We start from the raw sequence: 57,671 nt of genomic DNA on the forward strand, positions 1-57,671 counted from the left end.
GATAGGCAGTGAGATCGTAAGGCAGGTTGCCCAGTTTACACCGTCTTTAATTGTCGTGTTGGATCAGGCTGAGACCCCTTTATATGATGTTGAACTTGAGATGAAGGAAAAATTTCCTCACATCAGATTTAAATTTGTACTGGCAGATGTTTCCAATATGCAGCGTATTGAACCCTTGTTTCAGATGTATAATTTTTCCATGGTGTATCATGCTGCTGCGTACAAACATGTACCGCTGGTAGAAGATAACCCTAATGAAGCCGTTCGTGTGAATGTACTGGGATCAAAGAATATTGCTGTTTTATCGAGTCGCTATAAAGTGAACCGATTTGTGATGATTTCTACTGATAAAGCGGTTAACCCAACCAATGTAATGGGGGCTTCAAAAAGATCTGCAGAACTTTTTGTACAGTCACTCCAGCATACAGCAGGAAATACCACCAAGTTTATCACAACCCGATTCGGAAATGTTTTAGGTTCTAATGGTTCGGTAATTCCTCACTTTAAAAAACAGATTGAAGCAGGTGGGCCTGTTACGATTACCCATCCGGATATCGTAAGGTATTTCATGACCATTCCTGAAGCCTGTGAGCTGGTTCTTCAGGCCGGGACAATGGGACATGGAGGAGAGATCTTTGTTTTTGACATGGGAGAACCGGTGAAGATTCTCGATCTGGCGAACAGAATGATTAAATTATCGGGCTTTGAACCCAATATAGATATTAAGATTATTTATACGGGGCTCAGACCAGGTGAAAAACTATACGAAGAATTATTAAGTGATAATGCCAAAACTCTTCCGACTCATCATGATAAAATTATGATTTCTAAGGATCCTGTGATGTCATTTTCGGAAATTGAGTATCTTGTTAATCTGATTACAGAAGCATCAGAAATGAAGGAAAAAGTAGAGGTAGTTAAGATTTTGAAATCAATCGTACCCGAATTTAGAAGTAATAATTCTATCTACGAGGTTTTGGATAAATAGGAGAAGCGGAAAGAAATATAAATGTATATATTTGTACAATTTTAAAATATGAAAAGTAAAATATTAGGGATATTTTTTGTATTCTTATTAGTATCATGTAAGGTCAAGGACAATGTTCAGAATGATCTCAATTATATGCAGAATATAGAAAATATTGCAATAGAATCTTCTGCAAAAAATTCTAGTTCTACCATACAGGCAGGAGATCAGCTGGTGATCTTGATTACAGCAAAAGATATGGATGTAGTAAAACCATTCAATCAGAATTATTCTTCTTCGGAAATCATCCAGACCAATAATTTTGCTGGCGGAAATACTCCTAATCAGGGGATGACTACTATTTCAGGTCCTACATACATCGTTGACAGTGATGGGAACATTGATTTCCCGATCATTGGCAAAATGAATACCAAGGATAAGTCTCTTGTAGAATTTAAAGATGAAATAAGGGAAAAAATTACCCAGTATGTTATCAACCCAACGGTAAATGTCCGTCTTGCTAATTTTAAAGTGACCATCTTAGGTGAAGTTAACCGACAGGGAGACTATACCATTGCTAACGGACAGGCCACTGTACTGAATGCATTAGGGCTTGCCGGAGATTTGACGATCTATGGAAAACGTACTGATATATTGGTAATCCGAACTGAAAATGGAAATGTTATACATGGAAAAATTAATCTACAGGATGCTAATCTTATTAACTCTCCATTTTTTAACTTAAAACAGGGCGATGCTATTATAGTCCAATCCAATAAAGTCCGGGAAATAACAGCAAGGCAGAATCCTAATACAGGACTTTATCTGACTGCTATTTCTATCGGAGTTACTGCCATTGCTGTAGTTATAAGTTTATTTAATAAGAAATAAAAAATTAATGGATAGCCAAAAACCTTCACAAATTTTTGAAGTAAAAAAAAACGATAATATTAATGAAATATTGAAGCCCTATCTTCAAAAATGGAAGTGGTTTATTATTTCAGCTTTTTTATGTGCAGCAATCACTTATTTTGTTCTAAAATTCAGTGTTCCTGTATATAATATTCAATCTACTGTTTTGATTAAGGATTCTAAAAATTCATCTTCCTCTGATAGTGATGTTTTGAAGGATCTTTCCGGATTCGGAGGAATGAAAACGAACAGTGTTGAAAATGAGATCCAGATATTTAGGTCGAAAAAAATGATGCGTAATGTTGTTGTAGAGCAGAATCTTCAAACAAATATTTACGGAAAAGGTAAGTTTCAAACCATTGAACTGTATAAATCGACTTCACCTATTGAGGTGAAAGTGATCAGTGAAAAACCAGATGCGAATTTTATAGTAAAATCTTTAAAATTCAGCTCACAGGGAAACAGGTTTGCGCTGTCATCCCCTGATCTTAAAAATACGATTACAGGTGAATATGGGAGAACAATAAGTTTACCGTATGCCAATATTATTGTCCTGAAAAATAAAAAATTCAACCCGGCTTTGGTCAAAGATGTTGATCTTAATAATCTTGATTTGGTGGTTGCTTCCACTGATTTCAGAACAACTCAGCTCCAGTCAATACTCGGAGTGGGATTAGTGGATAAAGATGTTACTGTAATACAGCTTTCCATGAATTATCCTCAGGTTGAAAAAGCTAAGGATATCTTAAACAGATTGGTGGTGGTATACAATAACGATGCTATTGTAGATAAATCCTCCGAATCAAGAAAAACCCTTGAGTTTATTGATGACAGAGTGAAAAAATTGGCTGTTGAACTGGGAGATGTTGAAAACCAGAAAGAAAGCTTTAAATCCCAAAATCAAATTACAGATCTTGAAACTGAAGCTAAGATAAGTTTGGAAACCTCAGCCACTGCAAGACAGAAGCAATTAGAAATAGATGCACAGCTTGAGCTTACGAATGCTCTTTTAAACTATGTAAACAAGCAGGGGCAATATCAGGTACTTCCTTCAAATGTTGGTCTCAACAGTACGGAAACAGCATCAAGTATCGATACCTACAATCAGTTGGTATTACAGAGAAAAAGACTTTTAGAATCGGCAACTCCTGAAAACCCTGTAGTAGCAGATATTACCAGACAGCTGGATCAGATGCGCTATTCTGTGGTACAGAATCTTCAACGAATCAAAGTTAATTCCGAACTTGCTAAAAATGAATATGTAGGCGAGCAGAACAAAGTTTCAGGAAAGATTTCCAAATTACCTTCCATCGAAAAGATTTTCAGAGGGATTGAAAGACAACAGCAAATTAAAGAAAACCTGTATCTGCTTTTACTGAAGAAACGGGAGGAAACTGCTATTGCAGAATCTATTATTGCTCCTAAAGCAAGAGTGGTGGATGAAGCTTATGCTTCAACGGCTCCGGTCTCTCCAAAGAAGCTGATCATATTATTTATCGCTTTAGTGGTTGGAGTGATGATTCCTGTTGTTTTAATTTATATCCGTGAATTATTTAATAATAAAATTAAATCAAGACATGATCTTGAAAAACTTTCTTCCACTGCCGTGGTAGGTGAAATACCAAGTCTGGCTAAAGGAGAAAATGATATTGTACAGGTGAATGATATCACTCCTATGGCTGAAGCCTTTAGAATTCTGATCACCAATATGAATTTTATGCTTGGTAAAAAGGAAAAGGGGAAAGGAAAGATTGTCTATGTGACTTCCACCGTTCAGGGTGAAGGAAAGACCTTCGTTTCCGTTAATCTTGTGCTTACCCTGGCCAATCCGAACCGAAGAGCTATTATCATTGGAGCCGATATCCGAAATCCTCAGTTACAGAGATATAATACTTCAAGAAAAGGCCTTGCCGGGCTTACAGAATATCTGTATTCTGATCAGACCCAGATCAACGATATTATTCACATGACTTCTTTTAATCCTAGCTGTGACGTGATTTATTCGGGAATGATACCACCGAATCCTACGGAATTACTTACCAACAACAGGTTCGAGGAACTTCTGGAAGAACTGAAGGGCAGATATGACTATATCATTGTAGATACTGCACCGTTGATGCTGGTTACCGATACATTCCTTATTGCTGATCATGCTGATGTTACCTTGTATGTGACAAGATCTAAATTTACCGAAAAGGAATTAATTGGTTTTGCTGATTCCAATATTGAAAACAATAAAATTAAAAACGTTGGTTTTGTACTTAACGATATCAGTAAAGAGTACTTCGGGTATGGTAATAAGTATGGATACGGATACAGTGCTAAGAAGAAAACATGGCTTGAAAAACTGAGAGATAAATTTTAAGAAAACAAAGAATGACATCAAATTATAAAGAGATTGTAGGAAAGAAAGTACTGGTAACAGGAGGAGCCGGATTTATAGGATCAAATCTGATTGAGAAATTATTAAGTCTTAAAGTAAAGATCACGTGTCTTGATAATTTCGCAACAGGAAAAAGAGAAAATATTGCTCCTTTTTTGGATCACCCGGATTTCACATTGATAGAAGGCGATATCCGTCATCTTGAAGACTGCAGAAAAGCCTGCGAAAATCAGGAGTATGTACTTCATCAGGCTGCTTTGGGTTCTGTACCAAGATCTATTAACGATCCGATTACCAGTAACGATGTAAATGTGGGCGGATTCCTCAATATGCTGATGGCAGCTAAAGACGCCGGAGTTAAAAGATTGGTGTATGCAGCATCGTCTTCCACCTATGGGGATTCAGAAGCGCTTCCTAAAGTGGAGGATAATATCGGAAAGCCGCTTTCTCCCTATGCCGTTACAAAATATGTAAACGAGCTCTATGCTGATGTATTCAAGAAAACCTATGATTTTGATACCATCGGATTAAGATATTTCAATGTATTCGGGAGAAGACAGGATCCTAACGGTCCTTATGCAGCAGTGATTCCTAAATTCGTACAGCTTTTGATCAAACATGAAGCGCCCGTTATCAACGGTGGCGGAGAATATTCAAGAGACTTTACGTATATTGATAATGTAGTGCAGATGAATCTCCTGGCCATGACGGGGGAAAATGAAAATGCAGTCAATCAGGTATACAATGTTGCGTGTGGAGACAGAACCACTCTTAATGATTTATTGGAATTCCTTAAAGAATATCTGTCAGATTTTGACGGAGAAATCAATAAGGTAGAAGCTATTTATGGACCTTATAGAAAAGGGGATGTTCCTCATTCTTTGGCGTCAATAGAAAAAGCAGAAAAATTACTAAACTATAAACCAACACATTCAGTGAAAGAAGGGCTTAAAGAAGCTGTGACATGGTATTGGGAAAATTTAAAATAACATGATGAATTACAAAATTTCAATTATTGGCTTAGGATATGTGGGGTTACCTTTAGCAAGGCTTTTTGCAACTAAATATCCGGTTGTGGGCTTTGATATTAATGATCAGAGAATTGAAGAATTAAGAGCCGGAAAAGATAGTACACTGGAAGTTGATGACGATATTCTGCAGTCGGTACTTATTAAGAATAATCCTGCCCGTGAAGAAAAAGGATTATACTGTTCGTCTGATCTCAATGACATTAAGGATTCCAATGTGTATGTGATCACTGTTCCTACACCGGTAGACAAAAATAATCGCCCTGACCTTACCCCTTTGATTAAAGCCAGTGAAACGGTAGGGAAAGTGATCAAAAAAGGAGATATTGTGATTTATGAGTCTACCGTATATCCTGGTGCTACAGAAGAAGATTGTATTCCGGTTGTAGAAAGAGTTTCAGGACTTGGGTACAATGTTGATTTTTACGGCGGATATTCACCGGAAAGAATTAATCCGGGTGATAAAGAACATACTGTTGAAAAAATTTTAAAAGTAACCTCGGGATCCACTCCTGAAATCGGGAAAATTGTGGATCAGCTTTATAATTCAATTATTATTGCCGGAACCCACCTTGCCCCAACCATAAAAGTGGCAGAAGCAGCTAAAGTAATTGAAAACTCTCAGAGAGATATCAATATAGCCTTTGTCAATGAGCTGGCGAAGATCTTTAACCTGATGGGAATTAATACCCATGATGTTTTGGAAGCTGCGGGAACGAAATGGAACTTTTTACCTTTCAAACCAGGACTGGTAGGAGGTCACTGTATTGGTGTGGATCCTTATTACCTGGCACAGAAAGCTCAGGAATACGGCTATCATCCAGAAATTATTTTAGCCGGCAGAAGGCTGAATGATTCGATGGGGAGATATGTAGCTGAACAGGTTGTAAAAACTATGATCAAAAATAATGTCAATGTGAATACAGCTAATATTCTGATGTTGGGATTCACCTTCAAAGAAAATTGTCCGGATGTCAGAAATACCAAAATTATCGATGTCGTGAAAGCGCTGGAAGATTTTGGAACAAAAGTTGAAATTTATGATCCTTGGGCAAATGTTGATGAAGTGAAACACGAATATAATATTAGTTGTACAAATACGTTGCCTCAAAAGAAGTACCATGCGATCATTCTCGGTGTAGCCCATAAAGAGTTTTTAGAGATCAGTATTGATGATCTTAAAGCTGAAAATGCCATAGTATATGATGTAAAAGGTATTTTAAAAGAATCAGATCAAAAATTATAATTGGCTTATGACTCCTAAAATAATAGAACTCCCGAAGATATTTGACAAAAGAGGAAATCTTTCCTTTTTTGAACATCCAAATCAGCTTCCTTTTGAAATAGCCAGAACTTACTGGATCTATGATGTTCCTGGGGGAGAAGTGAGGGGAAGCCACGCTTTTAAAGAACAGCAGGAGTTTATTATCGCATTATCCGGCAGTTTTGATGTTGTGATTCATGACGGTAAGGAAGAAAAAGTATTTTCACTGAACAGATCATATTACGGATTATACATTCCTAAGATGTACTGGAGAAGACTGGAAAACTTTTCTACCAATTCATTGGCACTTATTGTTTCTGATAAGCCATATAATGAAAACGACTATATAAGAGATTTTGAAGAATTTAAAAAACAGACTGATGAACAATAAGATTTCTGTATTTGACTGTAGTGTTATTGATCTGGGAAAAGTGGGTTTTGATGAGGGAAACCTTACGGTGGTGGAAAATTCAGTCTTCCCTTTTGAAGTTAAGAGGGTGTTCTATCTGTATGATATTGCGGGTGGAGAAAGCCGTGGCGCCCATTCTCATAAAGAATGCCATCAGTTTCTGATTGCTGCAGGGGGAAGCTTTGAAGTATCGCTGGATGATGGAAAGTTCAAAAGACAGGTTTTTCTGAACCGTCCGGATATAGGATTGCATATTCCTCCTGGAATATGGGCTTCTGAGATCAATTTCTCTTCAGGTGCCATTTGCCTGGTCTTAGCCTCTCATCACTATAATGAAAAAGATTATGTGAGAGATTACGAAGAATTTAAAAAGATCGTCAGTCAAAAATAAATGGACTTCCCGGATACATTCTGCAGGCCCGAAAGAAGATCATAGAATTTCTATGCTATAAGTTATAATTTGTAAACACATGAGATATGGTAATTGACTATAAGGGAATTAAACTTAGATTGGTAAATGAAGAAGATGCTTCATTTATTATTGTTTTAAGGAATGATGAGAAAAAATCAAAATTTATTTCAAAGACATCTACTGATATAGAGGCTCAGAAAAAATGGATTTCTGATTATAAAACCCGTGAAAAAGCAGGACAGGAATATTATTTTATCGCTACGGATGATAATGGTGAGGATTTTGCAACCTACAGACTTTATAAAATTGATTCAGGGCAGCCTGAAATTGGAAGTTGGGTGACCAAACCGGGATATTCGAATGTGAAAAATTCAATAAAAGTAGATGTTGCCGTTAAGAATTATGTGTTGAATGAAATGAATTTCGAAACCGCACAGTTTGAAGTCCGCAAACAGAATTTTTCAGTCAATAATTATCATAAACTTTTTCAGCCCGAATTGATAAGAAGTGATGATGATAATCATTACTATCTATTGAAGAAAGAAATATTTAACAATATTCTTCCAGGTATACTTAAAAAATTTAAAATATAATCACTAAACAAAAAATAAGCATATGTCAGTAAATGAATTTATCGAAAAATTTCAGTCGCAGTTAGAAAATCCAAATGTAGAGATAACTCCAGAAACAGAATACAGCAACGAAAGCTATTGGGACTCACTTACTGCTATGGTGGTAAAAGTAATGATTGAAGATGAATATGGGGTGGACATAGAGCCGGAACAGATTACATCTCTTAAAAACATAAATAGTCTTTATTCTTACGTTATTGAGAAAAAACAATAATAATGGCTTTTATAAAAAATATTTCGACTTACATTCCTGAGAATGTCATTTCCAATGAAGAGATTTCAATGAAATTTCCTGATTGGGACAGTGATAAGATTCTCGATAAAATTGGAATCAGAAACAGGAATATTACCGGAGAAAAGGAATTTACTTCGGATATTGCTGTTAAAGCTCTCAATAACCTTATTGAGGAGCACGGTATTGATAAAGCTGAAATAGATTATCTTATCCTTTGTACACAAAGTCCCGATTATTATCTGCCGGCAACGGCCTGTATCGTACAGTCCGAGGTGGGGTTAAATACCAATTGCGGTGCCATAGATATCAATCAGGGATGTTCAGGATATATTTACGGGCTTTCTCTTGCCAATGCTCTTGTGGATTCGAAGATGATGAAAAATGTGGTTTTAATAACCGCGGAAACGTATTCGAAACACATCCACGCTAATGATAAGGGAAATATCAGTCTTTTTGGTGATGCGGCCACAGCCACCCTTATCTCCGCTGACGGAAATTTTGAAATCCTGAAGTTCTCTCTGGGAACAGACGGGAAAGGAGCCAATAACCTTATTGTGAAAAACGGAGCTACAAGAAATAAAAAGACCGACAACCAGGAAGATATGGATAATTATCTTCATATGAACGGACCGAAAATTTTTGATTTTACCTCTAAGGCTATTCCAGGCCTGGTTGCAGAAAATCTTAAAATTAACGGATTTGAAAAAGCTGATATTGACACCTATATATTTCACCAGGCTAACACCTTCATGTTGGATTTCTTAAGAAAGAGAATTAATATTCCGACCGAAAACTTTGTAGTGGATATGTTAGACTATGGTAATACGGTGTCATCCACTATTCCTATTGCTTTAAAAAACTCATTAGAATCAAGACAGTTACAAAACATCATGTTAGTTGGCTTCGGAGTAGGCTATTCATGGGGAGCTGTTTGTCTGAGCAAAAAATAATATTACTATGATTAAATTTCTTGATCTTCAAAAGATCAATCTTCAGTATCAAAACGAAATTGAAGCAAAACTTCTGAATGTTTTCAGATCAGGCTGGTATCTTATGGGCACTGAACTTTCCAATTTCGAAAAAAACCTTTCTGATTATATTGGTTCAAAACATGCGATCGGAGTAGCCAACGGACTGGATGCGCTGCGTCTGATCCTCCGTGCTTATATCGAATTGGGAGTGATGAACGTTGGAGATGAAATTATTGTACCATCTAACACTTATATAGCGTCAATATTGGCGATATCAGATAACGGGCTTGTTCCTGTTCTCGTGGAACCGGAGATCAATACCTATAATATTGATATTTCAAAGATTGAAGAACATATAAGCCCCAAAACAAAGGGTGTTCTTATTGTACATCTACAGGGAAGAATCGTGTTTTCCAATGAACTTCAGGAACTGGCCCAAAAGCATAATCTTAAAATTATTGAAGATAATGCTCAAACCATCGGCGCAGAATGGAATGGAATCAAATCCGGAAATTTAGGGGATGCCGCAGGTTTTAGTTTCTACCCGGGAAAAAATCTCGGAGCATTGGGTGATGCGGGTGCTGTTACAACGAATGATGATGAGCTGGCTAAAGCGATTAGAGCATTGGCCAATTACGGATCCAACCAGAAATATGTTAATATTTATCAGGGATTGAATTCAAGACTGGATGAGATTCAGGCTGCTGTGCTGGATGTAAAACTGAAATATATTGACAGTGAAAATCATGTAAGAAGAGAGATCGCCAATAAATTAGTTAACGAAATTACCAATCCCAAAATTATATTACCTGAAATACCTGCCAACGGGAATGAACATGTTTGGCATGTTTTCGTAATAAGAACAGAAAAAAGAGATGAACTTCAGGCATATCTTACAGAAAACAGAATACAGACGATTATTCATTATCCAATCCCTCCTCATAAGCAGCAGGCCTATAAAGAATGGAATGACCTATCTTTTCCGATCAGTGAAAAGATCCACAATGAAGTTCTGAGTCTTCCTATTTCACCTGTAATGGAGGAAAAAGAGATTGAAGAAATTATAAGAATAATGAATGCATATTAATGTTTGGAGCAATTAAGAAAATAACCTCTAATGATCTGATAAAAGTTTTTTCTTTTACCAGCTTATCTACTATCATTAAACTTCTTACAGGGTATATCAGTGTTAAAATTGTAGCATCCATTATTGGTCCTGCCGGAATTGCCTTAATCGGACAGTTACAGAACTTTACCTCAATATTTACAACACTGGGAGCCGGAGGTATCAATAATGGAGTCGTTAAATACGTCTCTGAATTCAAAGATGATGATTCTGCACTGAAGAAATTTTTAAATAACGGATTTAAGATTACGCTTTCGCTGTCTCTCTTTTTTGGGATTCTGATACTACTGTTCTGTTATCCCCTGAGTCAATGGATTTTTCTTGATGCTAAATATTATTATGTTTTTATTTTTCTGGGCGTAAGTTTACTGATGCTATCCCTCAATAATTATTTTCTTTCCGTATTAAACGGATTCAAAGAATTCAGAAAGTTTGTTATTATCAATATTATAACAAGTGTCATTGGACTTATCTTTACTGTAGCACTGGTTTTAAAGTTTCATTTAGAGGGAGCCCTTATTGCCAATGTAACCTATCAAAGCGTGGTTTTATTTGCCACCGTTTTTTTTATCAGAAAGTATTTCTGGTTCAATAAAGAATATTTGTGGGGGAAATGGGATAAAAAGATTATCAGGAAATATTTTTCCTATTCTTTGATGGCCCTTGTAACCGCGGCCACAGTGCCGGTTTCGCAATTAGTGATCAGAGGCTATCTTATTAAGAAATTCTCTATTGATATTGCTGGCTACTGGGAAGGGATGAACCGGATTTCCAATTTATATCTTGTTTTTTTTACAACTACTTTTGGTGTATATTATCTGCCAAAACTGTCCGAAATCAGGGATAATTCTGTTTTAAGAAAAGAAGTAATCAAAACGTACAAAATAATAGCACCGGCCATATTTTTAAGCCTTGTGGTGGTTTATTTATGTAAAGACCTGGTCATTAGTGTTTTGTTTACCAAAGAGTTTTATTCGATGAAGAATCTGTTTTTCTGGCAGCTTTTCGGAGATTTCTTTAAAATAATGAGCTGGATTCTGGCCTTTATCATGGTGGCTAAATCAATGGCTAAAACGTATATAGCAACAGAAGTGATTTTTGCCACTAGTTTGGTTTTATTCTCTTACCTGTTCGTTAACTTTAACGGGGTTGTGGGAGCTACACAGGCGTACTGTCTTAATTATTTTTTATACTTCATTGTAATGCTTCTTATTTTTAGAAGTTTGATTTTCAACAAAAAATAACGATATGAAAATAATAATACCTTTATTGGGAGGATTTGGAAAAGCAGGCGGCTGGAGAGTACTTTCACAACTGGCTAATTATTGGATGAAAAGTGGAGCAGAAGTTGTTTTTTTGGCTCATAAAAGCACGGAAAAACCTTATTTTCCTACGGCTGCTGAAATCATCTACTATACTAATGACGGGGTATTGGATACCGTAAGTGAATCAGGATATCCATTTCCCAAATTGGGAGCACTGAGTCTGAGAAGATCTCTGAAAAAAGCACTGAACAGGATGGAAGCTGATGTTGTTCTGGCTACCCATAGTTTTACGGCGGGGCCTGTCAGAAAATCAGCGATCAGGGCAAAAAAGTTTTATTATGTCCAGGCGTATGAACCGGACTTTTACTACAAAAATTCTTTAAAAGAGAAAATATATAAGATCATCAGTAGAAAATCATACGGATTAGGACTGAAAACAATTGTGAATGCTCCTATGTATCTTGATTTCAATGAAATAAAAACAGATATGTATGTTTTTCCCGGTTTGGATCTGGATAATTTTAAAGGTTGGCCGAAAAAGAAAGGCACTAAGTTTATTTTAGGAACGATCGGAAGACTGGAAGAATATAAAGGAACTTCATATGTAGTGGAAGCTTTTAGAGAATTAAGAAAAGAATTCGGAGTTGATATAGAATTGCATATGGCATTTGGCGATCAGTCATTAGCGGGTGAAGAAGGAATTGTGCTGATAACACCTCAGGGAGATGCCGAGCTTGCAGAATATTATAACAGCCTGGATATTTATCTTTGTGCAGGGACGATTCAGCTGGAAGCCGTACATTATCCTGTCATTGAATCAATGGCATGTCAGGTTCCGGTGATCACAACCGGCTATTTACCGGCTGATCATACTAACGCGTGGATGGTGCCTGTTAAAAATTCTTCAGCAATTGCAGAAAAAGTAAGACAGGTCCTGAAAGAAGATGTGATCCCAAAAACGGAAAAGGCTCATGAAGATATTCAGATATTTAAATGGGAGAATGTATCATCTAAAATGTTAGAATATTTTAAAAATAGATAAGTGTATTATATTATATTTTTATCCATATTATCATTGTGTTTATTTGAAAGCATCTTCGAAAGAAACAAATTTAAAAATGTTTTTTTCATTATTACAGGATTGCTTTTATTTATAATACAGTCATTTAATACCTGGGCTCCGGATTTGGATGCCTATAAAATTCAGTTTAATTATATAGATAAAGATTTTGTAAGACAGCTTTTAGAACCCGTTCATGTATTTTTAATTGAAATAGTAAAAAATAACAGCGGACATTTTAATGACTTCATATTTTTATACGGAGTCTTGATAATGATTCCGTTTTTGTACTTCATTAAAAAGAGTTCTCCTCTTCCCGTCTTTGTTTTATCTGTTTTCTTTATTTTACCCTTTTTCCCAGATATTACCCAGATCAGAAACTTTCTGGCGTTTGCCGTATTTTTTCTGGCGTTGAGATTTTTTCACACCAATAAAATAATATTCTATTCTTTATATGTTCTTTCCATATTCTGTCACTATTCCCTGCTGGTAATGGCCGTCTTTTTCATATTTCGGAAGCTGCCATTCTATAACAATACCAGAAAGAATAATCTTATCATTTTAATTGGGGTTTTAATTTTAATAGTGACCCCTAAAAGTATTGCCAGTACTATTGTTGTATCGGTGAATGCAAAGTATGACAGCTATCTGGAGGGTACAAATACCTATATTGGAACGATCGTACTGTTTCTTCCATTTTTTATCCTCAATTCATTTGTACTGTACCATTATAGAAAGAATAAGGATTTCATTGAGAATGTGGTAAGTGACGAATATAAAAAATTCATTCCTCTGTACATTGAATTGATTACTTATGCCAATTATTTAATTCTTTTCCAGTACTTTATCCGTGATTTTTCCAGAATCACAATGAATTTATCGGTGTTAAGCTATATTTATTTATCCATCCTACTGTTTTATGGATATAGTAAAAATTCAACAAAATGGACTGGTCTTTGCTTACGTTACGGAATTTATACCTGGGCTCTGTTTACGTTTTATATTTTGTTTTTGCTCCTTAATAACGGGGAATACCTGAAGATAATTGAGAACACTTTTTCAAGTAATAGATTGTATGGATAATAAAATTAATGTTCTGTTTCTTACCAAGTATTCAGAAAAAGGGGCAAGTTCCAGATATCGTTTTTATAATTATAAACCTTATCTCAATAAAAATAATATTACAGCCACTTACCAGCCTTTGTTTGGGGATCGTTATCTGACTCACCTGTATAAGGGAAATCCTATCAGGAAAGCGTTGTTTGCTATTTATTATATTATAAAACGTTTTGTTTTTTTACTGCTCAACGCAAACAAATATAATCACGTGGTAATAGAAGCTGAACTATTTCCCCATTTTGATTTTAAACTGGATTATTTCTTTTTAAAAAGGCTCAAATCTTTCAGCCTGGATTTTGATGATAATATTTCTGCAAATTATCAAAACACGTCTCAAAAAGATAAAATTCCCAGAATGATGGAACTGGCAAAATTTGTTACGGTCGGAAACCATTGGTATTTTACTGAATTTAAAGGGAACCTGATTTATCTTCCTACTGTAATAGATATCGAAAAATATCCGCAGTATAATCTGGGATCAAAGCACGAAGATGATATCCCTACCATTGTCTGGATCGGATCTTTAAGTACTCAGAAATATATTTTATTAATCAGCGACGTTCTGGAAAAAATAGCCGTTCAGACCAGGTTTAAATTAAAGATAATCGGAGGAAATATCAGTGTACCTCCTGGCATTCATGTAGAATATGTAAAATGGGATAAAGAAACAGAAAATCAGGAATTGGCAATGTCTGATATTGGAATTATGCCGCTTGAAAAAACCTACTGGGAAATGGGTAAATGTGGATTTAAACTGATCCAGTATATGGCAAGCGGAATTTCTGTAATTGCAACCGGGCTTCCGGCCAATAAAGAGATCGTGCAGAATGGTATTTCCGGATTTATTGCAGACGATATGAAAGATTGGGAGGAAAAACTTGTCCGTTTGTTGACGGACAGAAAACAGAGAAATGGTATGGGAGCCCAGGGAAGATTGGAGATAGAAAAAAGATATACTTATCAGGTTTGGGGTGATAAATATTCAGATATTATTAAAAGCAATTTATGATTGAACAAAAAGTTTCAGTAGATATTCTACTTCCAACCTATAATGGAGAAAAATTTTTAAGCGAGCAGATCGAAAGTATCCTTAATCAGTCTTTTACTGATTTTAGACTCTTGATCCGTGATGACGGAAGTAAAGACCGTACCCGGGAAATGATTAAGGACTTTCAGTCAAAAGATCACAGAATTGTTGTTATAGAGGATGGAGAAGGAAACTTGGGCTTAGTGAGATCTATCGAAAAATTATTGAGGATCTCTGATGCTGATACTGTTTTTTTTGCCGATCAGGACGATTTTTGGTTAGAAGAGAAAATTGACCTGTTCTTAAAAAATTATAATGACCCTTCAGTTCCCACTCTTATTCATTCAAATTGCTACGTCACAGACGAAGACTTAAATATAAAAGGCCTTTTTCTGAATGCTGTTTCTCAAAGGGAAGGATTAAAAGATTCTTTTTTTCATTACTTCGTACAAGGAGCATCTGCCATGATCAACAGGAAGCTGAAAGAGTACCTTCTGCCATTTCCGGATGATATCTATATTCATGACCGCTATTTTCATATTATTTCGGAGATTGTAGGAAAAAGAACCTATCTTGAAGTACCCACCATGTATTACAGGCAACACGGCGGAAACCTCATCGGAAGCCAATCTCTTTTTCAAAAAATTAAAAGAAATTTTAAACTAAAAAAGTTTTATCTTAGAGAAGATAAGAAATTAATAAGCGCTATCAGTAAAAATTATACTGATAATGATTTATTGAAGGTCTATGAAATTCTGACCTCTGACACGGTTTCGAGACTGAAGAAAATTAAGCTTTTAACAAAACATCATATCCCTTTGAGGGTTAAAGAAAAACTCTTGTTATTATTAAAAAATTAACAGATGAATCTAAAAAAAATTTATTACTTAGTATTTTTGCCGTTATTATTTTCGTGCAATTCATTTGGGCAGAGCCCGGGATACAAATCCGTTCCCGAAATATACAATAGAATCGTTGCTGTAACTTCGAAGGAAAGAGACAGTATAAGAAAGACTATTCTGAAACCCTTCTTTATTGAAAGTGTTTTACCCAAAGGATATGTGAAAAACGGAAGTGTGGATTATACAAAAGAAATTCAAGAAGCTTTAAGAATCCACAGAAACGTGATTTTCCCTAATTTCCCTGTTTTGATTAATGAAAAAGGTTTAACAGTTTTCGCTGATTCCAATTTATTTTTTGATAGCAATTCAAAGATTGTTTTAAATCCAAATAGTCTGGCACAATATGAAATCTTAAGAATTCATGATGTTAAAAATGTAAAGGTTTTCTTTCCCAATATCAAAGGTGACAAATACAGACATATCGGAAAAAATGGAGAATGGGGCATGGGAATTTCTCTCAGAGGAACAGATAACGTTCTTATTTATTCGCCCGTGATTAGCGAATGCTGGGGAGACGGGATCTACCTGGGGATATCTCCCGTAACCAACAGTGGTATTAATAATAATATTAGGATCATCAAAGCAAAAATTGATGATAATCGAAGAAATGGAATGTCTATTATATCTGCGCAAAACATGACCGTTAATAAATTCGTTGTTTCAAATACCAACGGTGCTCCACCTAATGCAGGAATAGACATTGAACCGGATGCGAACACCGATATTATTAAAAACCTGAGCTTCAATAATATTGTTTCATTTAATAATGATGCTCACGGGTTTTTATTTGTCCTGGGACACTTATACGGAAAAGAAAGCGATCTCGGTAAAATTGAATTGAATAATTTCAAATCCATCAACGGAATGTATGGTATCAGCTTGAGAATTGGTTCCGATGCCAATATGAATCTTAAGCCTTCGGGAATAATTGAAATAGCCAACACCTCTTTTGAAAATGTAAGCCATCAGGATTATTTTTCCTATGATGAGAATGTACGGAACAACATCCAGGTAAAGATAAAGGCTAAAGATAATAAGGCTGTTACGAAATACAGACCTCTTTTTAAAAACTCTCAAAAAATAATAATTACTCAGTAATGTGCGGAATTAACGGTATTTTAGCAAAAAACAAAGACATTCAAAAGGTACAACGTGATTTGGAACTGATGAATCAAAAAATATTTCACAGAGGCCCGGATGAAGACGGTTTTTTTGTTGATGATATTGATGGGGTCACATTGGGATTTGCCATGAGAAGGCTTTCAATCATTGATCTTTCTTCAGGAAAACAACCTATTTTTTCTGATGACAAAACCAAATTAATCGTATTTAATGGTGAAATTTATAACTATCGTGAACTTAAGGAAGATTTAATTTCTTCAGGATATCAGTTTCATACCAAATCAGATACAGAGGTCATTCTTAAACTTTATGAAAAATATGGAGTGGAAGGGTTCAAAATGCTTGATGGAATGTTTGGGTTCAGTATCTTGGACAAAACCAAAGGAAAAGTCTATATCGCAAGAGATTTTTTCGGAGAAAAACCACTATATTATTTTTCAGATGAGAACAATTTTGTCTGGGGATCAGAATTAAAATCTTTAATCTCTGTACTTCCAGTTCGTCCTGAGATTTCAAATACCGGGTTGAATCTTTTTTTCCAGCTTACTTATATACCGGCACCTTATACGATTTATAAAAATATCCATAAGCTGGAAGCCAACCATTATATCGAGCTTGATATTAAGAATCTCAACTGCATTTCCCGTCAGATATCAGAGCGTCCGGAGAATCCTGCAAAAATCAATGTCGGATTTGATGAGGCCAAACTGAAAGTAAGAGAACTGGTTGAAAAAAGTGTCAACAGCAGAAGCGTATCTGATGTGCCTATTGGTACTTTCCTTTCCGGTGGGGTAGATTCTTCCATTGTAACCTGGAGTCTTGCAAAAACACTTGATCAGAAGATCAATACTTTTTCAATAGGATTTGAAAAAAAATCTTTTGATGAAACAGACCGGTCCCAGCTTATTGCTAAACTTATAAAAAGTGACCACCATGAATTCATAGTGGGTGAGAAAGACTTTTCAGATAATTTACACGAAATCCTTCTAAATTTTGATGAGCCTTTTGCGGACTCTTCAGCGTTACCGAGTTTCCTGGTTGCCCATAAAACCAGTCAGTACGTTAAAGTTGCCCTTACGGGTGACGGTGGAGATGAAGTTTTCGGTGGCTACAATAAATACCTGATCGGAAAAATCAATCAGAGATATACAGGCCTGGTTTCAGAGAAAATTCATCATGGTTTTCTAAAAATGTCAGATCGTCTCCTGGCACAGAAGGAAGATAACAGAGGCCTGAAGTTTAAAGTCAAAAAAGCACTGGATTCCATCAGTTATAAAGGTGATTTTTTCTACAATATCATCAAACTTGGATTTCAGAGAACCGATCTCAATAAAATATTAAAACCTGAATATGTGGAAAATTCAGGAATGGAATACTATAAAACCAAGCTGCCCTATCCGAAAAATCTTAGTGATTTTAGAGAAGTTGATAAAATAATGAGTCTGGAAGGTGATATGCTGGTCAAGGTGGATCGCACAAGCATGCTTACTTCATTGGAGTCCAGAGCTCCTTTTCTGAATAAAGAAATTTGGGATTATACCAAACAGCTTCCTGAAAATTTCCTGATTAAAGGAAATAGTAAAAAATATATCCTTAAAAAAGCTTTTGAAGAATTTTTTCCTGATGGCTTTTTAGAAAAAACAAAGAAAGGTTTCGGAGTTCCGGTAGGAGACTGGATGAAATCCGGGCTTAAGGAAGAATTGCTTTCTTATGCGGCAAAAGAAAAAATTGAAAGTCAGAATATTTTTGAATATCGTGAAATCGACAGGCTGATTAGTAATCACTTGAACGGTATTCAGGACAATGCATTCAAAGTTTGGACCTTTTACTGTTTCCAGAAATGGTATTTTATGACCTATTCTCAAAAATAATATGAATAGCAAAATCATAGAAAATATTATTTCCAGGAAAGGATTGCTGTTATTGGTATTTGTTGAACATCTGTTCTTCTTCTATTTTAACAATATTCTCCACAAAGACGCTTTGGTGGATTCATTATTCTATTATAAAGCAGCAGCCGGTATCCACAGCCTTGATTTATTTTTTGTCTATCTGGTACCGGGAACAGGAATCACTGTGCTTCTAGTCAGTCTTTTTGTGAAAATATTTAACAGTTTTCTGGCCGTCAGTCTTATATTTTCTGTGATTAGCTTCACTGCTTATTATTATTTTGTCAAAGACTATTATGAAAAGGTCATTTATAATTCTTTCTATACCATCACATTTTTAATGCTGCTTTTTTTGCCCAGCATGCATTGGTGGACGGCAGGAATTTATAAAGAAGCACTGATTTTACCTTTAATGTATTTTATATTGAGAAGAATAAACAGGCTGTTTACTTTCTGGACGATCTTTTTATTCAGTCTGTTAATCCTGATAAGACCTTATCTCGGACCTGTTATTCTAGCAGGAATTGTTTTAAGGTACCGGTCATTTATAAACAGGAAAATAATAATTTCAATAAGTATTGCAACGGTTCTATTGGTCCTCGTTTTCGTTACCGGTTTGAAATCTGTATTCGGAACCCTGAATATGGAGACCCAGTTTGAAGAATTATATAAATATTCACAAACCGGAGTCGCCATTATTGATATAAAGGAAACCACTTACTGGGAAAGACTGATTTATATGATGTTTAGGCCGCTTTTTTTTGATGCAGATACAAGCATGAAGTTTATATACTCTTTTGAGAATGCCATTTTTTTAGGATGGTTTTCTTTATTTTTGTATAAAATCGTAAGAAAAAAGATTAATCGGAGTTTTCTATTTAAAAATATATATTTTACTTCATCATTATTTATCTGGCTTTTTATAGGAATTTATATCTATAACTACGGGTTGGCTTCCCGTATGAAAGTAATGATAGTGCCATTTTTGTTGATCGGAGTATTAGAGACTATAAAAAAAACATTCAGTGAAAAAAATTGTTAGAATCACAACCGTACCGGTTTCATTAAGGATACTTTTAAAGGGGCAGTTAAAATTTATGTCTCAGTATTTTGAAGTCATTGGACTCTCTTCAGATTCTGATGAAATGAAAAAGATTTCTGAGGAAGAACAGATCAGGACATTCGCCGTAGACATGACCAGAACAATAAGTCCGGTCGCCGATATAAAAGCAGTAATCCAATTATACAAAATATTAAAAAAGGAAAAACCGGATATCGTCCATACCCATACCCCAAAAGCAGGAATTGTAGGGATGATGGCGGCTTATTTTGCAGGAGTACCGTTCAGGCTGCATACCGTAGCAGGGTTACCCCTGATGGAAGCCTCAGGAATAAAAAGAAAAGTCCTGAATATCGTTGAATATCTCACCTATGCAATGGCGACCAAAGTCTATCCAAATTCTTTTGGGTTGAGAGACTTTATTCTGGAAAATAAATTTACTAATTCTGAAAAGCTTAAAGTAATAGGAAACGGAAGTTCAAATGGAGTAGACGCTAATGTTTTCAACCCGGTGCTGTTTTCGGAAGAAGAAAAAAAGAAGCTGAAGCAAGAATTGAATATAACAAAGGATGACTTTATTTTTATTTTTGTCGGAAGAATTGTAGGGGATAAAGGAATGAACGAACTGATTGAAGCCTATTCCAAAATAAGACGTCCGGATACTAAACTTTTGTTGGTAGGTGGGTATGAGAATGAATTAGATCCATTACAAGAGAAAACCTTAGAACATATTAATCAGTCTGCGGATATTATTTCGGTAGGATTTCAGAAAGATGTAAGACCTTATTTTTCGATTTCAGATGCACTGGTATTTCCAAGCTATAGAGAAGGATTTCCCAATGTTGTCATGCAGGCGGGAGCCATGGGACTGGTAAGTATTGTTTCCAATATTAACGGATGTAATGAAATTATCATACCGGGAGAGAATGGTCTTATCGTAAGCCCTAAAAACAGTTCTGAACTTGCTCATGCAATGAAAATGGTTTCAGAACAAAAGAATGAATTTGAACAGATGCGCGGAAAAGCAAGGGAAATGATAACAAGCAGGTATGATCAGAAAGTGATCTGGGAAATGCTTTTGCAAGAATATAATCATCTCCTGCAAAATAAAAAATAAATGATGTACAAAGTTATTTTTAAAAGAATCTTTGATTTTTCTTTATCGCTTATTGGACTACTGTTGTTAAGTCCCATCTTTCTATTGGTAACGGCAGGCTTGTTATTTGCCAATCAGGGAAAACCTTTTTTCTTTCAAAAAAGGCCCGGAAAACAAGGACGGATTTTCAGTATTATTAAGTTTAAAACAATGAACGATAAAAAGGATAAAAATGGTCATCTTTTATCTGATTCTGAAAGACTGACAACCATTGGTTCATTTGTTCGTAAAACTTCGCTTGATGAAATTCCTCAGCTGATCAATGTTTTAAAAGGAGATATGTCATTGATAGGGCCAAGACCTCTATTGGTACAATATTTACCACTTTATGACAGCCATCAGGCAAGAAGACATGAAGTAAAACCAGGTATTACCGGGTGGGCACAAGTAAATGGCAGAAATGCTATTTCATGGAAAGAAAAGTTTAATTTAGATGTCTGGTATGTAGATCATATATCGCTGGGTTTGGATTTGAAAATTATATTTCTTACAGTTAAGAAAGTTTTTATCAGAGAAGGAATATCCGCAGATGGTCATGTTACTATTGAACCTTTTAAAGGAAATTGAAATAAAATGTATTTATTTGGAGCGAGTGGACACGGGAAAGTAATCGTTGATATAGCGGAAACACTTGGTATTAAAATTACCGGATTTATTGATCATGACATAAGTAAAACGGAATGTTATAATATTCCGGTATTAAGCACAATACCAAATCCTATGAATGAAGTAATTATTTCGATTGGAAATAATTCTGTAAGGAAAAAAATAGCCGAAGAAATAAATGAAGAAAATTTTGTTTCTTTAGTTCATTCAAAAGCGATCATTTCTGAATCAGCTAAAATTGGTGTTGGTACAGTAGTGATGGGAGGTGTGGTAATTAATGCCGAAAGCAATATCGGAAAACATTGTATCATTAATACCAGTGCTTCGGTTGATCATGAATGTATCATTGAAAACTTTGTACATATATCGCCCAATGCTGCACTTGCAGGTAATGTTAAAGTGGGAGAAGGGACACATATTGGAATTGGATCCGCAATAATACAGGGGATTACTATAGGGAAGTGGTGTATAATAGGAGCAGGAGCAGTAATCATTGAAGATATTCCAGATTACGCTGTTGTTGTTGGAAACCCGGGAAAAATTATTAAACAAAATATTATTAAATAAAAGACATGAGTAGTAAAATATGGCTTTCTTCTCCACATATGGGAGGAAACGAATTAAAATATATCAATGAAGCTTTTGAAGAGAATTGGGTAGCACCTTTGGGGCCAAATGTTAACGGATTTGAAGAAGATCTGGAAAGTTTTTTAGGTGAAAATGTAAAAGTAGCAGCCCTTTCTGCTGGTACTGCTGCACTTCATCTTGCCCTTATTGAATGTGGGGTACAACACGGGGATGAAGTAATCTGCCAGTCAATGACATTTTCTGCCTCTGCCAATCCTATTGCTTATTGCGGAGCAGAACCAGTATTTATAGATAGTGAACCTGATACATGGAATATGTGTCCGAAAGCTTTAAAAAAAGCCGTTGAAGACAGGATTCAGAAAGGCAAAAAACCTAAAGCAATCATTATTGTTCATTTATATGGAATGCCGGCTAAGATGGATGAAATTACAGCCATAGCAGAAGAATTTGGTATTCCGCTTATTGAAGATGCTGCTGAAGCATTGGGGTCTGCTTATAAAGGAAAGGCTTGCGGAACATTTGGCCGTTTTGGAATATTGAGCTTTAATGGTAATAAAATTATTACAACTTCAGGAGGAGGTGCTTTAGTTTGTCATACAAAGGAAGATAAAGATAAAGCCGTGTTCCTGTCTACTCAGGCAAGAGATAATGCTCCTCATTATCAGCATTCTCACATTGGATTCAATTATAGAATGAGTAACATTGTTGCAGGTATTGGAAGGGGACAAATGGAAGTTCTCAAAGACAGAGTGGAAGCTCGAAGAACAATGCATCAATTTTATGTAAAGGCTTTCAAAGATATTGAAGGAGTAACTGTATTCTCTGAACCTAGCAGTGATTTTTATTCTAATCACTGGCTATCAGCCATTATTGTAAATCCTGAAATTACAGGAAAAAACAGAGAAGGGCTACGTATGGCATTTTTAGAAGATAATATAGAGTCCAGACCGCTTTGGAAACCTATGCATTTACAACCTGTTTTTGAAGGGGCACCTTATTATGGCGGAAATGTCTCTGAAAAATTATTTGATGACGGATTATGTCTGCCTTCAGGTTCCAATTTGTCAGATGAAGACAGAAAGAGAATATTGGTGGTGATTGATACCTATTTCAGATCATAAAACTATTCTTGGAATAAATGAATCAGTATAAATATTGGAAAGTTATTCTTGATTTTATCTTTGCGATAATTCTTGCTGTTTTTCTGATGCCTTTACTGATCATTTTATTTATTATTGCAAGTGTAGATACTTCATCCAATGGATTTTTCTTTCAAAAAAGAATTGGGCAATATGGAAAAGTTTTTACTATTTTTAAGTTTAAAACCATTCATGGAAAAAAGAGAACCTGTTCAAAAATAGGCCGGCTTTTAAGAACGTTGAAACTGGATGAGCTTCCTCAGTTGTTTAATATCCTAAAAGGAGAGATGAGTTTTGTAGGTCCCAGACCTGATATTGAAGGATATTATGATCGACTTGAAGGAGATGACCGTAGAGTATTACAACTAAAACCAGGTTTAACCTGTGAAGCAAGTATTGTCTACCGAAACGAAGAAAGCCTTTTAAAAATGCAGCCCAATCCGTTGAAGTATAATGATGAAGTATTATTTCCGCATAAGATAAAAATGAATCTTAAGTATCTGGAACATTTATCCCTAAAAAATGATGCTAAGATTTTGTTTAAAACTTTACTAATTATATTAAAATAAAATTATATAGAATATCCCAATCATTATGAAAATTAAAGAAACCCCACTTAAAGATTGTTATATTATTGAACCTACCGTTTTTGAAGATGAGAGAGGTTATTTTTTCGAAAAGTTTAACGAAAAAAAATTTGAAGAACTTACTGGAATGAACGGACATTTTGTGCAGGATAATATTTCCAAATCTTCATACGGTGTATTAAGAGGACTGCATCTTCAGAAAGGTGAACATGCACAGGCAAAACTGGTATCATGTCTTGAGGGAAGTGTTTGGGATGTAGCGGTAGACCTTAGAGAAGATTCTCCCACTTTTGGAAAATGGTTCGGAATTGAACTTACTGCAGAAAATAAATTACAGTTGTATGTACCCAGAGGGTTTGGACATGGCTTTTCTGTTTTAAGTACTAATGCCGTTTTTTCTTATAAATGCGATAATTTTTACAACAAAGAATCCGAAGGAAGTGTAAGATTTAATGATTCAGATCTCGATATAGACTGGAAAATTGATGAAAAGGATGCTGTTCTCTCCGATAAAGACCAGAATGCCCCGGGTTTTAAAGAAAAAAACTTCTAAATAAAATATTGAAAACCACTTTTCTAAAGTGGTTTTTATTTTTTAATCCGTACTCTTTTAATATTTTGTATCTTTGCACACTCAAAATCAAAACGATGCGTACAAAATCTGTAGGGAAGAAGAAAATCAATGTAGTCACTCTTGGATGTTCCAAGAATGTATATGATTCTGAAGTATTAATGAGCCAGTTGAAGGCCAATGGCAAAGAAGTGGTTCACGAAGACCGCGGGGATATTGTAGTAATCAATACTTGCGGATTTATTGATAATGCTAAAGAAGAATCTATTAATACAATCCTTGATTACGTTGAAGCCAAAAACAGAGGTGAAGTAGAAAAAGTATTCGTTACAGGATGTCTTTCCGAAAGATATAAACCGGATTTGATAAGAGAAATTCCTGATGTAGACCAGTATTTCGGAACAAGAGATCTTCCTGTTCTGTTAAAACATCTTGGAGCAGATTATAAGCACGAATTGGTGGGGGAAAGACTGACCACTACACCTAAACATTATGCATACCTTAAAATTTCTGAAGGCTGTGACAGACCGTGTTCGTTCTGTGCCATTCCTTTGATGAGAGGCGGACACATGTCAACCCCGATTGAAAAGCTGGTAACTGAAGCTCAGAAATTAGCGAAAAAAGGGACTAAAGAATTAATTCTTATCGCACAGGATCTTACCTACTACGGATTGGATTTGTATAAAAAAAGAGCACTTGGCGATCTTTTAAAAGAGCTGGTAAAAGTAGAAGGAATAGAGTGGATCCGTCTTCATTATGCATTTCCAAGCGGATTCCCTGAAGATGTGCTGGATATCATCCGTGAGGAACCTAAGGTTTGTAATTATATTGATATTCCTCTTCAGCATATCAATTCAGATCTTTTAAAATCAATGAAGAGAGGTACGACCCATGAAAAAACGGATGCCCTCTTAGCAAAATTCAGAGAAAAAGTTCCTGACATGGCGATCAGAACGACTCTGATTGTTGGATATCCAGGTGAAACCGAAGAAAGATTCCAGGAACTTAAAGACTGGGTAAGAGAACAGAAATTTGACAGATTAGGCTGTTTTACTTATTCCCATGAAGAGAATACGACGGCTTATGTATTAGAGGATGATATTCCGCAGGAGGTGAAAGAAGCAAGGGTTGAAGAGATCATGGAATTGCAATCTCAAATTTCCTGGGAGAAAAACCAGGAAAAAGTCGGAAAAACATTTAAATGTGTCTTTGACCGTAAAGAAGGAAACTATTTTATAGGAAGAACAGAATATGATTCTCCGGATGTTGATAACACCGTGTTGGTTTCTGCAGAGGATACTTATATTTCTATTGGAGAATTCGCGGAAGTCAAGATTACTTCAGCAGAAGAATTTGACCTGTACGGTGAATTGGTATAATGAATTGCTAATCAGGAAGTCATATCCGGATATTTCACAAAAAACACATTTATATTAATGAAATTTAACACAAATGTATTTTTGTTGATTTATGTATTGTGTTGATTGTCATTCGGTTATATTTTTTAAATATTAAGATTTTTTAATTTTATGACATAAAGTACCTAAAATTAGAAAATTATGTCTTAAATTTGCGGCATTAGTAATATTTTTAATTCATATACTTTCAGTGAGTTATTGATTAAGAATACGCTAAAAGTATGAATATAATATAAAAATATTTGTTTATATTAGCTTCGGATGATAATCACAAGTTGGGATGCATCATTCCTTTTTGGAAATATTGATGAAAAATAATGTAATTAAAATCTTTAAAAACTTATGAAAAAATTTTTATTAACAGCAACTATGCTCGTTTGCCTTTCGGCACTTTCCAAGGCTCAGCAAGGACGCGTGGGGATAAACACGACCACACCTGCCGCAACGTTAGATGTTGTAGGAACTCCTACTGATGCTACAAAACCTGATGCCGTTTTAGTCCCTCGCTTAACAAGAGCTCAGCTAATCGCTAAAGACGCAGTATATGTTGCCGCTCAAAACGGAGCACTTGCCTTTGTAACAACTATTGATGGTACGGCAAGCGCTAAAACGACAAATGTAAACACTATTGGGTTCTATTACTATGACGCTACAAACTCAGTTTGGGTAGCGGTAGGTGGTGGAGGTGCTTCAACCCCTCAAAGGTATGAAGTGATCAGAGGAAATGTAGTGACTGTTAATGCTGCTACATATTCCGTTTTACCAACAGATAACGTTGTTGTAACAACTTTTAATAGCGGTGTACAGATTACATTGCCTACTCTGACGAATACAGCAGCTGATATTGGCCGTGTTGTTAAAATTATTAATAATAATACTGCTGCGTCTGGATTAACTTTTGCGGGTGCTCCTGCTTTAGGAAACTTGACTGTTAACCAAAATAGAGGAATTGAGTTCGTTTGGACTGGAACTGTTTGGTCATCTCCTCAAAAATAACCCCCTTTAAAAATCAAAATAAGATGAAAAACATATTTAGCCTTTTAGCTATTGCAGCTTTCGGTTCTCTTGTCAATGCTCAAGTAAATGTTAATAATGGTGTACAATCTACAACGATTAATAACTCAAACGTAGCAATCGACCTTAGTGGTTCTTTTAGTACCGAATCAGGTGCTGGTCCTTACCAAGGTAAAGGAGTCGTTATTCCAAGTGTTGATTTGGTTAACTTTCAATTCGATACTACTTTGGCTGACGGTACTACTTTCCCTACTTGGTTTGATGGGATGATTGTTTATAATAATGCTACAGGTACTACCTTAACTGCAGGACAGAGATCTTCAACTGCAACAGCTGTAACCCCTGGATTCTATTATTTTTCTAACCCAACCGGAGCCACAGCAAGCGCTGTACAGCCGGGAGTTTGGAAACCGCTTGGAAGCAATCCTAACGCAGGTAAAGTAAATATTCTTCCTGCTGAAACTATTACGAATACTTCCGTAAACGGAAATCAGGTATATGCTAAGAGAGGAACCTTTACAACTAACGGAACTTCTACAGCTCCTACAGCATATTCAAATCAAGCTGCAATTGCAAGTCCGGGAAGCCTTTATAGAATTACAATTTATCAGTCCGGAACAAATAATGTATACTCAAACAGTGTATATTCATATGCCGCTGACGGTTCTTTTGTAACCGGTTCACCTAGTATGTCTGTAGTTTATCCTGCAGGAACATACAACTATACTGTAGAGTATACGAAAACAAACAATTAATTTTTAATTAATTATAACTTATAATAACCGATGATTTAATTTTCATCGGTTTTTTATTGTATGCTGAAGATTGTTGTTGTCTGGATATATCTTAATTCGCAAGACTAAGTGTAAAAGGCATAACAATGTTTAATTACCCATTAAAAAATGATGAGTACATATCACCTCTTTTTTGTTTTTTATCCTGTAAACAGAAATAGGATGATAAAAAATAAATTGGAACCTACATTATATAAGTTAAAAAAAGCAGCATTCTAAAGAAGCTATATGATTAGTAAGAAATATTTTTATTATTAAAAGAGATGAATCCGGCTTTCTCCTCGGGGTTTTGAAATGATTTTAGTATCACCTAGGAATGAATAAGGAGCATGGAAAATCTTAACAAATAAATGGAAGAAATGATTTTGTATGAACTCTAAATTAATTTTTTTTGAATTTCATCAAAATGTAAAATACTGATATACAGTGATTTAAAAAATGTAATTTTAATAATTATGCAGTTATTAGTTAAATATATTAACATTTTAGCATTTTTTTTAACATTTTTTAACAGTATGCTTTAAAATGCCTATCCATAAGGGATGACAGAGGTTGTTAACATATATTTTAGATTTTATTAACGTTATTTAACATTTCAGCTATGGACTTTAGGAGATTCCTGATACTTTTGCTCCGTCAAACAAATAAAAGTTCAAAATGATGAAAAGATTCATTCTCGTAATCATAATGATGATTTCAACCTTGGGTGTTTATTCTTTTACGAGCAATGCCCTAGATGCGAAAAAAACAAGTTATGCATCGTACTACCACGATAAATTTAACGGTAGAAAAACCGCTAGCGGAGAAATCTTTGATAACTCAAAGTTTACTGCAGCAAACAGAACGCTTCCTTTTGGAACAAACGTTAAGGTAACAAACCTTAAAAATGGTAAAGAAGTAATAGTGAGAATTAATGACAGAGGACCTTACCATTCATCAAGATCTTTAGACATGTCTAAAGCAGCGTTCGATGAGATTGGAGATATCAGCCATGGTACTATTCCGGTCGAATATGAAATTGTCGATTAAATTTATGATTTAAATTAAAAAAGCCAGCTGATTCAGCTGGCTTTTTGTGTGTGCCGTTAGACTTTCATTTATACATCCAGTTCCAATAAAGCAGGACAATGGTCCGAGTGCACGGCTTCCTTTAATATTACAGCTCTGCTAAGCTTATCTTTTAAACTATAGGAAGTGAAATTATAATCCAGCCTCCAGCCTTTATTTTTGGCCCTTGAATTTTGTCGGTAGCTCCACCATGTATAATGGTCAGGGTCATTGTTGAATAACCTGAAACTGTCAATCAGTTCGCATTCGTTGATAAAATTTGTCATCCATTCTCTTTCCATAGGAAGAAACCCGGAAACATTTTTTAAACGTATAGGATCATGAATATCTATTGCTTCATGGCAGATGTTGAAATCACCGGAGATAATAAGGTTGGGAATTTCTTTTTTCAGATTTTTAATATAGGCTAAAAAGTCATGACAGAACTGCATTTTAAAATCCAGTCTTTCAATGTTGGACGCGGAAGGCACATACACGGAAATCGCTGAAAATCCATCAAAATCCGCACGGATGATTCTGCCTTCATTATCGTAACTTTCAATGCCGCAACCATACTCTACATGGTTAGGTTTGATTTTTGAGGCAATTCCGACCCCGCTATACCCTTTTCTTACGGCTGAATGCCAATAACTGTGATAACCTAATTTTTCGAGACTTTCGATATCTATCTGGTCGTTTCCTGCTTTGCTTTCCTGAATACAGATGATATCCGGATCAGCAGTTGTTAACCATCCTAAAAAATCTTTTGTAAATGCGGCTCTGATTCCGTTGACATTGTATGTAATTAATCTCATGCGTCTTTTATAAATAATTTAAAATTATCGTTATGTTTTGAAGGAATAAATTCGGTGATCATATAGTCTGCAATCTGATGAACATAAAACGGGTCTTCGGTGATCATTTGTTCTGCTTCATTTTTGGAGCTTGCATTCGCTATAATGATGCCTCCGGTTCTGGGGTCCTTCCTTCCGGATACAATAAAATGTCCGGATTTATAATATTTTTCAAGAAAATGATTATGTTCAGGAATATATTCTTCTACCTTATCAAGAGGAACTTTGTATGTAAGTGAAATAATGAACATGGATTTATTTTTTACGAAGATATAAACTCTTGAAGACTATAAAAAAAGAAGCGGAAAAAATCATCTGATTTTTTCCGCTTATACACGTAATATGTTTTGTAAATGAATTGATCTATTTTACATTTTTAAAAACAACCTTACCGTCTTTGGAAAGCTGAACATCATCTCCTTTTCCGCGAAGTTCATAATGATCGTTTTTATACCAGATTCCCGAAGCCGGTTTTTGACCTTTTAATTCTAGATTTTCCCCGTTAAAAACGAATGTCGCCATATCTTTGGTATTGTCAAAAGTTACCTCCAGAGATTTTCCTGTATTGTCCTTTAATGTACTTTTTACGATATCATCAGAAGCCGTCGCTGGAGTTACCGATTTAAAAACAACTTTACCGTCTTTGGAAAGCTGAACATCATCTCCTTTTCCGCGAAGCTCATAATGATCGTTTTTATACCAGATTCCCGAAGCCGGTTTTTGACCTTTTAATTCTAGATTTTCCCCGTTAAAAACGAATGTCGCCACATCTTTGGTATTATCAAAAGTGACCTCAAGGTTTTTTCCTGTAGCATCTTTTAATGTGCTTTTTACAATATCATTTGAAGATGCTGTTGTTATTGAATCTTTTGCAGATTCCTGAGAAATAGAGGAATCAGCAGTTGTTGAGGCTCCGGGAGTTGCCTTTTCCTGCTTACATGAAGTAAGTGCCAGTGCAGTAAGTACCGCGATGCCGAAAATGTTTTTTTTCATAATTATATCTTTTATGGGTTGTAAATCTACAAACTGTTGATTAATAAATCAATAGATGTGTGTTAATTAAGTTCTGTTTTACTTAAATTTAAATATTTGAGTTTAAAATTTAAATAGAAATGTTTATATGAAGGAAATTAAACAAGTTGTTGCAGGAATTTAATAAGTCCGGAAAAAAAGAAGCGGAAAAAATCAGATGATTTTTTCCGCTTTAAACCCAAAATTAAATAAACTATGAAAAAAACTACTTGGGTTCTAAAATACTGATCGGAATAATACACTCTTCCAGTGAAATTCCACCATGCTGATAAGTCTCTTTATAATAATTTACAAAGTGATTGTAATTCTTAGGATAAGCCAGAAAAATATTGTTTTTGGCAAAAATATATTTTGAACTTAAATTTCCTTTAGGAAGAAATAGTTTCTCAGGGTTGGTGATGGCCCAGACATCGCCGTCATCATACGTTAAACTTTTCCCCGTTTTATAACGAATATTGGTTGATGTTTCTCTGTCTCCCACCACTTTACTCGGTTTTTTTACGTATACGGTTCCGTGATCGGTAGTGATCACAAGTTTATAACCGTTTTCTGCAGCCGCTTTGATAATTTTCATCAAAGAAGAATTTTCAAACCAGTTAAATGTTAAAGAACGGAAGGTTTTATCATCACGGATGAGCTGATCTACAATATGATTGTCTGTTTTAGCATGTGACAGAATATCAATGAAATTATATACAATAACCAGAAGGTCATTGTTTTTATGCTGATTGAAGTCATCATAAATCTTTCTTTCAAAATCAGCATTTAATACTTTCAGGTATTTCATAGATTTGGATCCTATTCCGATTCTTTTCATCTGATCTTCCAGGAAGTCCCGCTCAAATTCATTTTTATTTCCTTCTTCATTATCATTAAACCATTTGTTGGGAAAACGTTTTTCAATTTCGGAAGGCATCAGACCCGCAAAAAAAGAATTCCTTGCATATTGGGTAGCTGTCGGAAGAATACTGTAATAATAATCTTCAGAAATTTTATTGTAGTATTTTGTAAACAAAGGTTCTACCACTTTCCATTGATCATAGCGAAGATTATCGATCATCAGAAGAAGTACTTTTTCTTTTTCTACTTCCGGTTTTACCTTCTCTTTGAAAAGAGTATGGCTCATCATTGGTTTATCGGAATCTGTAAGCCAGTTCTCATAATTTTTCTCAATAAATTTGGCAAACTGAATATTAGCTTCTTCTTTTTGGGATTGCAGCAGATCTGCAAATTCATTATCCGCTACTTTATCAAACTTAATTTCCCAGCTTAGAATTTTCTTATAATATTCTGCCCACTCCTGATAAGTCTTCAGGTAAGAAAGCTCCATAGAGAGGTTTCTGAATTCCTGCTGGTATTGTAAAATCGTTTTTTGCTCAACAAGATTATCCTGTTGAAGATTTTTCTTTAATGAAAGCAAAATCTGATTAGGATTCACAGGTTTCAGGATGTAATCGGCAATCTGGGAACCGATAGCCTCTTCCATAATATGCTCTTCCTCACTTTTAGTTACCATTACTATTTTCAGGGAATTGTCTTTTTCCTTAATCATAGGAATTGCTTCCAATCCGGAAATTCCGGGCATATTTTCATCAATTAATGTTAATGCGAATTTCTCTGAATCCATAAGTTCCAACGCCTCATTCACATTATTAACCGGGGTTACCTGGTAGCCCTTTTTTTCTAAAAATACGATATGAGGTTTAAGTAAATCTATTTCATCATCGATCCATAATATCTTTTCTGACATAATTTATTTTTTACATGATTATTGTATCAAAATTTTGACCAAATCCTTTTAAAATCTCACAAAATCGAAAGATTAAAAGTTAAATATTAGTTAAATGAAAATGGGAGGCCATTTTCTATGCTCCTGCTTTATTTATTCATGGGTCTTTATATAAAGCAAAGCTCTTTCCAGTACCTCATCGCGGTCATTTTTAATACCCTCCACGGTAGGCTTTACCATAATGTCGGGAATGATACCGATTCGCTGCGTTTCCCGGCCGTCGGGATAATAAGCGCCAAGCCCGGTAAAACAGGTTTCAATATTGGCAATCTTAAACAGAATAATATCTCCGTTGGCCCCCGAAGTATTACTTCCGATGACTTTTGCTTTCGGATGCTGTTTAAACATCATTGTGGTTGTTTCTGCCTGGCTTTGGGTATTTTCATCAACCAGAACTATTATATTTCCTTTATAATAATCTTTGTTTTTTCTTCCGATATAATTTGTCCTGCTATAAAACTTTCCGGGATAAGAGGTATCCGGAAAATTGAATTGATAGTAAGCGGTCGTTTTTGGAAGTATAAAATTACTCAGAGGCATTATAGTTTGTTTCGGATAGTTCCTGAGATCAAAAATAATGGATTCCGTAGACTGTAGATTTTTATACATCTCATCAAGATCTTCCTTTTCAATGATCCCCATATTAACGTAACCGATCTTTTTTTTAGTATCCAGAAATTTCCATTTGGATACAGGAAGGGAAGCTTCACGAAGAATATCTTTTACAAAATAGGTTTTGGAAGTAAAAGAAAGATTTTGCCCGTTCCTTTCCACCTTTACGGAAACCGAATCGTTATTGCTGAAAAGAAAAAGATTTTTCACCTTCTTTATCTTTCCCCAGGAATTGGATGCCGGGACATATTTACTGAAATTATTGACCATCTGCGGAATGGTTTTGCCATTAATATCATAGATGACATCTCCGATGGATAAAGGAACCTCCTCATTGAAACGATTTTTGTTCACTTTTGTAATAACCAGTTTTCCTTCTGCATAAACATATTCCACCGGAATTTTTTTATTCCCGTATTGATTAAGACTGATCAGATTTGAATATAAAAAAGCATGAGAGTCATCCGTTTTGGCAACCAGCTCAGCTAAAGTCAGCTGGTAATTTTCATCATTACTGACCGCAAGGAATTTTGGAATCATTTCTGATAAAACATCATTCCAATTCTGATCCGTTTCATATTTATACGGAAAAAAATATTCTACATAATTCCAGTATCTGAATAATTCAAATAAACTGACTGATCGGGACGTGAATGAAGAACCATAAGAATTTTCATTTTTAAAATAAACTTTTCTTCCGCTTTTTCCCAGGTAATAATGCCTTCCGGTATTCCTGTTATTTTGAATTTTATGAAGTTCCTGGGTTAGACTTTCTGTAAATATACCGGTGTCATTCATCCAGCTCAGGTCAAAGTTTTTTAAAAAATAGACTTGGTCACCTTCTTTTGAGCAGGACTTACATTCGTTGATTTTTCCAAGACTTTCAATCCAGTCAGCGTATAAAATATTTAATTCTGAGCGGGTATTCACTTTTTCAAGATCATTGATCTTCTGAAAAAGCTGCTGATCCCAGTTCATTGTTCCCTGAGCTACCTGAGGATGGTAATATTTCAAAAATCCCCAAACCCTGCACAGAGACTCCAATTTCTGATTTTCAGATAAAATCTGACCCGGGAAATGCAAACTTAAAAAGAAGATAAAGAAAGATAAGCATTTTCCCATGAAGATTACTGTGTTTTCTTTCAAAGATAAACCTTTCGGATTACCACTGCAATAGCAGGTTGGCTTTAAGTAAGATCTTTAAGGGGAAATTAATCAGACTTACAATTTAAAATCCCTAACTTTGTTTACTAATATTGACGTTTCAATGCAGAATAAGCTAAAAATCATCAACGATCCCGTTCACGGATTTATCAAAATACCACACGAAATTTTATTTGATATCATTGAACATCCTTATTTTCAGAGATTAAGAAGGATCGGGCAGACAGGACTTTTACATCTGATTTTTCCCGGAGCAACACATACCAGATTCCACCATGCTTTAGGAGCGATGCATCTGATGTTTACAGCATTGGAAACCCTGAAACAAAAAGGAGTTAAGATTTCAGAAGAAGAGGAAAAAGGAGCTATGCTGGCGATTTTAATGCATGATATCGGACACGGGCCGTTTTCGCATGCATTAGAAAGCATGCTGATGGATGACTGGCATCATGAAAATCTTTCTTTGTTGTTAATGAACGAGCTGAATGATGAATTTGACGGGCAGCTTTCCATGGCCATTGAAATGTTTCAGGGAAAATATCACAGAAAGTTTTTCAATCAGCTGATTTCATCCCAACTGGATGTTGACCGCCTCGACTATCTGAAAAGAGACAGCTTTTTTACAGGAGTGTCAGAGGGAAATATCAATACCCAGCGAATCATTTCCATGATGAACGTTTGTGAAGAAGGAGAGCTTGTGATTGATGCGAAAGGAATTTATTCTATTGAAAACTTTTTGACCGCCCGTATGTTTATGTACTGGCAGGTATATTACCATAAGACCTCTGCTTTGGCTGAATTTCTTTTGGTTAAAATTCTTGAAAGAGCAAAATATCTGGTATCTCAGGGTTTTGAGCTTCCGGCAACCGATAATCTGAAGTATTTTTTATACCGCGGAAAGAGTACGGCTACTGACGAAGATATAGAAAGATTTACAAAACTTGATGATAATGACGTGATTCAGGCGATGAAAGAATGGCAGAATTCTGATGATTTTATTTTGTCATATTGGTGTAAATGTGTGATTCAGAGAAATCTGCCGAAGACCATCATCTCCTCTCATCCATTTGAACCTAAAACCATTCAGGAAAAAATAAAGAATACCAATGAATTTTTCGAAATAGATAACGGAGAGCAGTTGGTGCATGAAATTAAAAGAAAACTCGTTCCATATAACACAGAAAAACAACCGATTTATCTGCTTCAGAAAAATGGGAAAAAAACAAGGCTTCATGAGTCAGAAGATCAGCTTTTATCGGGGTTGATGGTGAATAAGACCACAAGACATATTCTCATGTTTCCAAGAGATATTTCACAATTAGATTCTTAAAGGAATATTAAAATTTACGATCCGAAACTAAAACATGTTTGCAAATTATAGAATTTCTTATCTTTGCAGAATATGGAATTTACAGCTTCGCAAATTGCAAGTTTTATTGACGGAAAAATAATAGGTGACGAAAATGCGCTTATTACAGGGGTTTCACCAATTGAAAATGGGGAGTCAGGACATCTTTCTTTTATAGCACAAGATCGATTTTCTCATTTTTTAGATACCTCAAAATGTTCTGTTATCATCGTTTCTGAGAAACTTTTAGTTAAAGATAATTACATCCCTACCATCATTGTAGTAAAAGATGCCTATCTTTCTTTTCAAGTCCTGATGAATTTATATCAGGAAATGAGAGGAAGAAAAGAAGGTGTTGAAGACGGTTCTTCTATCCACGATACTGCTGTGATAGGAGATAAAGCTTATATCGGTGCATTTACTTATGTATCGGAGAAAGCTAAAATAGGAGAGGGATCACAAATCTATCCGCATGTTTACATTGGAAAAGGCGTGAAAATTGGTAAAAATTGTAAAATAGACAGTGGTGCCAGAATTTATGACTATTGTATCATTGGAGATAATTGTGTGATTCATTCCAATACTGTAGTAGGAGGAGACGGGTTTGGTTTCCAGCCGACTGCAGAAGGGTTTAAAAAAATTCCACAACTTGGAAATGTAATTATTGAAGATGATGTAGAAATAGGATCAAACTGTAGTATTGACAGGGCGACGATAGGGTCTACGATTATCGGAAAAGGAACGAAAATTGATAACCTGATCCAGATTGCACACAATGTGAAGATTGGTCAGAATAATGTCATTGCAGCACAGGCCGGTATCGCAGGTTCTACAACTATTGGTGACTGGAATCAGATTGGAGGTCAGGTAGGAATCGTAGGACACATCAAAATCGGAAATCAGGTGAAAATTCAGGCTCAGAGCGGCGTGAATTCAAGCGTTAATGATAAAGAAACATTGTATGGTTCACCAGCAATCAGTTACAATGACTATTTGAGAAATTATGTTCATTTCAGGAATTTTACTGAAATCGTAGGCAGAATAAATAATCTTGAGAATACCTCAAAAGATAATACTAATGAGTGATATGCAAAAAACACTTCAGCAAGAGGTAACTCTTTCTGGAATTGGTCTTCACACGGGTAAAGAAGTAAAACTTACCATTAAACCTGCTAAAGAAAATACAGGTTTTGTATTTGTAAGAACAGACTTGGAGGGGCATCCTCAGGTAGAAGCAGATGTAAATTATGTTGTTGCCACAGAAAGAGGAACAACATTAGAAAAATTAGGAGTAAAAATTACGACTTGCGAACATCTTTTAGCAGCTTTAGTAGGTTGTGATATCGATAACGCAGTGTTAGAAATGGATGCTTCCGAACCTCCGATCTTAGACGGATCTTCAAAATACTTTGTTGAAGCCATTGAAAGTGTAGGAGTGGTGGATCAAAATGTGGCCAGAGAATATCTGGTTGTAAAAGAAGTTCTTACGTATAGTGATCCGGCTACAGGTTCGGAAATCACAATCATTCCTTCAGACACATACGAAGTAACTACCATGGTAGATTTTGGAACAAAAGTATTAGGAACCCAAAATGCTACCCTTAAAAATATTTCCGAGTTTAAAGACGAAATTTCTTCAGCAAGAACATTCAGTTTCCTGCATGAATTGGAAATGCTTTTAGATCACGGACTGATCAAAGGTGGAGATATCTCAAACGCCATTGTTTATGTAGATAAAGATCTTACACCGGAAACAACAGAAAAACTTAAAAAGGCCTTTGGTAAAGATAATGTTTCTATCAGACCCAATGGAATCTTAGATAATCTGAACTTAAACTATCCTAACGAAGCTGCAAGACATAAATTACTGGATGTAATAGGTGATCTGGCTTTAGCAGGGGTGAAAATAAAAGGGAAAGTTATTGCTAATAAACCGGGACACTATGTAAATACCCAGTTTGCAAAAAAACTCAACCGTCAGTGGAAATTACAGAAAAAGAAAAACGTTCCGGATTTTGACCTGACGAAAGAACCTGTATTTGATATCAACGGAATCATGAAGCTTATGCCTCACAGACCACCGTTCTTATTGATAGATAAAGTTCTTGAGCTTTCAGATTCTCACGTGGTGGGATTGAAAAATGTTACTATGAACGAGCCTTTCTTTGTGGGACATTTCCCTAAAGAGCCTGTAATGCCTGGTGTACTTCAGGTGGAAGCATTAGCTCAGACAGGAGGTATTCTTGTATTGGCGAGCGTTCCGGATCCTGAAAACTATTCTACTTATTTCATTAAAATTGATAAAGTGAAATTCAAAAGAAAAGTAATTCCGGGAGATACCCTGATCTTTAAAATTGAATTAATAGAGCCTATAAGAAGAGGTATTGTTCATATGCAGGGGTACGGATATGTAGGAGATACAGTGGCAGTAGAAGCAGAGCTTATGGCTCAAGTTGCAAAAAATAAAGTTGATTAAATGATTCATCAATTAGCAGCCGTAGATAAACGCGCAAAAATCAGCAAAAACGTAATTGTAGAACCTTTTACTACAATTGCAGGGGACGTAGAAATTGGAGAAGGAACATGGATTGGGCCAAACGTTACCATCATGGAAGGAGCAAGAATCGGAAAAGACTGTAAAATATTTCCGGGTACTGTGATTTCTGCAATCCCTCAGGACTTGAAGTTCGATGGAGAGGATACACAAACCATTATCGGGGATAACACCACTTTAAGAGAATGTGTAACAGTAAATAGAGGGACCAAGGCACTAGGATATACAAAAATAGGCAGTAACTGCCTGATCATGGCTACTTCACACGTTGCTCATGACTGTATCATAGGAGATAATGTGATTATTGCAAATGGTTGCGGTATTGCAGGACATGTGGAAATCGGTGATTTTACCGTTATGGGAGGATTATCCGCGGTTCAGCAGTTTGGTAAAATCGGAAAACATACCATGATCTCCGGAGGATCTCTGATCAGAAAAGATATTCCCCCTTACGTAAAAGTAGCAAGAGACCCGATCTCTTATGCGGGAATCAACTCTGTTGGGTTAAGAAGAAGAGGCTTCTCTAATGAGAAGATCTTTGAAATTCAAAAGATTTACAGAGCTATTTTCCAAATGAAAATGAACGTTTCCCAGGCGTTGGCATATATTGAAAAAGAAATGCTTCCTACCGCTGAAAGAGATGAAATTCTACAATTTATCCAAAACTCACCAAGAGGTATTGTAAAAGGATACGGAACAAGCAAAGACAGCAATTAACAGAAGAAAATTGCAGTAGGATGAAAAACGGAATAGTGGAATCACCTATTGACCGGAAGTCCGATAAAAGAGTAAGTAAAAAAGATAATATATAAAATTAATGGCAACAAGTAACGATATCAGAAAAGGGCTTTGTATTGAGTACAGCAATGATATTTATAAAGTAATCGAGTTTCTTCACGTAAAACCAGGAAAAGGACCCGCTTTCGTAAGAACAAAATTAAAATCGGTGACTAACGGTAAAGTAATTGATAATACTTTCTCTGCAGGACACAAAATTGAAGAAGTAAAGGTAATCACCAGAAAATTCCAATATCTTTATGATGATGAGAACGGATTCCACTTCATGAATAATGATGACTTCTCTCAATTATATATCAATAAAGAAATGATTGAAAACTCTCAGTTTATGAAGGCTGGTGAAGAAGTAACCATCATTTTGAAAGAAGCAGATGAAACGCCTCTTTCTGCTGAACTTCCACAGTCTGTATTTCTGGATGTTATCGAAGCTGATCCGGGAGTAAAAGGAAACACAGCAACCAATGCTCTTAAAAACGCAATCGTTGAAACAGGAGCAAGAGTTATGGTTCCGTTATTTATTGAACCGGGAGACAGAATTAAAGTAAGTACTGAAGACGGTAGCTACTTAGAAAGAGTAAAAGAATAAATAAAATTTACATCAATTCGGTTTGCACTAGCATTCCGAATTTTGTTTTATAAGAAAATCTATATTGTTATGAGATTCCATTCTCCGCAAAAGCTTAAAACGATTGCTGATTTAATAGGCTCAAAATTTATTGGCCCGGAAGACTTCGAAGTATTGGGGTCCAACGAAATTCATATGGTAAAACCAGGTGAAATTGTTTTTGTCAATCATCCTAAATATTACGACAAAGCATTAAATTCTGCCGCTACCATTATTTTAATTGATAAAGAAGTGGAATGTCCGGAGGGAAAAGCACTTCTTGTTTCGGACGATCCCTTCAGGGATTTTAATAAGATCAATACTCATTTTACCAGAATTTACAACTTTACAGAAGAACTTCATGATGCTGAAATAGGAGAAGGGACTAAAATTCATCCTTCCGCAGTTATCGGAAATAATGTGAAAATCGGAAAGAACTGTCTTATCTTTCCCAATGTGGTTATTGGAGACAGAACTGAGATTGGAGACCATGTTATTATTCAGTCAGGAACAGTACTTGGAGGTGATGCATTCTATTACAGAAAACTGGACGGCAACTTTGACCGCTTAATTTCCGTTGGAAATGTTGTCATTGAAAACAATGTAGAAATTGGCAACAACTGTACAATCGACAGAGGAGTTACAGATTCTACCGTCATTGGTGAAGGATCTGTACTTGATAATCAGATCCAGATAGGACACGATACGGTAATAGGAAAAAAATGCCTTATCGCATCACAGGTGGGAATTGCAGGATGCTGTATTATTGAAGATGAGGTGACAATTTGGGGGCAGGCCGGTATCGCATCAGGTATCAGAATAGCTAAAGGAACTGTGCTTCTTGCAAAGGCCGGAGTCAACAGAGACCTTGAAAAAGGAACATACTTTGGACTTTTGGCCGAAGAGTTCAGAACTTATCTGAAAAAAGAAGTAAAACTGAGAAATCTCAAATAAACAATTCTAAAGGTTTTATCTGAAATCAAAGAAATTTAAGTAAATTTGTGAGCATCAAAAATTTGTAATAGGCATCAGTTAAATTAAAAATCTTAATTTTAGGCATTATTGAACTAAAAATGAAAAAATATTTACTATTGATTTTTATGACGGTTTTTTCTATGTCTTTTGGACAGAAAACACTGGATGCTAAAATTATTACAAAAGAAAATGATACCCTGAATGTAAAAATAAAGGTGTCAACAAATGCATTTGATCCTAATCTTTTATATGTTACCAGCTTTAATACCAAAGTAACGGTGATAGGCGAAGACGGTAAAAAAACAAAAATTGAGGCTCCGGAAATTAAAGAACTTTTTTTAACCGACTTTAATGGTAAAAAAAGAACTTTTATCAACAAATCCAGCGATCAGAAACTTCTCATGGAAAAATTATATGATGGCGAAAACTTAGAATGGTATCGCACATATAGCTCGACAATGGGAGGAGAAAATGCAAATGATTTTTTGTATAATAAAAAGACCAAGAAAGGATTCGGATTTATCTATTTTACAGGAATACCTAAAAAGAAACTTAAAGACTTTTTTAGTGATGAGCCTGAAATGATAAAGCTTCTGGAAAATACAGATAAAGGAGGCGGTTTTGCACATACTTCAGAATATGATAGCAGTATGTTAAGTATTCTTGAAAAATTTGAAGAATTAAAAAAAAATAATAAATAAATTAAAACAACAATAAAATGTCAATTTTAGTAAACAAAGATTCTAAAGTAATTGTACAAGGATTTACTGGAAACGAAGGTACTTTCCATGCAGGTCAGATGATTGAATACGGAACCAACGTAGTAGGTGGGGTGACTCCGGGAAAAGGAGGTAGCGAGCACTTAGGAAAGCCGGTATTTAATACAGTAGCTGATGCTGTTGAAAAAGCAGGTGCAAATGTAAGTATCATCTTCGTACCACCGGCATTTGCAGCAGACGCTATCATGGAAGCTGCTGAAGCAGGAATCAAAGTAATTGTATGTATTACAGAAGGTATTCCTGTAGCTGATATGGTAAAAGTAAAAGCTTATATCGCTGACAGAGACTGCAGATTAATCGGACCAAACTGCCCTGGAATCATTACTTCTGAAGAAGCTAAAATTGGTATTATGCCAGGTTTCGTTTTCAAAAAAGGTAAAGTAGGTATCGTTTCAAAATCAGGTACCCTTACTTATGAAGCAGCAGACCAGGTAGTAAGAGCAGGATACGGAATTTCTACAGCTATCGGTATCGGTGGTGACCCAATCATCGGAACTACTACAAGAGAAGCTTTAGAATTATTCATCAACGATCCTGAAACAGAAGCAGTAGTAATGATTGGTGAAATCGGTGGTGGACTGGAAGCTGAAGCAGCAAGATGGTACAAAGCAAGCGGATCTACTAAACCGGTTGTAGGATTTATCGCAGGACAAACAGCTCCAAAAGGAAGAACAATGGGACACGCAGGTGCTATTGTAGGCGGAGCAGAAGATACAGCACAGGCAAAGATGGAAATCATGAGAGAGAATGGTATCAACGTAGTTGACTCTCCTGCTGATATCGGTGCTACTGTTGCTAAAATCTTAGGATAATCTTTATAAAACCAAACATATGAAAAAACTTTTATTAGCCTCAGCTTTGACTCTTTCTGCTTTATCCTTTGGACAGGTTCAATGGAAAAATACAAGATTTGGTCTTACAGGAGGTGTAAACTACTCCCGAGTAGCAAATGCCCACAACCCCTCGGGCCCTAGATACACGGGTCAAGGTGGAGTTTTAGCTTTAATTCCGGTAGGAAAGGCTAACCAGTTCTTCATCCAGCCGGAAGTATCATACTACGGTGCAGGGGAAACAGGAAAGGATAAGGATGCCAAAGGAAGAGATGGTTATGATGCTGTATATGCTAATAACTATTTGAGTGTCCCGCTTTATTTTAAAGGATATTTCTCTGAAGCTGCTTCAGAATTCTTTGGATTGGCAGGGCCGAGATTCAACTTCTTATTAAATCAGAATGTTAAGAATGCTCCTTTGTCGAGACCTTATTACGATCCGGATGTTGTGGATCCTGCAAATCCTTCTGTCAATGGAAAAGCAAAGAGCTTTAATTGGGGAATAGGATTAGGAGTAGGGTATAGCTATAAGAGACAGCTGGAAGTAGCTGTTAAATATGATATCGGACTTTCAGATACCTATCCTGGTCTTGCAAAAGAAAAAGGAGGTACTGATAAGAAAAAATCTGAACAGGTATTAGCATTGACCTTAAGCTATATATTCAAATAAAAGTTATTGATCAGAATAAAAAAATCCCGGAAATTAATTTCCGGGATTTTTTTATTCTATTAATATAAAGTTTTATCAACTTTTCTTTTAACCTTTAACCCATTTCCAAAGCTCCTTTAATGTCGCTTTATTCCCATACATTAAAATACCTACACGGTAGATTTTTCCCGCTACAAAGATCATAAAAATGGTGGTTCCCAGCAATAATGCAATAGATAGCGCTATCTGCCACGCAGGAACTCCAAATGGTATTCTGGCAATCATTGCCACCGGTGAAGTAAAGGGAATAATAGATAGCCAGAAGCCCAATGGCCCGTCAGGATTATTCATTAATGAAAAGCTTCCGTACATTCCCAACATCAGCGGTAAAACAGCAAATAAGGTAAACTGCTGAGTTTCCGTTTCGTTATCTACTGCAGAACCGATAGCGGCATAAATAGAACTGTAGAAAATATATCCTAAAAGGAAGAAAATAATGAATACAAAAATAATCAACGGAAAATTCATCTCCAACAAGCTGTGTGATATCTGAGTTGCGAGTTGTGTGATATCCAGTTTATTCATTACCTGCTCATTTCCGCCGGGAATCTTAGTCTGAATAGAAGAAAACCCGGTGTTTAATACTACAGCTCCGATGACAGACATGGTAATCCAGATTACAAACTGAGTCAGGGCTACCAGTGTTACTCCGAGAATTTTTCCCATCATCAGTTCAAAAGGTTTTACCGAAGAGATAATGATTTCCACCACACGATTGTTTTTCTCTTCCAAAACGCTTCGCATAACTCTTACCCCGTAGATGATGATAAACATAAAGGTAACGTACATCAGGATCATGCTAAGTCCTGTTTTTACGCCAAAAGCAAGGTCGGAATCTTCTTTATTGTTATCGGCAACATTAATGGTTTTCAGACTGAAACTTTTATCCAGATCATTCAATTGAGCTTCCTGAATTCCTAATTGTTTGATTTTTTCCTTTTTAATAACATTGGAAATATCGGAAACAATTTTTTGTTTGGTATCAAGACCTATTTTACTGTTAACGACCAGTCGTGTTCCGGTTTCCAGGTCATCAAAATTTTGTCCTTTTAATTCGGGAAGTATAAGAATTCCGTCAATAGATTCATTTCCCTTTAAATTATTAATCTTTGCCTTTTCATCCGCAGCAGAAACAATTTCATAATTCAGTTTATCATCAGACTGGAGCTGATCTTTAAATAGTCCGCTTTTATCAACAACTTCTATGATGCTGTGAGATTCATTAGCCTTAAACATTAATCCTATGACAGCTCCAAAAGCAATAATCAGGATCGGAGCAAGCAATGTTAATATGATGAAAGATTTTTTCTTAACCTGTGTAAGAAATTCCCTTTTTGTAATTAAAAAAATATTATTCATAAGTTAAGAATGGTTGCTTACAGCATTAATAAACACTTCGTTCATACTAGGAATTCTTTCGTCAAATGATCTTACCTTACCTACATGTACAAGATCGAGCAAAATATTATTTTGATCAGCTTCATTTTTAAGGTCAAAAGACACCAGATTATTTTCGTTGGTAAAATTGAAAATTTCATATTTGTTCTTAAAGCCTTCAAGCTGCTCAGGATTAATCTCAGAGAGTGTAATTCCGAAAATATTTTTTTTGAATTTTTCCCTTACCTCAAAAACTCTTCCGTCAATTATTTTTTTGGAATTGTTTATCAGGGCTACATAGTTGCACATTTCTTCAACACTTTCCATTCTGTGGGTAGAAAGAATAATGGTAGTCCCGTTATTTTTAAGCTCAATGATCTGATCTTTTATTAAATTGGCATTTACTGGATCAAATCCGGAAAAGGGCTCATCCAGAATTAAAAGATGAGGCCTGTGTAATACTGTTACTACAAACTGAATCTTTTGTGCCATCCCTTTTGAAAGCTCAGAAAGCTTTTTTTTCCACCATTGATCAATATGAAGTTTTTCAAACCATTTCTTTGCTTCGTTCAGCGCATCATTTTTTTTCATTCCTTTAAGTTCTGCAAAATAAAGGATCTGATCACCTACAGTCATATTTTTATATAAGCCTCTTTCTTCGGGCATATATCCAATATCTTTAATATGATTGGGATTAAGCTTTTCTCCATTGATAAAGATATCTCCTGAGTCTGCCTGAGTAATTTGGTTAATGATTCGGATGAAAGATGTTTTTCCCGCTCCGTTAGGTCCTAAAAGCCCATAAATACTGCCTTTTGGAACATGGATGCTGAAATCATCCAATGCTACTTTTTTACCGGCATTATAGGTCTTTTTAATATGTTCAGCTTTAAGCATTAAATTGTTTTTTTACAATTAGTATAAAAAAGTTCTTAAAGTTACGGAAATATTAAAAAGAATTAATGTAAAAGAAAAAATCCTGATCATTATCAGGATTCTAATTTATTGCTTTACGATTTGAGTAACTTTTTGCGTATTATCACTTAAGATATAGCGAATCAGATATTTGCCCGGTTTCAGCTTTTCGATATTGATTTCTCCGGAGTTCATATTGACACTGTAATTCGCAACCTGCATACCCAAAATAGAATAGAATGTCACACTTTTGATTCTTAAGGAAGAATCTTTTGCCTTTACGATAAGGAAATCCCTTGCAGGATTTGGATAGGCAATCATCACTCCGTCGTCAGACTTCTGCGACATAGAGGTGGGCTCTTTTAGCTGAGCTTGTAAATTGTTGGAAAATCCAACAAAAGTGCCTACAAATAGAAATAAAAGTAAAAGTTTTTTCATCAAATTTATAATTTCTCGGATATATATAACAAATATAATAAATTCTACAATTTTATACAATAGTTTTTTTGTAGAACTTATACTAAATTTGTAAAAACTTATTCAAAAAGTATTCCAAAATGATACATTCAAGAAATAGAAGACTTAGAGTTAATGAATCTATCAGAAGTTTGGTAAGAGAAAATGTGCTTACAACTGATGATTTTGTAATGCCGATCTTCGTAATGGAGGGCGAAAATAAGCAGGAGGCGATCCCGTCGATGCCGGGAATTTTTAGGCGGAGTATAGATTTAACCGTGAAGGAATGTAAGGAATTATTTTCTTTAGGTGTAAAAGCGGTCAATCTGTATATGAAAGTATCTGATCATCTGAAAGACAATACAGGAAAAGAAGCGTGGAACAAAGACGGATTGATGCAAAATACAATCAAAGCGATAAAGGATGCTGTACCGGGGATGATTGTTATGCCGGATGTAGCATTAGATCCGTATTCAATCTATGGGCACGACGGAATTATTGAAAATGGTAAGATTCTAAATGATGCTACAAATGATGCACTGGCCAGAATGTCTGTATCCCATGCTGAAGCAGGAGCAGATTTAGTGGCACCAAGTGATATGATGGACGGCAGGGTACTGGTAATTCGTGAAGCATTGGAGCAAAGCGGATTTACAGATGTAGGGATTGTGAGCTATGCCGCAAAATATGCAAGTTCTTTCTACGGGCCTTTCAGAAGTGCTTTAGATAGTGCTCCAAAAGATGATATGGAAATTCCAAAAGATAAAAAAACATACCAGATGGATTTCCACAATTCCCGTGAAGCCCTGAACGAAGTATATAAAGATATTGAAGAAGGTGCTGATGTGATCATGATCAAACCCGGACTTCCATACCTGGATATCGTATCCAAGGTGCGTGAAGCGATTGATCTTCCGATTGCTGTTTATAATGTAAGCGGAGAGTATGCTATGGTAAAAGCTGCCGTTCAGAACGGATGGCTGGATAATGATAAAACGATCATCGAAAATCTTACGTGTTTTAAAAGAGCAGGAGCAGATATGATCTTCACTTATTTTGCTAAAGAAGCAGCTATGATTTTACATAAATAAGCATATATTAGTTATAAAAAACACCTCAATCTGAGGTGTTTTTTTATGATATCATCTATTGTTCTTTACTATTATAACCAGCCTTTTTTTCCATATACATAAGTGTCATCAAATTGTTTATCACTCATAAACAGATACAAAATACCCTCAATAAAAGGGATAATAGATGCAGCTCCTAATGTAACAATATTAAGAATAACCTGAATAACCCCTTCTTTGGTGTAGCCCAGATAAAATTTATTTAAAGCCAGCCAGCCTACAAGAATTCCCAGTAATGCAGCAGGAAGTCTCTTTTCTGAGCGATAAGGCATATTGCTTTGCTGGTTCTGAGTATTTTGGGGATTTTCCGTTTTTGTATAACCGTAATTTTCCATTTTTTAGTGTTTGTATTAAAAATTTCTTTTTCAATGGGTCGGATGAAAAGATAAATTGTTACAATGCATTATATGAACATCTGACACTGCGTTTAAAGGAATAAGAATAGGAGTGTCAGCATTTTCTAACCGGGAAAACTGATGGTAAAAAGAAACAGAAGGCGAAAAGTTTTTTATCCGTAAAAATTGTTTAAAGCCTGAATTTTAACACTTAGCCTGAGAATCGTTAAACTCAATATAAACAATGTCAGGGGATATATAAACTTGTTGGCATTTTTGATATATTTGCCCTATGATTTTACGAGGAGAAAACTTAATCAAAGAATACGGTCCTAAAAAAGTTGTAAAAGGCGTTTCTGTACAGGTTCAACAGGGAGAAATTGTGGGATTGCTGGGTCCGAACGGAGCTGGAAAAACCACATCGTTTTATATGATCGTAGGGTTGGTTAAGCCTACTTCAGGAAAAATTTTTCTGGATAAACAGGAGATTACTACTGATGCAATGTACCGCAGAGCCCAGAAGGGAATCGGATATCTGGCTCAGGAAGCTTCTGTATTCAGAAAACTTTCTGTAGAAGAAAATATTATGGGAGTACTGCAGCTGACCAAGCTTTCAAAGCGCGAACAGCAAATCAAATGTGATGAGCTGATTGAAGAGTTTTCTTTACAACATGTGCGTAAAAACAGAGGAGATCTTCTTTCCGGGGGAGAACGACGTAGAACGGAAATTGCACGCTGTCTCGCTACGAGTCCGAATTTTATCCTTCTGGATGAACCTTTTGCAGGAGTAGACCCGATTGCGGTAGAAGATATTCAGAAAATCGTAAGAAGTCTGGTGGATAAAAATATCGGAATCCTCATTACAGACCACAATGTACAACAGACGTTGGCCATTACCAACAAAACCTATATTATGTTTGAAGGGAAAATCCTGAAAGAAGGACTTCCGGAAGATCTTGCCAATGACCCTCAGGTAAGAGAGGCATATCTTGGAGAAAACTTCGTTTATCAGAGCATTCTGGATAAACCTAAAAAGAAGAAGCATGCCTACAACATCTGGGCTGGAAATTTCGATTCCAAAGCACATTTTCAGGGATTTGTAGATGAACACTTTAAACAATTTGATGATTTAAGACTGATGTATGGCTTTGAAGATATCAGTTTTGCTTCATTGGCTAATTCAGAAATCGAACATATTTTTAATGATGTGGTAGATAAAAATGCCAACAATTCATTTATTTTCCAGAAAAAAGAAATTAACTCCCAATATTCTTTAGAACAGGCGCAGACCGAATCTAAGGAAGCCAGCAGACAGGAGCTTCATTACCTGACAACCTATATGTATGAGGGATAAAATCTAAGACAATTTATTTGCTCAAAATAGTAATAAAAACGTACCTTTTCTCTCAGAAACGGTACGTTTTTCCATTTTAAATCAGATCCATGGCAAAACCTTTTAACAGAACAGTTACTTTATTCGGAATTTATAAACAGCTTGTCCCGTTTATAAGGCCTTATCGTCCTATGATTTACGGAACTCTGTTTCTTACTTTTCTGGGGGCCCTTGCTGCACAGGTTAACCCTATTGTTTTAAAATATACGGTAGACGAGGTAACCCAGCTTACCCATCTTCCGCATCCCATGACTGAAGGAATTCATATTCTGATCATCATTTCTGTCATTTTACTGGGGAAAGAACTGTTGAATATTTTTATCAATTTCGGACAAAAATTTTATGGAGAGAAAATAAGGATCAATGTGAGCTCTATTCTGGCTCAGTCTGCTATTGACAAGATCCTGACTTACAGGGTCGCATACTTTAATGACGAAAACCATGAATCCGGAAAATTACAAATCAGAATAGACAGGGGAATTGAGAGTCTTACCAAATTAGTTCAGAACTTTTTTATCGATATCCTGCCTCTTTTTTCTAATGCGATCATCGCTCTGATTATCATGTATATGCAGAATGTATATGTGGGAGCGGTCTCTACCATTATTGTCCCGATTTATTTTTACATAAGCTCCCTTCAGGCAAAAAAGCTAAGCGGAGTGCGGCGGCAGTTGAGAAATCAGAGAGAAAAGAAAACATCAGGTCTGTTGAATCTCATTAATTCTATTATGGTGATCAAAAGTTTTGTTCGTGAAAAGTTTGAAGGAAAAAAGCAATATGATTTGCAGATGCAATTGATGGAAAGCCAGATGTTCACGAGAAAAACTAACTTTATTTATGATGGTTTAAAAACCTTTATCGAACAGTTTGGTGTGGTTTTAATTATTATTCTTACCGTCTATCTCGTGCTTGATCAGCAAATGACTATTGGTGCTATTATGCTTCATATTATGCTTTTCAATAATGTTTCCGCGCCTATCCGCCAGTTGCACAGAATTTATGATGATATGAACGATGCTATGATCTATGCAGAAGGTTATTTTGATATTCTCAATGCGGATAACGAAACAGAACCCAACGGAGCTTTTGTGGAAAAGCAGATTAAAGGAACTTTTGAACTGAAAAATGTAGATTTTACCTATCCTAACGGGACTAAAGCACTTCATGATGTTTCCATGAAAATTGAAAACGGAAAAACAACGGCATTGGTAGGATTGAGTGGGGCCGGGAAATCAACGGTCATCAACCTTTTATGCAAATTTTATCTTCCGGATTCAGGAGAAATTCTCTTAGATGATGTTAATCTGAACGAATATGATAATACTTTTCTCAGAAGTGATCTTGGACTGGTACTTCAGAAAAACCACATCTTTCAGGGAAGCATTGAAGACAATATCCGTTATGGAGATATGAATGCCGATTTAGCGGAAATTCAGGAGGCTGCCAAAAAAGCATATCTGCATGATCAGATTATGGATCTTCCCGATCAGTATCAGCATGATGCAACTCAGCTTTCCGGAGGACAGCAACAGAGGATTGCCATTGCAAGATTGTTCCTGAAAAATCCGCCGATTATCTTTCTGGATGAGCCTACTGCAAGTCTGGACGCCATTGCTACAGAGCAGATCAAAAACTCTCTTGATGCCATAAAAGAAGGCAGAACAGTCATTATTATTTCCCATTCATTGTCCCAGATTTTAGATTCTGATACGATTTATGTTATGAAAAAGGGAAGGGTTGTTGAAAACGGAACACATGATGAGTTGTACAGTAAAGACGGAACTTATCGTGAAATTTTTGATGCTTCAGCCCGAAGTTTAAATCTGGATAAATTAGTCAATACACTGAAAGAAAATTAAAAAAAGAATTTTAGCTTTGTCTGAGAAATATGAATGACCATTATCTTAAAAAATTAGATCGGGTAACAGCGATTCTTACTCAGTTACAGTCGAAGCCTGTCGTAAGAGCACAGGATCTGGCTGAGAAATTTGACGTGAGTATCAGAACCATTTACCGGGATGTAAAAACATTGGAGAATGCAGGAATTCCCATTGTGGGTGAAGCCGGGAACGGATATTCTCTGATGGACGGCTATAAGCTGCCTCCGGTGATGTTTACCAAAGAAGAAGTGCTGAGTTTTATTACTGCTGAAAAATTAATGCAGAAATTTTCTCATCAGAGTTTAGGAAACCACTATCAGAAGGCTATGGAAAAAGTACGTTCTGTATTGAGGCATTCAGATAAAAGTCTGATTCAGAATATTGAAAAACAGATTGATGTTTTTAATTTTCATGCACATCCTGAAGATTCTCTTAAAAATGTCATCCCCATTATTTTAGAAAGTATTGCCGAAAAGACCCAGCTGATTATAGAATATAAAACGGTAGATTCCAGAGTGACCAGCCGGACGATTGAAACAGTGGGTGTCTTTTTTGAATTTAATTTCTGGTATATTATGGCCTATTGTACGTTGAGAAATGATTTCAGACAATTCCGGGTGGACAGAATTTTACAGATCCTGAAGACTCAGACTCCTTTTTTACAGGAATACGGACAGGTAAATGATTACCGTAAAAAATCGAACGGAAATAAAGTCATCGCCAAACTTTTAGTAGATAAAATGATAATGTCTCATTTGGTGAATTCTAAAAAATATTACGGGCTGATTGAAGAAAAGGAAACCGAAGAAGGAGTGGAGCTTACTTTTGAAACGGAATGGATCAATGACGGGTTTCCGCGCTGGCTTATTACTTTTGCAGATTATGCTACCGTTCTGGAGCCCGAGAGTCTTCGTACAAGATTAAACGAGCTTCTGACAAAAATGACAGAAAGACATCAGTGAAAAACCTCAGCATTATGCTGAGGTTTCAATTTATTTGACAAAAAGATGAAATGGTTTTCAAGCAAAAAAAATCAGAAAAGCCAAAAAAATGTATTTGTATTTTTAGCCTCTGGGCTTGTTAGAATCTCTCCCAGAAGAAAGGAGGCTCAATTCCTAACGCTCTTAAATACACATATCCTTGGGCACGGTGATGGATCTCATTATCGATAAAATAAAGAATGTTCTGATATACAGGGAATTCATATTCTCCGAACAGATTAAACGTCTCCTGGAAACGTTCTTCCGAAATCATCTGGAAATAATGATGGATTACTTCTGTTTCTTCATCCCATTTTTTTAAGAGCTCCGCTTTAGTTTTTGGATTGAATTTTTCTTCGCTGTAAGCTTCCACATTGTTTTCAATGATTCCTTTTAAAGCTGGTCCTCCAATACTAATAAGCTCTGTAGCCATTTTAGCAAAAGGTCTCATACCTGCAATTGAAAATTCAAATAAATCTTTTTCAGGGAAAGATTCAATCACTCTTCTTGTAAGGTTTCTGTGGCCTTGCCAATCTTCTAATAATTGATCCGATGTCATGAATTGTTTTGTGGCAGTTGATGTAGTTGTCATAATTGTATGGTTTTTGTTTATTATTGTTGATACAAAGGTAAGAGCAGGTTGTGACAACAGTTTGTCAGCAGGATTTTAATAATGAAAAATATTTTTTTGTTAAAATATCAGGGCCTGTTTTTCCGTTAAAGAAAAGTATAGTAATAAAAAATTATTTATTATTCAGCATTATGAAGAAGTATATTTTGCCGGGTATGACCGCTCTTTTATTGGTGTCATGTAATAAAATTGAAGAAAAAATTGACCAGACGGTTCAGAAAACAACTGAAACGGTTCAGCAAAAGGCACAGCAGGCGGTAGAGGAGACCGTCAAAAAAACAGTGAGTGAATCCATCAGTTCTCTCACCAACTCCCAGAATGTCAAATTTAATGATGTTTTTCCTGGTAACGGTGCTTCTGTAGTATCGGATGATAAAGGGAAAAAATTTAAATTTCCAAACGGATCAGAAGGATATATCTTTAAATATAAAGCAGATATTGCTGTAGTATTGCCATTTTTAGAAGGACAGGCTACAACTGATGAAGAAAAATCTGATAAAACAGCCCGTAAAATTGACGGACAAAATATAGTGGATAAAATAAGTTTTGTTTCGAAATTTCTTCCTGAAAATACTTTTGATACAAGTTTTTTAGACAATATTAAAACAGATAAAAATATCAGGTACTATAAACTCAAAAGACTTCCGAATATCAGTACGATTATCTATAATCCGAAAAACCAGACCATCATACAATATGTAGAGGTAAATAAATAATTTGTGAATGGCCGGTTTTTACCGGTCATTTTTTTATAAGGTTCCTATCAGAGGGTATTTGTTACGGCAAATTTTAAGCGGAATAAGGAATCATTCAGGACACATTTTACTTTGTACATTATACAAATTAAAGTATTTTAGTAGTATGAAAATTTATACAAAAACAGGCGATAAAGGTCAGACAGCATTATATGGCGGAACGAGAGTCTCGAAAGCCAGTGCAAGAGTAGACAGTTATGGAAATATAGACGAACTCAATTCATTTATCGGAATTGCCAAAAGCCATATTGAAGATGAAGAAGTTCTGAAGCAGCTAAAGAAAATACAGTTTGATTTATTTACTGTAGGTTCAGAAGCCGCAACACCCGTAGATAAACTTATGTTAGCTAATGGAAAATCACGTCTGCCGATTATTATTTCAGAAACTGAAATCGAGGAACTGGAGCAATGGATGGATGCTTTTGATGAAAAATTGGACCCCCTTCAGTATTTTATTCTTCCGGGAGGCGGAAAACCGGCTACTTTTTTACATGCTGCAAGAACAATTTGCAGAAGAGCAGAACGTTCATTGGTATTTTTAAATGAGTCCGAAGAAGTGCGTCCTGAACTTATTAAATATTTAAACAGACTTTCGGATTATCTTTTTGTATTAGCAAGATATATTTCAAAACTGAATAACGAACCGGAAGAATACTGGAATCCGAATGAAAGATAGAGTATTACTTTTCATCAACGGAGATGCCCCGGAATCTTTTCCGAATTTTGATAACTACGGATTGATCGCCTGTACAGACGGTGCTTTTCATTATTTAAAGAGATTTGGATTTCCTTTGGATAAACTGGATTTTATTTCCGGTGATTTTGATTCACACTCCGGTTCTGATGAAAATATTTATGAAGAAAGGTTTATCTATACGCCGGATCAGAATAAAACTGATTTTCATAAGGCATTAGATATTATTGTTGAAAAAGGATTTAAAAAAATAGATGTTCTTGGAGGTAGTGGAGGAGAACAGGACCATTTTCTAGGAAATTTAACAGTTGCCTATGCCTTTAAAGACAAAATGGATTTGAAATTTTATGATGAGTTTTCAGAATATTATTTCATTCCAAAAAAAATTACGATAAAAGGGATAAAAGATAAGATGGTTTCTCTGTATCCTTTTCCTGCAGCCGAAAATATTACAACAAAAGGATTGAACTGGCCTTTAGATCATGGAAGTCTAAACGTTATATCAAGAATAGGAACCCGTAATTTTGCAGTTGACGATGAGGTTTCTATTGAATATGAAAAAGGAGATTTGCTGATTTTTATTGGTAAAAATTATGTATGATCTGATATAAGCTTCCGGTACAAATATAGTATCAAGAGAAACGGGCTTTAGCCCGTTTCATCAAACATAAAATAAATTCCGCTGGCTTTAGCCGCAACGTAGTATTACTAAAATTTTTATGCCTAAACAAAAAAACTCTTGAATATATTAATCAAAATACCGGTAATCACTGTTTCATTATTCTGTGTTTTCTCATGCAGAACACAGCATTTTGAAACTCCTGAATATGGTAAAAATGGAACTGATGAAGTGATTAGCTTAAGAAAAGTAAATAATTTCCGTACGGTAGGAAATATTAAAAATGCAGACGGAAGAATTTTAAAGGCAGCCATCTTTTACAGAAGCGGTCATCTTCATCAGCTTAAAAAAAAGTCTTTCGGACAGTTTGAAAAGCTCGGAATCAAAGAAGTGATCGATCTCAGAAACTCAAAAGAGATCGCTCAGAAACCCGATGACCTTCCTCAGAAAATGATATACAAGAATTATTCAGCCTTTGAAGATGAAGGAGATCAGCTGGATCAGGCTAAAAAACTGGTGTTAAAAGGAAAAGTGAATGGTTCAGATGCCGATAAAAGAATGGTGGATTTCTATCGTGAGTATGTGACGGAAAATCCCCAAATAATAAAAACCATTATAACAGAAATTCTGGAATCCAAAGAACCTGTGCTCTACCATTGTACAGCCGGTAAAGACAGAACCGGCATTATTACCGCTTTAATCCTGACGATCCTGAAGTTTGATAAAGAAACTATTTATAATGATTACTTGCTGTCCAATAATTATAGAAAGGATCTTGTTCAGAAAAGACTCCGTCTGGCAAACACCCTGCATTTTCTGTATCCGAAGATGGATATACAGGTGCTGGAAAAACTGAGCTGGGTAGAAAAAAGGTACCTCGATACCGCTTTTCAGGAGATTAATAAAAAGTATGGTTCTACAGATCTTTATATTCAACAGGCTTTAGGAATCTCCGAGGGCAAAAGAGAAGAATATATTCAAAAGTTTACGTATTGATTATCAGAAAGAAAAATCTGCAGAAGGTGATATCAGATGATTATAGAAAATTATAATAATTTTAACACCTAAAAATCAAACTTTTTTAGCAATTTTGCATTTCTTAATTCACTTGTTTAGAAATGAAAATAAAGTACTCGGAACTTATTGATCAGACATTATATTTTCCTACAGAAGAATTTAATGTTTCTGAGAACAATTTGTTGTTTCACGATGTCCCATTGATGGATGTAGTTGAACAATTTGGCACTCCGCTAAAGATTAGCTATCTGCCGAGAATTTCTCAAAATATTCAGAAAGCCAAAAGCTGGTTTAAAGAGGCTTTTGAGAAAACCGAATATAAAAAGAATTATACCTACTGTTATTGTACAAAATCCAGTCATTTTAATTTTGTACTGGAAGAAGCCCTAAAGAATGATATTTCAATAGAAACTTCTTCCGCTTATGATATGGATATTGTAAAATCCCTTTATCAAAACGGAAAGGTAGATAAAAACATTGAGGTAATCTGTAATGGATTCAAAACGGATGATTATCTGACAAAAATTTCAGATATGATCAATAATGGTTTTGAAAATATTACTCCGATTCTGGATAATTACCGTGAACTGGACAAACTTACGGAAAGCATAGATTCCACTTTTAATATCGGGATCAGAATCGCTTCTGAAGAAGAACCTAAGTTCGAATTTTATACCTCAAGATTAGGAATCGGGTATAAAGATATTATTCCGTATTACAGCCAGAAAATTGCCGAACACCCTAATGCAAGATTGAAAATGCTTCATTTCTTCATTAATACAGGGATTAAAGACACTTCTTACTACTGGAACGAATTATACAAATGTCTTCGCGTATATGCACGTCTGAAGAAAATTGCTCCGGAAGTAGATTCCTTAAATATCGGTGGAGGCTTCCCAATTAAAACTTCTCTGAACTTTGATTACGACTATCAGTATATGGTGGAAGAAATTGTTTCTCAAATCAAAAAATTCTGTGAAGAAGAAGGGGTAGAAGAACCTAATATTTATACTGAGTTTGGGAGCTTTACCGTTGGGGAAAGCGGAGCTAATCTGTATAAAATTATTTCTCAGAAACGTCAGAATGACAGAGAGAAGTGGAATATGATCGACTCTTCTTTCATGACAACACTTCCCGATACATGGGCAATTTCAAGACACTTTATCATGCTTCCGCTGAACCGTTGGGAAGATACTTACGAAAGAGTATTTTTAGGAGGTTTAACGTGTGATTCAGATGATTATTATAACTCTGAACAGCATACAAATGCCATTTATCTGCCGGTTTTCAGTGATACGAAGCCCTTGTATATCGGTTTCTTTCATACAGGAGCCTATCAGGAAACCATCGGAGGATATGGTGGAGTACACCACTGCCTGATGCCTCAGCCAAGACACGTCCTGATTCAGAAAGATGAAAACGGCGAACTACAGTATGAAATTTTCAGGGAAAAACAGGAACCTGAAGATGTGTTGAAACTTCTTGGGTATAAATAATTTTGCAAAGGGAATGGGCTTTAGCCCGTTTAATCAAAATTAAAAGTTGGCTTTAGCCAAAATCTATACAAAATAAAAGCTCTCAGATTTCCTGAGAGCTTTTTTATTTAAAAATAGGTTGAAATTTTATCCAGTTCAAGGTCTTCATAATCCGAAACAACAGTATCTGCTAACGTATAATCCTGATTTTTTGAATGAGGACTTCTGTAAGCTGCACAGAAGATTTTCGCTCTGTGGGCTGCCAAAATTCCATTGGTGGAATCTTCAATGACCATACAGTTTTCTACCGGTTCCCCGGCCATTTCAGCAGCTAACAGGAAGACTTCAGGGTGAGGTTTGGATTCTTTTAAATCGGCCCCGCTGATCTTTCCGCTGAAATATTTCTCAAGTCCGAATTTTCCAAAAACCATATTAATGGTAGTCATTGTTGCTGAAGAAGCCAGAATGAGTTTGATATCATTTTCATAATAATGTTCAATCAGTTTTCTAACCCCCGGAATTAAATCAAATTCTTCATCATTATCGAAATAATTTTTAAAATGAGATCTTTTGATATCAGCCATCGTTTCATAAGTCCGGTTTAAATTGTATTTCTCAATTAATGTTTCAAAGACTCTCTTGGTGGAAGCTCCTGTAAAAGAAGTGTATAGATCTTCGGAAACTGTAATCTCCAACTCATCAAACGTTTTGAAATAGGCTTTTCTATGTAATGGTTCCGTATCTACAATGACTCCGTCCATATCGAAAAGTACAGCTTTTAAAGACATAAAATTAAATTTAAACAAAAATAACTTTTAAAATTCAAAGATTAAACGATTTAAAAAATTAAAAAATCAGAAAGGGAATAAAAAATCATAACGTGTATTGAGCATTTTTACTCAGTTGCTATTTTGTATCTTTGTGAAATATTTTAGTCTTTCAATCATTTAATTTTTTAATTAATAATTATATATGAAAACATACGCAGGAATTCCAGAAGAGAACGCCACGTTAGAGAATTCGAAAGTAATGTTGGTAACTGTTCCTTATGATGGAACTTCAACATGGGGAAAAGGAGCTGATAAGGGCCCTGAATTATTCTTAAATGCTTCTGAAAACATGGAGCTTTATGATATTGAAACACAGACAGAGCCTTACCTTCAGGGAGTTTATTTAGCAGGAGAAGTTTCTGAAAATTCTAGTCCGGAAGCAATGACAGAAGCTGTTTATCAGAAAACCAAAGAGCTTTTGAATAATGAAGGG

At 35.5% G+C, this 57,671-nt stretch carries 58 protein-coding genes and 2 pseudogenes (2 of these 60 cut by a window edge); 49 read left to right on the plus strand and 11 right to left on the minus strand.

The window, feature by feature from the left end:
- From JO178_RS20435 to JO178_RS20575, 30 genes and pseudogenes are all read left to right on the plus strand, one after another.
- On the plus strand, positions 1-988 hold the 3' portion of the coding sequence (locus tag JO178_RS20435; RefSeq protein ID WP_291939998.1) for a nucleoside-diphosphate sugar epimerase/dehydratase. 941 nt of this gene lie to the left of the window's left edge; 988 of the gene's 1,929 nt are visible here — the last part of the coding sequence; its start codon lies beyond the left edge, outside the window; the stop codon is at positions 986-988.
- A 135-nt stretch (positions 989-1,123) separates the two neighbouring features.
- Positions 1,124-1,474, plus strand: a pseudogene (locus JO178_RS21555) (polysaccharide biosynthesis/export family protein); the annotation flags it as partial.
- A 98-nt stretch (positions 1,475-1,572) separates the two neighbouring features.
- Positions 1,573-1,617 carry a hypothetical protein gene (locus JO178_RS21560; protein WP_365867413.1) on the plus strand — a complete coding sequence of 15 codons (45 nt, stop codon included), beginning with the start codon at positions 1,573-1,575 and terminating at the stop codon, positions 1,615-1,617.
- A gap of 248 nt (positions 1,618-1,865) precedes the next feature.
- Positions 1,866-4,244 (plus strand): polysaccharide biosynthesis tyrosine autokinase, encoded by a 2,379-nt coding sequence (locus JO178_RS20445; protein WP_291940002.1) that lies wholly within the window; start codon positions 1,866-1,868, stop codon positions 4,242-4,244.
- An 11-nt stretch (positions 4,245-4,255) separates the two neighbouring features.
- On the plus strand, positions 4,256-5,251 hold the full coding sequence (locus tag JO178_RS20450) for an SDR family oxidoreductase (protein WP_291940004.1): 996 nt from the start codon (positions 4,256-4,258) through the stop codon (positions 5,249-5,251).
- A 4-nt stretch (positions 5,252-5,255) separates the two neighbouring features.
- Complete coding sequence (locus JO178_RS20455; RefSeq protein WP_291940396.1) at positions 5,256-6,536, plus strand: nucleotide sugar dehydrogenase; 1,281 nt, start codon at positions 5,256-5,258, stop codon at positions 6,534-6,536.
- 7 nt (positions 6,537-6,543) lie between these two features.
- The gene (locus JO178_RS20460; protein ID WP_291940006.1) at positions 6,544-6,945 is read left to right on the plus strand and encodes an FdtA/QdtA family cupin domain-containing protein; all 402 of its coding nucleotides are present in this window, start codon (positions 6,544-6,546) and stop codon (positions 6,943-6,945) included.
- A complete protein-coding gene (locus JO178_RS20465; RefSeq protein WP_291940008.1) occupies positions 6,935-7,354 on the plus strand; it encodes an FdtA/QdtA family cupin domain-containing protein in 420 nt (139 codons plus the stop codon). Before JO178_RS20460 ends, JO178_RS20465 begins: the two co-directional genes overlap by 11 nt.
- An 86-nt stretch (positions 7,355-7,440) precedes the next feature.
- Positions 7,441-7,968, plus strand: a complete 528-nt coding sequence (locus JO178_RS20470) for a GNAT family N-acetyltransferase (RefSeq protein ID WP_291940010.1) — start codon at positions 7,441-7,443, stop codon at positions 7,966-7,968.
- A 22-nt stretch (positions 7,969-7,990) separates the two neighbouring features.
- The gene (locus JO178_RS20475) at positions 7,991-8,221 is read left to right on the plus strand and encodes an acyl carrier protein (RefSeq protein WP_291940012.1); all 231 of its coding nucleotides are present in this window, start codon (positions 7,991-7,993) and stop codon (positions 8,219-8,221) included.
- Positions 8,222-8,223: 2 nt separating this feature from the next.
- Positions 8,224-9,192, plus strand: a complete 969-nt coding sequence (locus JO178_RS20480; RefSeq protein ID WP_291940015.1) for a ketoacyl-ACP synthase III — start codon at positions 8,224-8,226, stop codon at positions 9,190-9,192.
- A gap of 7 nt (positions 9,193-9,199) precedes the next feature.
- On the plus strand, positions 9,200-10,300 hold the full coding sequence (locus tag JO178_RS20485) for a DegT/DnrJ/EryC1/StrS family aminotransferase (protein ID WP_291940017.1): 1,101 nt from the start codon (positions 9,200-9,202) through the stop codon (positions 10,298-10,300).
- Positions 10,300-11,583, plus strand: coding sequence for an O-antigen translocase (locus JO178_RS20490; RefSeq protein WP_291940019.1), 1,284 nt, complete (start codon positions 10,300-10,302; stop codon positions 11,581-11,583). Before JO178_RS20485 ends, JO178_RS20490 begins: the two co-directional genes overlap by 1 nt.
- A 4-nt stretch (positions 11,584-11,587) precedes the next feature.
- Complete coding sequence (locus JO178_RS20495; protein WP_291940021.1) at positions 11,588-12,646, plus strand: glycosyltransferase family 4 protein; 1,059 nt, start codon at positions 11,588-11,590, stop codon at positions 12,644-12,646.
- Complete coding sequence (locus tag JO178_RS20500; protein WP_291940023.1) at positions 12,647-13,747, plus strand: EpsG family protein; 1,101 nt, start codon at positions 12,647-12,649, stop codon at positions 13,745-13,747.
- Complete coding sequence (locus JO178_RS20505) at positions 13,740-14,792, plus strand: glycosyltransferase family 4 protein (RefSeq protein WP_291940026.1); 1,053 nt, start codon at positions 13,740-13,742, stop codon at positions 14,790-14,792. Before JO178_RS20500 ends, JO178_RS20505 begins: the two co-directional genes overlap by 8 nt.
- Positions 14,789-15,670: a glycosyltransferase family 2 protein gene (locus JO178_RS20510; RefSeq protein WP_291940028.1), complete on the plus strand. Its 882-nt coding sequence runs from the start codon at positions 14,789-14,791 to the stop codon at positions 15,668-15,670. Before JO178_RS20505 ends, JO178_RS20510 begins: the two co-directional genes overlap by 4 nt.
- Before the next feature lie 3 nt (positions 15,671-15,673).
- Positions 15,674-16,810: a hypothetical protein gene (locus tag JO178_RS20515; protein WP_291940030.1), complete on the plus strand. Its 1,137-nt coding sequence runs from the start codon at positions 15,674-15,676 to the stop codon at positions 16,808-16,810.
- Positions 16,810-18,705, plus strand: coding sequence for an asparagine synthase (glutamine-hydrolyzing) (gene asnB / locus JO178_RS20520; protein WP_291940032.1), 1,896 nt, complete (start codon positions 16,810-16,812; stop codon positions 18,703-18,705). The genes JO178_RS20515 and asnB overlap by 1 nt, the downstream gene beginning before the upstream one ends.
- Position 18,706: 1 nt before the next feature.
- Entirely contained in the window at positions 18,707-19,765 is a 1,059-nt protein-coding gene (locus tag JO178_RS20525) for a hypothetical protein (RefSeq protein WP_291940034.1), read from the plus strand.
- A complete protein-coding gene (locus JO178_RS20530) occupies positions 19,749-20,900 on the plus strand; it encodes a glycosyltransferase family 4 protein (protein WP_291940036.1) in 1,152 nt (383 codons plus the stop codon). The genes JO178_RS20525 and JO178_RS20530 overlap by 17 nt, the downstream gene beginning before the upstream one ends.
- Before the next feature lie 3 nt (positions 20,901-20,903).
- Entirely contained in the window at positions 20,904-21,506 is a 603-nt protein-coding gene (locus JO178_RS20535; RefSeq protein ID WP_291940397.1) for a sugar transferase, read from the plus strand.
- Between the two features lie 6 nt (positions 21,507-21,512).
- The gene (locus tag JO178_RS20540; RefSeq protein ID WP_291940037.1) at positions 21,513-22,112 is read left to right on the plus strand and encodes an acetyltransferase; all 600 of its coding nucleotides are present in this window, start codon (positions 21,513-21,515) and stop codon (positions 22,110-22,112) included.
- Between the two features lie 5 nt (positions 22,113-22,117).
- On the plus strand, positions 22,118-23,254 hold the full coding sequence (locus tag JO178_RS20545; protein ID WP_291940038.1) for an aminotransferase class I/II-fold pyridoxal phosphate-dependent enzyme: 1,137 nt from the start codon (positions 22,118-22,120) through the stop codon (positions 23,252-23,254).
- Between the two features lie 17 nt (positions 23,255-23,271).
- A complete protein-coding gene (locus tag JO178_RS20550; protein ID WP_291940041.1) occupies positions 23,272-23,841 on the plus strand; it encodes a sugar transferase in 570 nt (189 codons plus the stop codon).
- Positions 23,842-23,866: 25 nt separating this feature from the next.
- The gene (gene rfbC, locus JO178_RS20555; RefSeq protein ID WP_291940043.1) at positions 23,867-24,412 is read left to right on the plus strand and encodes a dTDP-4-dehydrorhamnose 3,5-epimerase; all 546 of its coding nucleotides are present in this window, start codon (positions 23,867-23,869) and stop codon (positions 24,410-24,412) included.
- A 95-nt stretch (positions 24,413-24,507) separates the two neighbouring features.
- Positions 24,508-25,809, plus strand: coding sequence for a 30S ribosomal protein S12 methylthiotransferase RimO (gene rimO, locus JO178_RS20560; protein WP_291940045.1), 1,302 nt, complete (start codon positions 24,508-24,510; stop codon positions 25,807-25,809).
- A 381-nt stretch (positions 25,810-26,190) separates the two neighbouring features.
- Positions 26,191-26,844: a hypothetical protein gene (locus JO178_RS20565; RefSeq protein WP_291940047.1), complete on the plus strand. Its 654-nt coding sequence runs from the start codon at positions 26,191-26,193 to the stop codon at positions 26,842-26,844.
- Between the two features lie 23 nt (positions 26,845-26,867).
- Entirely contained in the window at positions 26,868-27,617 is a 750-nt protein-coding gene (locus tag JO178_RS20570; protein ID WP_291940049.1) for a hypothetical protein, read from the plus strand.
- Positions 27,618-28,313: 696 nt separating this feature from the next.
- Positions 28,314-28,685, plus strand: coding sequence for a septal ring lytic transglycosylase RlpA family protein (locus tag JO178_RS20575; RefSeq protein WP_034699143.1), 372 nt, complete (start codon positions 28,314-28,316; stop codon positions 28,683-28,685).
- 68 nt (positions 28,686-28,753) lie between these two features.
- On the opposite strand, the gene JO178_RS20580 is transcribed toward JO178_RS20575, so the two are convergent.
- The 5 genes from JO178_RS20580 to JO178_RS20600 form a co-directional block, all read right to left on the minus strand.
- A complete protein-coding gene (locus tag JO178_RS20580) occupies positions 28,754-29,518 on the minus strand; it encodes an exodeoxyribonuclease III (RefSeq protein WP_291940052.1) in 765 nt (254 codons plus the stop codon).
- Positions 29,515-29,808 carry a YciI family protein gene (locus JO178_RS20585; protein WP_291940055.1) on the minus strand — a complete coding sequence of 98 codons (294 nt, stop codon included), beginning with the start codon at positions 29,806-29,808 and terminating at the stop codon, positions 29,515-29,517. The genes JO178_RS20580 and JO178_RS20585 overlap by 4 nt, the downstream gene beginning before the upstream one ends.
- A 112-nt stretch (positions 29,809-29,920) precedes the next feature.
- Entirely contained in the window at positions 29,921-30,550 is a 630-nt protein-coding gene (locus tag JO178_RS20590; RefSeq protein WP_291940057.1) for an MliC family protein, read from the minus strand.
- A 244-nt stretch (positions 30,551-30,794) separates the two neighbouring features.
- Entirely contained in the window at positions 30,795-32,339 is a 1,545-nt protein-coding gene (locus JO178_RS20595) for a bifunctional response regulator/alkaline phosphatase family protein (RefSeq protein ID WP_291940059.1), read from the minus strand.
- 132 nt (positions 32,340-32,471) lie between these two features.
- Positions 32,472-34,112: a S41 family peptidase gene (locus tag JO178_RS20600; protein WP_291940061.1), complete on the minus strand. Its 1,641-nt coding sequence runs from the start codon at positions 34,110-34,112 to the stop codon at positions 32,472-32,474.
- 145 nt (positions 34,113-34,257) lie between these two features.
- Between JO178_RS20600 and JO178_RS20605 the strand changes: the two genes are divergently transcribed.
- From JO178_RS20605 to JO178_RS20645, 9 genes are all read left to right on the plus strand, one after another.
- Positions 34,258-35,484 carry an HD domain-containing protein gene (locus JO178_RS20605; protein ID WP_291940063.1) on the plus strand — a complete coding sequence of 409 codons (1,227 nt, stop codon included), beginning with the start codon at positions 34,258-34,260 and terminating at the stop codon, positions 35,482-35,484.
- A gap of 72 nt (positions 35,485-35,556) precedes the next feature.
- Positions 35,557-36,588, plus strand: coding sequence for a UDP-3-O-(3-hydroxymyristoyl)glucosamine N-acyltransferase (gene lpxD, locus JO178_RS20610; RefSeq protein WP_291940065.1), 1,032 nt, complete (start codon positions 35,557-35,559; stop codon positions 36,586-36,588).
- A complete protein-coding gene (locus JO178_RS20615) occupies positions 36,581-37,978 on the plus strand; it encodes a bifunctional UDP-3-O-[3-hydroxymyristoyl] N-acetylglucosamine deacetylase/3-hydroxyacyl-ACP dehydratase (protein WP_291940067.1) in 1,398 nt (465 codons plus the stop codon). The genes lpxD and JO178_RS20615 overlap by 8 nt, the downstream gene beginning before the upstream one ends.
- On the plus strand, positions 37,979-38,773 hold the full coding sequence (lpxA, locus tag JO178_RS20620; protein WP_291940068.1) for an acyl-ACP--UDP-N-acetylglucosamine O-acyltransferase: 795 nt from the start codon (positions 37,979-37,981) through the stop codon (positions 38,771-38,773). It begins immediately after the preceding gene.
- Between the two features lie 100 nt (positions 38,774-38,873).
- Positions 38,874-39,440: an elongation factor P gene (gene efp, locus JO178_RS20625; RefSeq protein WP_291940070.1), complete on the plus strand. Its 567-nt coding sequence runs from the start codon at positions 38,874-38,876 to the stop codon at positions 39,438-39,440.
- 69 nt (positions 39,441-39,509) lie between these two features.
- On the plus strand, positions 39,510-40,412 hold the full coding sequence (locus JO178_RS20630; protein ID WP_291940071.1) for a UDP-3-O-(3-hydroxymyristoyl)glucosamine N-acyltransferase: 903 nt from the start codon (positions 39,510-39,512) through the stop codon (positions 40,410-40,412).
- Positions 40,413-40,531: 119 nt separating this feature from the next.
- Positions 40,532-41,134: a hypothetical protein gene (locus tag JO178_RS20635; RefSeq protein ID WP_291940074.1), complete on the plus strand. Its 603-nt coding sequence runs from the start codon at positions 40,532-40,534 to the stop codon at positions 41,132-41,134.
- 17 nt (positions 41,135-41,151) lie between these two features.
- Entirely contained in the window at positions 41,152-42,024 is an 873-nt protein-coding gene (gene sucD, locus JO178_RS20640) for a succinate--CoA ligase subunit alpha (RefSeq protein WP_291940076.1), read from the plus strand.
- 19 nt (positions 42,025-42,043) lie between these two features.
- The gene (locus JO178_RS20645) at positions 42,044-42,712 is read left to right on the plus strand and encodes a porin family protein (RefSeq protein WP_291940078.1); all 669 of its coding nucleotides are present in this window, start codon (positions 42,044-42,046) and stop codon (positions 42,710-42,712) included.
- An 87-nt stretch (positions 42,713-42,799) separates the two neighbouring features.
- On the opposite strand, the gene JO178_RS20650 is transcribed toward JO178_RS20645, so the two are convergent.
- The 3 genes from JO178_RS20650 to JO178_RS20660 all read right to left on the minus strand — a co-directional run bounded on the left by JO178_RS20650 (position 42,800) and on the right by JO178_RS20660 (position 45,481).
- A complete protein-coding gene (locus JO178_RS20650; protein ID WP_291940080.1) occupies positions 42,800-44,110 on the minus strand; it encodes an ABC transporter permease in 1,311 nt (436 codons plus the stop codon).
- Between the two features lie 3 nt (positions 44,111-44,113).
- Positions 44,114-45,025: an ATP-binding cassette domain-containing protein gene (locus JO178_RS20655; RefSeq protein ID WP_291940082.1), complete on the minus strand. Its 912-nt coding sequence runs from the start codon at positions 45,023-45,025 to the stop codon at positions 44,114-44,116.
- A gap of 105 nt (positions 45,026-45,130) precedes the next feature.
- On the minus strand, positions 45,131-45,481 hold the full coding sequence (locus JO178_RS20660; protein ID WP_291940084.1) for a T9SS type A sorting domain-containing protein: 351 nt from the start codon (positions 45,479-45,481) through the stop codon (positions 45,131-45,133).
- Positions 45,482-45,600: 119 nt separating this feature from the next.
- Here JO178_RS20660 and hemB point away from each other — a divergent pair, with 119 nt between their 5' ends.
- The gene (gene hemB, locus JO178_RS20665) at positions 45,601-46,590 is read left to right on the plus strand and encodes a porphobilinogen synthase (protein ID WP_291940086.1); all 990 of its coding nucleotides are present in this window, start codon (positions 45,601-45,603) and stop codon (positions 46,588-46,590) included.
- Between the two features lie 71 nt (positions 46,591-46,661).
- On the opposite strand, the gene JO178_RS20670 is transcribed toward hemB, so the two are convergent.
- Positions 46,662-46,964 carry a TM2 domain-containing protein gene (locus JO178_RS20670; RefSeq protein WP_291940088.1) on the minus strand — a complete coding sequence of 101 codons (303 nt, stop codon included), beginning with the start codon at positions 46,962-46,964 and terminating at the stop codon, positions 46,662-46,664.
- 292 nt (positions 46,965-47,256) lie between these two features.
- On the opposite strand from JO178_RS20670, the pseudogene lptB reads away from it, so the two are divergent.
- The 3 genes and pseudogenes from lptB to JO178_RS20685 all read left to right on the plus strand — a co-directional run.
- Positions 47,257-47,982 (plus strand): annotated as a pseudogene (gene lptB / locus JO178_RS20675) (LPS export ABC transporter ATP-binding protein); the annotation flags it as partial.
- Between the two features lie 506 nt (positions 47,983-48,488).
- A complete protein-coding gene (locus JO178_RS20680; protein WP_291940398.1) occupies positions 48,489-50,216 on the plus strand; it encodes an ABC transporter ATP-binding protein in 1,728 nt (575 codons plus the stop codon).
- A 29-nt stretch (positions 50,217-50,245) separates the two neighbouring features.
- Complete coding sequence (locus JO178_RS20685; protein ID WP_291940092.1) at positions 50,246-51,199, plus strand: YafY family protein; 954 nt, start codon at positions 50,246-50,248, stop codon at positions 51,197-51,199.
- A gap of 118 nt (positions 51,200-51,317) precedes the next feature.
- On the opposite strand, the gene JO178_RS20690 is transcribed toward JO178_RS20685, so the two are convergent.
- The gene (locus tag JO178_RS20690) at positions 51,318-51,809 is read right to left on the minus strand and encodes a DinB family protein (RefSeq protein ID WP_291940094.1); all 492 of its coding nucleotides are present in this window, start codon (positions 51,807-51,809) and stop codon (positions 51,318-51,320) included.
- A gap of 170 nt (positions 51,810-51,979) precedes the next feature.
- Here JO178_RS20690 and JO178_RS20695 point away from each other — a divergent pair, with 170 nt between their 5' ends.
- From JO178_RS20695 to JO178_RS20715, 5 genes are all read left to right on the plus strand, one after another.
- Positions 51,980-52,564 (plus strand): hypothetical protein, encoded by a 585-nt coding sequence (locus JO178_RS20695; protein WP_291940096.1) that lies wholly within the window; start codon positions 51,980-51,982, stop codon positions 52,562-52,564.
- 145 nt (positions 52,565-52,709) lie between these two features.
- On the plus strand, positions 52,710-53,279 hold the full coding sequence (locus JO178_RS20700) for a cob(I)yrinic acid a,c-diamide adenosyltransferase (RefSeq protein WP_291940098.1): 570 nt from the start codon (positions 52,710-52,712) through the stop codon (positions 53,277-53,279).
- Positions 53,269-53,898: a thiamine diphosphokinase gene (locus tag JO178_RS20705; protein ID WP_291940101.1), complete on the plus strand. Its 630-nt coding sequence runs from the start codon at positions 53,269-53,271 to the stop codon at positions 53,896-53,898. Before JO178_RS20700 ends, JO178_RS20705 begins: the two co-directional genes overlap by 11 nt.
- 138 nt (positions 53,899-54,036) lie before the next feature.
- Positions 54,037-54,912 carry a tyrosine-protein phosphatase gene (locus JO178_RS20710; RefSeq protein WP_291940102.1) on the plus strand — a complete coding sequence of 292 codons (876 nt, stop codon included), beginning with the start codon at positions 54,037-54,039 and terminating at the stop codon, positions 54,910-54,912.
- Positions 54,913-55,034: 122 nt separating this feature from the next.
- The gene (locus tag JO178_RS20715; protein ID WP_291940104.1) at positions 55,035-56,429 is read left to right on the plus strand and encodes an arginine decarboxylase; all 1,395 of its coding nucleotides are present in this window, start codon (positions 55,035-55,037) and stop codon (positions 56,427-56,429) included.
- Positions 56,430-56,536: 107 nt separating this feature from the next.
- Here JO178_RS20715 and JO178_RS20720 read toward each other — a convergent pair whose 3' ends face one another.
- Positions 56,537-57,196, minus strand: coding sequence for an HAD family phosphatase (locus JO178_RS20720; protein ID WP_291940106.1), 660 nt, complete (start codon positions 57,194-57,196; stop codon positions 56,537-56,539).
- A gap of 184 nt (positions 57,197-57,380) precedes the next feature.
- Here JO178_RS20720 and speB point away from each other — a divergent pair, with 184 nt between their 5' ends.
- Positions 57,381-57,671: the start of an agmatinase gene (gene speB / locus JO178_RS20725; protein ID WP_264517161.1), read on the plus strand. It continues 567 nt past the right edge of the window; the window shows 291 of its 858 coding nt (coding positions 1-291); it begins with the start codon at positions 57,381-57,383; the stop codon falls past the right edge of the window.

It is taken from the genome of Chryseobacterium sp. (genome assembly GCF_019236175.1).
Classification (GTDB): Bacteria; Bacteroidota; Bacteroidia; order Flavobacteriales; family Weeksellaceae; genus Chryseobacterium.

What these genes read in the sequence shown, in the direction of transcription:
- JO178_RS20445 (WP_291940002.1), top strand. Translation starts at nt 1,866, where the DNA reads ATGGATAGCCAAAAACCTTCACAAATTTTTGAAGTAAAAAAAAACGAT.
- JO178_RS20450 (WP_291940004.1), top strand. Translation starts at nt 4,256, where the DNA reads ATGACATCAAATTATAAAGAGATTGTAGGAAAGAAAGTACTGGTAACA.
- JO178_RS20455 (WP_291940396.1), top strand. Translation starts at nt 5,256, where the DNA reads ATGAATTACAAAATTTCAATTATTGGCTTAGGATATGTGGGGTTACCT.
- JO178_RS20460 (WP_291940006.1), top strand. Translation starts at nt 6,544, where the DNA reads ATGACTCCTAAAATAATAGAACTCCCGAAGATATTTGACAAAAGAGGA.
- JO178_RS20465 (WP_291940008.1), top strand. Translation starts at nt 6,935, where the DNA reads ATGAACAATAAGATTTCTGTATTTGACTGTAGTGTTATTGATCTGGGA.
- JO178_RS20470 (WP_291940010.1), top strand. Translation starts at nt 7,441, where the DNA reads ATGGTAATTGACTATAAGGGAATTAAACTTAGATTGGTAAATGAAGAA.
- JO178_RS20475 (WP_291940012.1), top strand. Translation starts at nt 7,991, where the DNA reads ATGTCAGTAAATGAATTTATCGAAAAATTTCAGTCGCAGTTAGAAAAT.
- JO178_RS20480 (WP_291940015.1), top strand. Translation starts at nt 8,224, where the DNA reads ATGGCTTTTATAAAAAATATTTCGACTTACATTCCTGAGAATGTCATT.
- JO178_RS20485 (WP_291940017.1), top strand. Translation starts at nt 9,200, where the DNA reads ATGATTAAATTTCTTGATCTTCAAAAGATCAATCTTCAGTATCAAAAC.
- JO178_RS20490 (WP_291940019.1), top strand. Translation starts at nt 10,300, where the DNA reads ATGTTTGGAGCAATTAAGAAAATAACCTCTAATGATCTGATAAAAGTT.
- JO178_RS20495 (WP_291940021.1), top strand. Translation starts at nt 11,588, where the DNA reads ATGAAAATAATAATACCTTTATTGGGAGGATTTGGAAAAGCAGGCGGC.
- JO178_RS20505 (WP_291940026.1), top strand. Translation starts at nt 13,740, where the DNA reads ATGGATAATAAAATTAATGTTCTGTTTCTTACCAAGTATTCAGAAAAA.
- JO178_RS20510 (WP_291940028.1), top strand. Translation starts at nt 14,789, where the DNA reads ATGATTGAACAAAAAGTTTCAGTAGATATTCTACTTCCAACCTATAAT.
- JO178_RS20515 (WP_291940030.1), top strand. Translation starts at nt 15,674, where the DNA reads ATGAATCTAAAAAAAATTTATTACTTAGTATTTTTGCCGTTATTATTT.
- asnB (WP_291940032.1), top strand. Translation starts at nt 16,810, where the DNA reads ATGTGCGGAATTAACGGTATTTTAGCAAAAAACAAAGACATTCAAAAG.
- JO178_RS20525 (WP_291940034.1), top strand. Translation starts at nt 18,707, where the DNA reads ATGAATAGCAAAATCATAGAAAATATTATTTCCAGGAAAGGATTGCTG.
- JO178_RS20535 (WP_291940397.1), top strand. Translation starts at nt 20,904, where the DNA reads ATGTACAAAGTTATTTTTAAAAGAATCTTTGATTTTTCTTTATCGCTT.
- JO178_RS20540 (WP_291940037.1), top strand. Translation starts at nt 21,513, where the DNA reads ATGTATTTATTTGGAGCGAGTGGACACGGGAAAGTAATCGTTGATATA.
- JO178_RS20545 (WP_291940038.1), top strand. Translation starts at nt 22,118, where the DNA reads ATGAGTAGTAAAATATGGCTTTCTTCTCCACATATGGGAGGAAACGAA.
- JO178_RS20550 (WP_291940041.1), top strand. Translation starts at nt 23,272, where the DNA reads ATGAATCAGTATAAATATTGGAAAGTTATTCTTGATTTTATCTTTGCG.
- rfbC (WP_291940043.1), top strand. Translation starts at nt 23,867, where the DNA reads ATGAAAATTAAAGAAACCCCACTTAAAGATTGTTATATTATTGAACCT.
- rimO (WP_291940045.1), top strand. Translation starts at nt 24,508, where the DNA reads ATGCGTACAAAATCTGTAGGGAAGAAGAAAATCAATGTAGTCACTCTT.
- JO178_RS20565 (WP_291940047.1), top strand. Translation starts at nt 26,191, where the DNA reads ATGAAAAAATTTTTATTAACAGCAACTATGCTCGTTTGCCTTTCGGCA.
- JO178_RS20570 (WP_291940049.1), top strand. Translation starts at nt 26,868, where the DNA reads ATGAAAAACATATTTAGCCTTTTAGCTATTGCAGCTTTCGGTTCTCTT.
- JO178_RS20575 (WP_034699143.1), top strand. Translation starts at nt 28,314, where the DNA reads ATGATGAAAAGATTCATTCTCGTAATCATAATGATGATTTCAACCTTG.
- JO178_RS20580 (WP_291940052.1), bottom strand. Translation starts at nt 29,518, where the DNA reads ATGAGATTAATTACATACAATGTCAACGGAATCAGAGCCGCATTTACA.
- JO178_RS20585 (WP_291940055.1), bottom strand. Translation starts at nt 29,808, where the DNA reads ATGTTCATTATTTCACTTACATACAAAGTTCCTCTTGATAAGGTAGAA.
- JO178_RS20590 (WP_291940057.1), bottom strand. Translation starts at nt 30,550, where the DNA reads ATGAAAAAAAACATTTTCGGCATCGCGGTACTTACTGCACTGGCACTT.
- JO178_RS20595 (WP_291940059.1), bottom strand. Translation starts at nt 32,339, where the DNA reads ATGTCAGAAAAGATATTATGGATCGATGATGAAATAGATTTACTTAAA.
- JO178_RS20600 (WP_291940061.1), bottom strand. Translation starts at nt 34,112, where the DNA reads ATGGGAAAATGCTTATCTTTCTTTATCTTCTTTTTAAGTTTGCATTTC.
- JO178_RS20605 (WP_291940063.1), top strand. Translation starts at nt 34,258, where the DNA reads ATGCAGAATAAGCTAAAAATCATCAACGATCCCGTTCACGGATTTATC.
- lpxD (WP_291940065.1), top strand. Translation starts at nt 35,557, where the DNA reads ATGGAATTTACAGCTTCGCAAATTGCAAGTTTTATTGACGGAAAAATA.
- JO178_RS20615 (WP_291940067.1), top strand. Translation starts at nt 36,581, where the DNA reads ATGAGTGATATGCAAAAAACACTTCAGCAAGAGGTAACTCTTTCTGGA.
- lpxA (WP_291940068.1), top strand. Translation starts at nt 37,979, where the DNA reads ATGATTCATCAATTAGCAGCCGTAGATAAACGCGCAAAAATCAGCAAA.
- efp (WP_291940070.1), top strand. Translation starts at nt 38,874, where the DNA reads ATGGCAACAAGTAACGATATCAGAAAAGGGCTTTGTATTGAGTACAGC.
- JO178_RS20630 (WP_291940071.1), top strand. Translation starts at nt 39,510, where the DNA reads ATGAGATTCCATTCTCCGCAAAAGCTTAAAACGATTGCTGATTTAATA.
- JO178_RS20635 (WP_291940074.1), top strand. Translation starts at nt 40,532, where the DNA reads ATGAAAAAATATTTACTATTGATTTTTATGACGGTTTTTTCTATGTCT.
- sucD (WP_291940076.1), top strand. Translation starts at nt 41,152, where the DNA reads ATGTCAATTTTAGTAAACAAAGATTCTAAAGTAATTGTACAAGGATTT.
- JO178_RS20645 (WP_291940078.1), top strand. Translation starts at nt 42,044, where the DNA reads ATGAAAAAACTTTTATTAGCCTCAGCTTTGACTCTTTCTGCTTTATCC.
- JO178_RS20650 (WP_291940080.1), bottom strand. Translation starts at nt 44,110, where the DNA reads ATGAATAATATTTTTTTAATTACAAAAAGGGAATTTCTTACACAGGTT.
- JO178_RS20655 (WP_291940082.1), bottom strand. Translation starts at nt 45,025, where the DNA reads ATGCTTAAAGCTGAACATATTAAAAAGACCTATAATGCCGGTAAAAAA.
- JO178_RS20660 (WP_291940084.1), bottom strand. Translation starts at nt 45,481, where the DNA reads ATGAAAAAACTTTTACTTTTATTTCTATTTGTAGGCACTTTTGTTGGA.
- hemB (WP_291940086.1), top strand. Translation starts at nt 45,601, where the DNA reads ATGATACATTCAAGAAATAGAAGACTTAGAGTTAATGAATCTATCAGA.
- JO178_RS20670 (WP_291940088.1), bottom strand. Translation starts at nt 46,964, where the DNA reads ATGGAAAATTACGGTTATACAAAAACGGAAAATCCCCAAAATACTCAG.
- JO178_RS20680 (WP_291940398.1), top strand. Translation starts at nt 48,489, where the DNA reads ATGATTTACGGAACTCTGTTTCTTACTTTTCTGGGGGCCCTTGCTGCA.
- JO178_RS20685 (WP_291940092.1), top strand. Translation starts at nt 50,246, where the DNA reads ATGAATGACCATTATCTTAAAAAATTAGATCGGGTAACAGCGATTCTT.
- JO178_RS20690 (WP_291940094.1), bottom strand. Translation starts at nt 51,809, where the DNA reads ATGACAACTACATCAACTGCCACAAAACAATTCATGACATCGGATCAA.
- JO178_RS20695 (WP_291940096.1), top strand. Translation starts at nt 51,980, where the DNA reads ATGAAGAAGTATATTTTGCCGGGTATGACCGCTCTTTTATTGGTGTCA.
- JO178_RS20700 (WP_291940098.1), top strand. Translation starts at nt 52,710, where the DNA reads ATGAAAATTTATACAAAAACAGGCGATAAAGGTCAGACAGCATTATAT.
- JO178_RS20705 (WP_291940101.1), top strand. Translation starts at nt 53,269, where the DNA reads ATGAAAGATAGAGTATTACTTTTCATCAACGGAGATGCCCCGGAATCT.
- JO178_RS20715 (WP_291940104.1), top strand. Translation starts at nt 55,035, where the DNA reads ATGAAAATAAAGTACTCGGAACTTATTGATCAGACATTATATTTTCCT.
- JO178_RS20720 (WP_291940106.1), bottom strand. Translation starts at nt 57,196, where the DNA reads ATGTCTTTAAAAGCTGTACTTTTCGATATGGACGGAGTCATTGTAGAT.